The 50696-nt window shown below is 62.4% G+C and carries 71 protein-coding genes, 1 tRNA gene and 1 pseudogene (1 of these 73 running past the window's edge); 42 read left to right on the top strand and 31 right to left on the bottom strand.

What is annotated here, in order from left to right; all coding sequences use genetic code 11:
• The 15 genes from PVZ80_RS10095 to PVZ80_RS10025 form a co-directional block, all read right to left on the bottom strand.
• Positions 1-247, bottom strand: partial view of a peptidase M48, Ste24p gene (locus tag PVZ80_RS10095; RefSeq protein WP_273863822.1) — the 5' portion only. 77 nt of this gene lie to the left of the window's left edge; 247 of the gene's 324 nt are visible here — the first part of the coding sequence; its start codon is at positions 245-247; its stop codon lies beyond the left edge, outside the window.
• 362 nt (positions 248-609) lie between these two features.
• On the bottom strand, positions 610-1203 hold the full coding sequence (locus PVZ80_RS10090; RefSeq protein WP_337960721.1) for a hypothetical protein: 594 nt from the start codon (positions 1201-1203) through the stop codon (positions 610-612).
• Positions 1200-2336, bottom strand: a complete 1137-nt coding sequence (locus PVZ80_RS10085) for an oxidoreductase (protein WP_273863821.1) — start codon at positions 2334-2336, stop codon at positions 1200-1202. Before PVZ80_RS10085 ends, PVZ80_RS10090 begins: the two co-directional genes overlap by 4 nt.
• The gene (locus tag PVZ80_RS10080) at positions 2333-2545 is read right to left on the bottom strand and encodes a hypothetical protein (protein WP_180922207.1); all 213 of its coding nucleotides are present in this window, start codon (positions 2543-2545) and stop codon (positions 2333-2335) included. The genes PVZ80_RS10085 and PVZ80_RS10080 overlap by 4 nt, the downstream gene beginning before the upstream one ends.
• The gene (locus PVZ80_RS10075; RefSeq protein ID WP_273863820.1) at positions 2542-2730 is read right to left on the bottom strand and encodes a hypothetical protein; all 189 of its coding nucleotides are present in this window, start codon (positions 2728-2730) and stop codon (positions 2542-2544) included. Before PVZ80_RS10075 ends, PVZ80_RS10080 begins: the two co-directional genes overlap by 4 nt.
• Before the next feature lie 112 nt (positions 2731-2842).
• The gene (locus PVZ80_RS10070; RefSeq protein ID WP_273863819.1) at positions 2843-3421 is read right to left on the bottom strand and encodes a recombination protein NinG; all 579 of its coding nucleotides are present in this window, start codon (positions 3419-3421) and stop codon (positions 2843-2845) included.
• Positions 3421-3579 carry a hypothetical protein gene (locus tag PVZ80_RS10065; RefSeq protein ID WP_273863818.1) on the bottom strand — a complete coding sequence of 53 codons (159 nt, stop codon included), beginning with the start codon at positions 3577-3579 and terminating at the stop codon, positions 3421-3423. Before PVZ80_RS10065 ends, PVZ80_RS10070 begins: the two co-directional genes overlap by 1 nt.
• Positions 3576-4043, bottom strand: coding sequence for a recombination protein NinB (locus PVZ80_RS10060; protein ID WP_273863817.1), 468 nt, complete (start codon positions 4041-4043; stop codon positions 3576-3578). Before PVZ80_RS10060 ends, PVZ80_RS10065 begins: the two co-directional genes overlap by 4 nt.
• On the bottom strand, positions 4040-4264 hold the full coding sequence (locus tag PVZ80_RS10055; RefSeq protein ID WP_273863816.1) for a hypothetical protein: 225 nt from the start codon (positions 4262-4264) through the stop codon (positions 4040-4042). Before PVZ80_RS10055 ends, PVZ80_RS10060 begins: the two co-directional genes overlap by 4 nt.
• The gene (locus PVZ80_RS10050; protein WP_273863815.1) at positions 4261-4614 is read right to left on the bottom strand and encodes a hypothetical protein; all 354 of its coding nucleotides are present in this window, start codon (positions 4612-4614) and stop codon (positions 4261-4263) included. The genes PVZ80_RS10055 and PVZ80_RS10050 overlap by 4 nt, the downstream gene beginning before the upstream one ends.
• Positions 4614-5426 carry an ATP-binding protein gene (locus PVZ80_RS10045; protein WP_273863814.1) on the bottom strand — a complete coding sequence of 271 codons (813 nt, stop codon included), beginning with the start codon at positions 5424-5426 and terminating at the stop codon, positions 4614-4616. The genes PVZ80_RS10050 and PVZ80_RS10045 overlap by 1 nt, the downstream gene beginning before the upstream one ends.
• Positions 5416-6207, bottom strand: coding sequence for a phage replication protein (locus PVZ80_RS10040; RefSeq protein WP_273863813.1), 792 nt, complete (start codon positions 6205-6207; stop codon positions 5416-5418). Before PVZ80_RS10040 ends, PVZ80_RS10045 begins: the two co-directional genes overlap by 11 nt.
• Before the next feature lie 78 nt (positions 6208-6285).
• Positions 6286-6465: a hypothetical protein gene (locus tag PVZ80_RS10035; protein ID WP_273863812.1), complete on the bottom strand. Its 180-nt coding sequence runs from the start codon at positions 6463-6465 to the stop codon at positions 6286-6288.
• A gap of 19 nt (positions 6466-6484) precedes the next feature.
• On the bottom strand, positions 6485-6685 hold the full coding sequence (locus tag PVZ80_RS10030) for a hypothetical protein (RefSeq protein ID WP_273863811.1): 201 nt from the start codon (positions 6683-6685) through the stop codon (positions 6485-6487).
• 29 nt (positions 6686-6714) lie between these two features.
• Positions 6715-6915 carry a transcriptional regulator gene (locus PVZ80_RS10025; protein WP_273863810.1) on the bottom strand — a complete coding sequence of 67 codons (201 nt, stop codon included), beginning with the start codon at positions 6913-6915 and terminating at the stop codon, positions 6715-6717.
• An 83-nt stretch (positions 6916-6998) separates the two neighbouring features.
• Between PVZ80_RS10025 and PVZ80_RS10020 the strand changes: the two genes are divergently transcribed.
• The 22 genes and pseudogenes from PVZ80_RS10020 to PVZ80_RS09915 all read left to right on the top strand — a co-directional run bounded on the left by PVZ80_RS10020 (position 6999) and on the right by PVZ80_RS09915 (position 18645).
• Positions 6999-7715 (top strand): LexA family transcriptional regulator, encoded by a 717-nt coding sequence (locus PVZ80_RS10020; RefSeq protein WP_273863809.1) that lies wholly within the window; start codon positions 6999-7001, stop codon positions 7713-7715.
• A 436-nt stretch (positions 7716-8151) separates the two neighbouring features.
• Entirely contained in the window at positions 8152-8406 is a 255-nt protein-coding gene (locus PVZ80_RS10015; protein WP_273863808.1) for a hypothetical protein, read from the top strand.
• 81 nt (positions 8407-8487) lie between these two features.
• The gene (locus PVZ80_RS10010) at positions 8488-9054 is read left to right on the top strand and encodes a hypothetical protein (protein WP_273863807.1); all 567 of its coding nucleotides are present in this window, start codon (positions 8488-8490) and stop codon (positions 9052-9054) included.
• A gap of 38 nt (positions 9055-9092) precedes the next feature.
• On the top strand, positions 9093-9305 hold the full coding sequence (locus PVZ80_RS10005) for a hypothetical protein (protein ID WP_273863806.1): 213 nt from the start codon (positions 9093-9095) through the stop codon (positions 9303-9305).
• Positions 9306-9902: 597 nt separating this feature from the next.
• Positions 9903-10382, top strand: a complete 480-nt coding sequence (locus PVZ80_RS10000) for a DUF1566 domain-containing protein (RefSeq protein ID WP_273863805.1) — start codon at positions 9903-9905, stop codon at positions 10380-10382.
• Between the two features lie 186 nt (positions 10383-10568).
• The gene (locus PVZ80_RS09995; RefSeq protein WP_273863804.1) at positions 10569-10805 is read left to right on the top strand and encodes a hypothetical protein; all 237 of its coding nucleotides are present in this window, start codon (positions 10569-10571) and stop codon (positions 10803-10805) included.
• Between the two features lie 19 nt (positions 10806-10824).
• Positions 10825-11085 carry a hypothetical protein gene (locus PVZ80_RS09990; RefSeq protein ID WP_028682467.1) on the top strand — a complete coding sequence of 87 codons (261 nt, stop codon included), beginning with the start codon at positions 10825-10827 and terminating at the stop codon, positions 11083-11085.
• Positions 11082-11516 (top strand): hypothetical protein, encoded by a 435-nt coding sequence (locus PVZ80_RS09985; RefSeq protein WP_273863803.1) that lies wholly within the window; start codon positions 11082-11084, stop codon positions 11514-11516. Before PVZ80_RS09990 ends, PVZ80_RS09985 begins: the two co-directional genes overlap by 4 nt.
• Positions 11513-11704: a hypothetical protein gene (locus PVZ80_RS09980; protein ID WP_273863802.1), complete on the top strand. Its 192-nt coding sequence runs from the start codon at positions 11513-11515 to the stop codon at positions 11702-11704. The genes PVZ80_RS09985 and PVZ80_RS09980 overlap by 4 nt, the downstream gene beginning before the upstream one ends.
• Positions 11701-11901, top strand: a complete 201-nt coding sequence (locus PVZ80_RS09975) for a hypothetical protein (protein WP_273863801.1) — start codon at positions 11701-11703, stop codon at positions 11899-11901. Before PVZ80_RS09980 ends, PVZ80_RS09975 begins: the two co-directional genes overlap by 4 nt.
• The gene (locus PVZ80_RS09970; protein ID WP_273863800.1) at positions 11898-12071 is read left to right on the top strand and encodes a hypothetical protein; all 174 of its coding nucleotides are present in this window, start codon (positions 11898-11900) and stop codon (positions 12069-12071) included. The genes PVZ80_RS09975 and PVZ80_RS09970 overlap by 4 nt, the downstream gene beginning before the upstream one ends.
• A gap of 139 nt (positions 12072-12210) precedes the next feature.
• Positions 12211-12957 (top strand): hypothetical protein, encoded by a 747-nt coding sequence (locus PVZ80_RS09965; RefSeq protein ID WP_202339629.1) that lies wholly within the window; start codon positions 12211-12213, stop codon positions 12955-12957.
• Entirely contained in the window at positions 12954-13517 is a 564-nt protein-coding gene (locus tag PVZ80_RS09960; RefSeq protein ID WP_273863799.1) for a siphovirus Gp157 family protein, read from the top strand. Before PVZ80_RS09965 ends, PVZ80_RS09960 begins: the two co-directional genes overlap by 4 nt.
• A gap of 7 nt (positions 13518-13524) precedes the next feature.
• Entirely contained in the window at positions 13525-13989 is a 465-nt protein-coding gene (locus tag PVZ80_RS09955; RefSeq protein ID WP_273863798.1) for a hypothetical protein, read from the top strand.
• 78 nt (positions 13990-14067) lie between these two features.
• Complete coding sequence (locus PVZ80_RS09950; protein WP_273863797.1) at positions 14068-14379, top strand: hypothetical protein; 312 nt, start codon at positions 14068-14070, stop codon at positions 14377-14379.
• 60 nt (positions 14380-14439) lie between these two features.
• Positions 14440-14916 (top strand): hypothetical protein, encoded by a 477-nt coding sequence (locus tag PVZ80_RS09945; RefSeq protein WP_273863796.1) that lies wholly within the window; start codon positions 14440-14442, stop codon positions 14914-14916.
• Between the two features lie 120 nt (positions 14917-15036).
• Positions 15037-15618, top strand: coding sequence for a DUF1566 domain-containing protein (locus PVZ80_RS09940; RefSeq protein ID WP_273863795.1), 582 nt, complete (start codon positions 15037-15039; stop codon positions 15616-15618).
• 78 nt (positions 15619-15696) lie between these two features.
• On the top strand, positions 15697-16323 hold the full coding sequence (locus PVZ80_RS09935; RefSeq protein ID WP_273863794.1) for a DUF1566 domain-containing protein: 627 nt from the start codon (positions 15697-15699) through the stop codon (positions 16321-16323).
• Positions 16324-16376: 53 nt separating this feature from the next.
• On the top strand, positions 16377-16733 hold the full coding sequence (locus tag PVZ80_RS09930; RefSeq protein ID WP_273863793.1) for a four helix bundle protein: 357 nt from the start codon (positions 16377-16379) through the stop codon (positions 16731-16733).
• A gap of 220 nt (positions 16734-16953) precedes the next feature.
• Positions 16954-17574, top strand: a complete 621-nt coding sequence (locus PVZ80_RS09925; RefSeq protein WP_273863792.1) for a hypothetical protein — start codon at positions 16954-16956, stop codon at positions 17572-17574.
• A 4-nt stretch (positions 17575-17578) separates the two neighbouring features.
• Positions 17579-17710, top strand: a pseudogene (locus PVZ80_RS09920) (reverse transcriptase); the annotation flags it as partial.
• A gap of 11 nt (positions 17711-17721) precedes the next feature.
• A complete protein-coding gene (locus tag PVZ80_RS09915) occupies positions 17722-18645 on the top strand; it encodes a DNA cytosine methyltransferase (protein WP_273863791.1) in 924 nt (307 codons plus the stop codon).
• Here the strand turns inward: PVZ80_RS09915 and PVZ80_RS09910 are convergent.
• Positions 18642-18872: a hypothetical protein gene (locus tag PVZ80_RS09910; RefSeq protein ID WP_273863790.1), complete on the bottom strand. Its 231-nt coding sequence runs from the start codon at positions 18870-18872 to the stop codon at positions 18642-18644. The genes PVZ80_RS09915 and PVZ80_RS09910 overlap by 4 nt on opposite strands.
• A gap of 72 nt (positions 18873-18944) precedes the next feature.
• On the opposite strand from PVZ80_RS09910, the gene PVZ80_RS09905 reads away from it, so the two are divergent.
• The 4 genes from PVZ80_RS09905 (at position 18945) to PVZ80_RS09890 (ending at position 21652) form a co-directional block, all read left to right on the top strand.
• Positions 18945-19694, top strand: coding sequence for a hypothetical protein (locus PVZ80_RS09905; protein ID WP_273863789.1), 750 nt, complete (start codon positions 18945-18947; stop codon positions 19692-19694).
• Complete coding sequence (locus PVZ80_RS09900; protein WP_273863788.1) at positions 19691-19870, top strand: hypothetical protein; 180 nt, start codon at positions 19691-19693, stop codon at positions 19868-19870. The genes PVZ80_RS09905 and PVZ80_RS09900 overlap by 4 nt, the downstream gene beginning before the upstream one ends.
• Positions 19871-19920: 50 nt before the next feature.
• Complete coding sequence (locus PVZ80_RS09895; protein ID WP_273863787.1) at positions 19921-20517, top strand: hypothetical protein; 597 nt, start codon at positions 19921-19923, stop codon at positions 20515-20517.
• Between the two features lie 61 nt (positions 20518-20578).
• Complete coding sequence (locus PVZ80_RS09890; protein WP_273863786.1) at positions 20579-21652, top strand: DNA-methyltransferase; 1074 nt, start codon at positions 20579-20581, stop codon at positions 21650-21652.
• A gap of 60 nt (positions 21653-21712) precedes the next feature.
• Here PVZ80_RS09890 and PVZ80_RS09885 read toward each other — a convergent pair whose 3' ends face one another.
• Entirely contained in the window at positions 21713-21931 is a 219-nt protein-coding gene (locus PVZ80_RS09885) for a hypothetical protein (RefSeq protein WP_273863785.1), read from the bottom strand.
• 74 nt (positions 21932-22005) lie between these two features.
• Between PVZ80_RS09885 and PVZ80_RS09880 the strand changes: the two genes are divergently transcribed.
• Positions 22006-22587, top strand: coding sequence for a hypothetical protein (locus PVZ80_RS09880; RefSeq protein ID WP_273863784.1), 582 nt, complete (start codon positions 22006-22008; stop codon positions 22585-22587).
• Between the two features lie 2 nt (positions 22588-22589).
• Entirely contained in the window at positions 22590-22835 is a 246-nt protein-coding gene (locus PVZ80_RS09875; RefSeq protein WP_273863857.1) for a helix-turn-helix transcriptional regulator, read from the top strand.
• On the opposite strand, the gene PVZ80_RS09870 is transcribed toward PVZ80_RS09875, so the two are convergent.
• The gene (locus PVZ80_RS09870) at positions 22832-23809 is read right to left on the bottom strand and encodes a tyrosine-type recombinase/integrase (RefSeq protein WP_273863783.1); all 978 of its coding nucleotides are present in this window, start codon (positions 23807-23809) and stop codon (positions 22832-22834) included. The genes PVZ80_RS09875 and PVZ80_RS09870 overlap by 4 nt on opposite strands.
• Before the next feature lie 137 nt (positions 23810-23946).
• Positions 23947-24020, bottom strand: a tRNA-Cys gene (locus PVZ80_RS09865).
• Between the two features lie 422 nt (positions 24021-24442).
• Between PVZ80_RS09865 and PVZ80_RS09860 the strand changes: the two genes are divergently transcribed.
• Together PVZ80_RS09860 and PVZ80_RS09855 are read left to right on the top strand one after the other, a co-directional pair.
• A complete protein-coding gene (locus PVZ80_RS09860; RefSeq protein ID WP_273863782.1) occupies positions 24443-25417 on the top strand; it encodes a quinone oxidoreductase family protein in 975 nt (324 codons plus the stop codon).
• A gap of 46 nt (positions 25418-25463) precedes the next feature.
• Positions 25464-26402: a LysR family transcriptional regulator gene (locus PVZ80_RS09855; protein ID WP_273863781.1), complete on the top strand. Its 939-nt coding sequence runs from the start codon at positions 25464-25466 to the stop codon at positions 26400-26402.
• A 6-nt stretch (positions 26403-26408) separates the two neighbouring features.
• On the opposite strand, the gene PVZ80_RS09850 is transcribed toward PVZ80_RS09855, so the two are convergent.
• Positions 26409-27302, bottom strand: a complete 894-nt coding sequence (locus PVZ80_RS09850) for a LysR family transcriptional regulator (protein ID WP_273863780.1) — start codon at positions 27300-27302, stop codon at positions 26409-26411.
• A gap of 85 nt (positions 27303-27387) precedes the next feature.
• Between PVZ80_RS09850 and PVZ80_RS09845 the strand changes: the two genes are divergently transcribed.
• The gene (locus PVZ80_RS09845) at positions 27388-28164 is read left to right on the top strand and encodes an NAD(P)H-dependent oxidoreductase (RefSeq protein WP_038633105.1); all 777 of its coding nucleotides are present in this window, start codon (positions 27388-27390) and stop codon (positions 28162-28164) included.
• Positions 28165-28226: 62 nt separating this feature from the next.
• Here PVZ80_RS09845 and PVZ80_RS09840 read toward each other — a convergent pair whose 3' ends face one another.
• On the bottom strand, positions 28227-29006 hold the full coding sequence (locus tag PVZ80_RS09840) for an SDR family oxidoreductase (RefSeq protein ID WP_273863779.1): 780 nt from the start codon (positions 29004-29006) through the stop codon (positions 28227-28229).
• 35 nt (positions 29007-29041) lie between these two features.
• Positions 29042-29437, bottom strand: a complete 396-nt coding sequence (locus PVZ80_RS09835; RefSeq protein WP_009049427.1) for a GlcG/HbpS family heme-binding protein — start codon at positions 29435-29437, stop codon at positions 29042-29044.
• Between the two features lie 94 nt (positions 29438-29531).
• Here PVZ80_RS09835 and PVZ80_RS09830 point away from each other — a divergent pair, with 94 nt between their 5' ends.
• A complete protein-coding gene (locus PVZ80_RS09830) occupies positions 29532-30455 on the top strand; it encodes a LysR family transcriptional regulator (protein ID WP_041990214.1) in 924 nt (307 codons plus the stop codon).
• A gap of 19 nt (positions 30456-30474) precedes the next feature.
• On the opposite strand, the gene PVZ80_RS09825 is transcribed toward PVZ80_RS09830, so the two are convergent.
• Complete coding sequence (locus tag PVZ80_RS09825) at positions 30475-31035, bottom strand: TetR/AcrR family transcriptional regulator (protein ID WP_223815595.1); 561 nt, start codon at positions 31033-31035, stop codon at positions 30475-30477.
• Positions 31036-31311: 276 nt separating this feature from the next.
• On the opposite strand from PVZ80_RS09825, the gene PVZ80_RS09820 reads away from it, so the two are divergent.
• The 6 genes from PVZ80_RS09820 (at position 31312) to PVZ80_RS09795 (ending at position 36786) form a co-directional block, all read left to right on the top strand.
• Complete coding sequence (locus tag PVZ80_RS09820; protein ID WP_009049430.1) at positions 31312-32340, top strand: class 1 isoprenoid biosynthesis enzyme; 1029 nt, start codon at positions 31312-31314, stop codon at positions 32338-32340.
• 29 nt (positions 32341-32369) lie between these two features.
• Positions 32370-33314, top strand: coding sequence for a DMT family transporter (locus PVZ80_RS09815; protein ID WP_273863778.1), 945 nt, complete (start codon positions 32370-32372; stop codon positions 33312-33314).
• Positions 33311-34099: a glutathione S-transferase family protein gene (locus PVZ80_RS09810; RefSeq protein WP_273863777.1), complete on the top strand. Its 789-nt coding sequence runs from the start codon at positions 33311-33313 to the stop codon at positions 34097-34099. The genes PVZ80_RS09815 and PVZ80_RS09810 overlap by 4 nt, the downstream gene beginning before the upstream one ends.
• Positions 34089-34532, top strand: coding sequence for an acyl-CoA thioesterase (locus PVZ80_RS09805; RefSeq protein ID WP_016703260.1), 444 nt, complete (start codon positions 34089-34091; stop codon positions 34530-34532). The genes PVZ80_RS09810 and PVZ80_RS09805 overlap by 11 nt, the downstream gene beginning before the upstream one ends.
• Before the next feature lie 12 nt (positions 34533-34544).
• On the top strand, positions 34545-35828 hold the full coding sequence (locus PVZ80_RS09800) for a cation:proton antiporter (protein WP_273863776.1): 1284 nt from the start codon (positions 34545-34547) through the stop codon (positions 35826-35828).
• A gap of 124 nt (positions 35829-35952) precedes the next feature.
• Positions 35953-36786, top strand: a complete 834-nt coding sequence (locus tag PVZ80_RS09795) for an enoyl-CoA hydratase/isomerase family protein (RefSeq protein ID WP_273863775.1) — start codon at positions 35953-35955, stop codon at positions 36784-36786.
• Between the two features lie 146 nt (positions 36787-36932).
• On the opposite strand, the gene PVZ80_RS09790 is transcribed toward PVZ80_RS09795, so the two are convergent.
• From PVZ80_RS09790 to PVZ80_RS09780, 3 genes are all read right to left on the bottom strand, one after another.
• Positions 36933-37148, bottom strand: coding sequence for a DUF3079 domain-containing protein (locus tag PVZ80_RS09790; RefSeq protein WP_273863774.1), 216 nt, complete (start codon positions 37146-37148; stop codon positions 36933-36935).
• Positions 37149-37268: 120 nt separating this feature from the next.
• The gene (locus PVZ80_RS09785; protein ID WP_009049437.1) at positions 37269-40412 is read right to left on the bottom strand and encodes an efflux RND transporter permease subunit; all 3144 of its coding nucleotides are present in this window, start codon (positions 40410-40412) and stop codon (positions 37269-37271) included.
• A gap of 12 nt (positions 40413-40424) precedes the next feature.
• A complete protein-coding gene (locus tag PVZ80_RS09780; RefSeq protein ID WP_096374565.1) occupies positions 40425-41621 on the bottom strand; it encodes an efflux RND transporter periplasmic adaptor subunit in 1197 nt (398 codons plus the stop codon).
• A 95-nt stretch (positions 41622-41716) separates the two neighbouring features.
• On the opposite strand from PVZ80_RS09780, the gene soxR reads away from it, so the two are divergent.
• Positions 41717-42202 (top strand): redox-sensitive transcriptional activator SoxR, encoded by a 486-nt coding sequence (gene soxR, locus PVZ80_RS09775; protein WP_009049439.1) that lies wholly within the window; start codon positions 41717-41719, stop codon positions 42200-42202.
• A gap of 166 nt (positions 42203-42368) precedes the next feature.
• Here the strand turns inward: soxR and PVZ80_RS09770 are convergent, their stop codons facing one another.
• The 3 genes from PVZ80_RS09770 to norR form a co-directional block, all read right to left on the bottom strand.
• Positions 42369-44264 carry a hypothetical protein gene (locus tag PVZ80_RS09770; RefSeq protein WP_273863773.1) on the bottom strand — a complete coding sequence of 632 codons (1896 nt, stop codon included), beginning with the start codon at positions 44262-44264 and terminating at the stop codon, positions 42369-42371.
• A gap of 162 nt (positions 44265-44426) precedes the next feature.
• Entirely contained in the window at positions 44427-44618 is a 192-nt protein-coding gene (locus tag PVZ80_RS09765; protein ID WP_273863772.1) for a hypothetical protein, read from the bottom strand.
• Positions 44619-44852: 234 nt separating this feature from the next.
• Positions 44853-46379, bottom strand: coding sequence for a nitric oxide reductase transcriptional regulator NorR (norR, locus tag PVZ80_RS09760; RefSeq protein ID WP_009049460.1), 1527 nt, complete (start codon positions 46377-46379; stop codon positions 44853-44855).
• 155 nt (positions 46380-46534) lie between these two features.
• Here norR and ytfE point away from each other — a divergent pair, with 155 nt between their 5' ends.
• On the top strand, positions 46535-47251 hold the full coding sequence (ytfE, locus tag PVZ80_RS09755) for an iron-sulfur cluster repair protein YtfE (protein ID WP_009049461.1): 717 nt from the start codon (positions 46535-46537) through the stop codon (positions 47249-47251).
• A gap of 41 nt (positions 47252-47292) precedes the next feature.
• Here ytfE and PVZ80_RS09750 read toward each other — a convergent pair whose 3' ends face one another.
• A complete protein-coding gene (locus PVZ80_RS09750) occupies positions 47293-47733 on the bottom strand; it encodes a CopD family copper resistance protein (RefSeq protein ID WP_273863771.1) in 441 nt (146 codons plus the stop codon).
• A 28-nt stretch (positions 47734-47761) separates the two neighbouring features.
• Positions 47762-48952 (bottom strand): NnrS family protein, encoded by a 1191-nt coding sequence (locus PVZ80_RS09745; protein WP_273863770.1) that lies wholly within the window; start codon positions 48950-48952, stop codon positions 47762-47764.
• Between the two features lie 597 nt (positions 48953-49549).
• On the opposite strand from PVZ80_RS09745, the gene PVZ80_RS09740 reads away from it, so the two are divergent.
• On the top strand, positions 49550-50233 hold the full coding sequence (locus tag PVZ80_RS09740; protein WP_009049464.1) for a Crp/Fnr family transcriptional regulator: 684 nt from the start codon (positions 49550-49552) through the stop codon (positions 50231-50233).
• The gene (locus tag PVZ80_RS09735; protein ID WP_028682730.1) at positions 50230-50424 is read left to right on the top strand and encodes a hypothetical protein; all 195 of its coding nucleotides are present in this window, start codon (positions 50230-50232) and stop codon (positions 50422-50424) included. Before PVZ80_RS09740 ends, PVZ80_RS09735 begins: the two co-directional genes overlap by 4 nt.
• Positions 50425-50696: the final 272 nt, after the last annotated feature.

The following is a 50696-nucleotide window of genomic DNA, read 5'->3' as shown; positions in this document are numbered from 1 at the left end:
GCACAAATGACACACCGCACAGTAGATAGTCGGTGACGACCATGCCAAGTCTTGGGGCCAGCCATTCAGTTACCGGCTGAGTCAGATACACCGAGAAAAAGAAGCCAGTAACCACAGCCGTGGCCGCTTGGCCCCGAGTCAGGTCCTTCAGGAAACCGAGGGACAGTATCGAGCCAATGAAAGCAGCCATGACCACGCCGTACTTGACCAGCAATACGCTGGCGGCAGTGCTCGTTGGTTCTGCCATTGGAGTCTCCGGGGAATAAAGTCGGCCTCAACGGCACTCCCCAGCTTGACGCGATGGGTGTGGTTGGGCCGAGAAACAAAAAGCCCAGCGGTTAGGCTGGGCTCTGAATAGGTGCGGATGGCCGGTGCTGATCGCCGGCTTGCCGAGACTGTCGCCACTGAAGGCTAGAACACGGCATAAGTCGCGCATCAGCCTGCGCATTCATCCACATAAAGCAAAAAGCCCGACTCAAGGCCGGGCTTTTGTGTAATTTGCCAAAGGCAAAATTATCAGGATGGGGAAATCCTACTGCCAGCCGGACATTTCGTCAACCTGTATTTTGCGCGCTATATTTTTGCGCAGAATATGCACGGGTTTCTCCGTCACGCCACATCCTTCATCACCTTTATGCAATGAGACACGGGGATGAGCGCAGCTTTGTCCAGGTCATTGCATGCGGCGAAGCACAGATCAATGAACTGCGACCATTCCCTACTCCACTGCTCTGACGAGAGCTGCAGACCAAGCTCCGCATAAAGCCATCCACGGAAAGCCTCTGGAGTCGGGCAAGGATCGACCCCCTCGCTCTGGCCGCCCTGGTGCATGCGGCGATACCGGAACAAGACGCCAGAAGCTACCAGCTTGGCCTTCTCGAACTTCTTTGCCGTCATCCTGGCGCCCATTGCGTATGCGACCCTAAATAGGGACTCTTCCGCCTCTTCCCGGTCGTCGTCGGTTGCCATAGGGCTGTACATGTGATCGCCGAACGCCTTGAGATGGCTCGGGAGCGTGTCGATAGCCTGCTGGATACGGCCAGCGATGGCCTGGTGCGCCGCATGGTTAGCGTTGGTGGAACGTTCGGTTCGCTGGACCATGCGGCCGAGCAAGCCGATCTCCCGCAGGCAAGCGCCCTGACTGTCACGGGGCATGTACAGGCTGTCATGCCAGGCCATACGCGCACTATTCAGCTTCATCATGCTGCCACCTCTTTCAACATGTCAGGGCTTACGGTGTGACGGGCTACCTCGCCGAACTCTGAGTGCATGACGATGCATTTCATATTCTGCTGGGCGCGATATCCTCCAAAGGCCGCGTAGGCATCCTTGGCAGTCAGGGTGTTGAAGGACTCGACGGTGACTCCGGCATACTCTTTGACGCTCTGGTGGTGGACGTGACCGAGGTACCAGTAGCGGTACTTAGTGCGCCCCCACGCTTCAGCCTGGTCAGCCGCCATGACGCCAGGGAGACGTTCTGACTTGCAGGTGTGCCCATGGTGGGTTCCGATCAGAACGCGACCATGCTCGATGTAGTGGAAGGCTGACGGGGCACGATCGATCTGTACCCGCGGCTCATTCTCGTAGGTGTGACTCAAGGCGACGGACATCCATAGCGCGCCCGTGTCGTCGTGGTTACCTACAACGTTGATCACGCGAACCTTGGCGTGTTTCTTGAGCGCCGAGGCGATGCACTGCCGCATCACCTTCATGCCCACGCTGATCATTTTGGCGTAGCGACCGTCCAGATCCATGATGTGGCCCGATCGTGAGGTCATCCCTTCCATGTTATCGGCGTGGAACCAGTCTCCGAGGTTGATGATGACTGCCTGCTCAGCGGCCGGGGCCAGGTCTACCAGTGCCGCCATAGCGCCGCACTGGACACGAACAGCCTCGGTCATGTCCCAGCTATCGCCCTGCGTCTCCTCCCCCCAGGCCCTCATGCCGATGTGGGCATCCCCGATTGGATAGACAGCCATCAGATTGGCGAGGGTCGAAATAGGCCCTGAAACAGGATCAATCTGTGGGAGGTCTTCGGACATGGCCTGGCAGGCCGCGATCATCAGCTCACGCTGACGCTCATGGTCGATACTCGACTTCACCCACTGCATGACCTGAACGCCATCCTTATAGAGCGTCGAGGCGCCTTTTAGGTGAAAGCCATCCGGTACAGCGTGAGTTAGATCGTGCTCGGGACTCCACCCTTTACGCGCCAAGGCCGACTTTCGCTTGCGCAATGTTCGGATGTGGATCCCGAGGTGCTCAGCGGCCTTGGGCATCGTATGGAGCTTGAGCGCTTCAATGATCTGGTCGTCTGTTGCTTTGCGATCGCTCATTGGGCCTCTCCATTCTTAGACTTTGGCTTAAGGCCGGCGCATGCAGCCCAACCCAGCCAGCAGCCATGCATGTAGGGGAGATGGTCGTAGTCGCCCTTCTCGCCGCGGAGCTTGGCCATCTCAGAGTCAGAGAGATAATCCCCGGTAACAGCAAGGTGCTTCTGTGCAAACCACTCTTCGAAAGTTTGGCGAACCTTGAAATCACTCATGCTGCTTCCCCTTTCAGATGTGTTTCACAAGCAGATTTTGCCTTTGCCGCATCGGCGCCGGCATGCAGGATCTTCCCGGCCGGTATGCGTGCCACATAAGCAAACCCATGCTCGAGCGCGTACCGGCTGACCATGTAGCCCTCATCGGATGCAAGGCAGTTCTTGCTGATGGATTTCCAGTTCATGGCTTCTCTCCATTTAGGAACCGAGTACGGCGGGCGACTGCGCGTATTGCCAAGTAGCAAGCACCGCAGGCGATGAAAAGGATGCAAAGCCAGAACTGGATGGGGTTGATGGTCATGCGGCCGCCCTCTTCATCTCGCGGATCAACACTCGAAACTTGGCCTTGATGGCCTTCAGGTCTTCGATGGTGTAGCGCTGGGGCTCATGAGGCCCCTCTAACCACTCGACCATCTCGGCGCCGATCCGCTTCACCAGCTCAATGCGGTAGTTCACGATGTCGCCGGACTTGTGGTTGTTACACGGCGCGCACTGCTTGTGGACGTTGAGCGGCTCGAACCGAAGTTCAGGGTTGGCTCCAACAGTGCGGTAGTGGCCAGCGTGGTACTGTCCTTCGTGATGGCGGCCACAGCTGACACACGGCAACGCGGCATCGCGCAGGCGGATCCACTCGTTGAACACCGCCTGCGTTTCCCGGAAGTGATCGCTGCGGGTCTTGATGCGCTCCTTGCGAACCTTGATCTCCCGGCGCTCAACCTGGGCCAGAGACTTGCGCGCCTTCTCCTGGTTGCGTGGCGCATCGATGATTGCGCATGCCGGGCTGCATACGGCCTGACCTAGGCGTGAAGGGACGAATGATGTCCCGCACTCTGGGACGCGGCACTTCTTCGGCCGCGGCTGTTTTGCGGAAAGCATCAGATGTCCTCCCCAGCGAAATAGCCCAGAAGAAACGTGACCGTGAGCAACAGGAGAAGAACACCGCCATGCATATGCACCGCGGTTTGGTTGTATGCGGTTATTGCTGTGATCATTCCCGCGCCGGCAAGCAACTTGAAAGCCTTTGATCCATTCATGCTGCCGCCTCCCACTGCTCAGGCATCTGCCCTTTCGGTTCGCTCCAGACGACACCCTTCTCGGCGCCGAAGGCATACATGCACTCGATCACGTCACCCAGTTCAGCGACGGTCATGCGCTTGGTGCTCTCCCCGAGCATCACCACGCCACCGTTGATGCCCTGGGCCATGCGGATCTCTTGGCGGGCTGCCGCGGTCATGAGGGCCTTCCAGTCCTCGCTGTCGAGCTTCTGCATGATCCCGTTGACCGGCCATTCAACCTGTCGGGAGATGTCGCCCAGCATTGCCCAGAGCTTGGCGTTTTGTTCCAGGGTGCGGCGGGACTTAACCGGCCGGACGATGATCTCGACGGCGCCGATGGCCGAAAGGTCGAAGGCGAACAGATAGGCCAACTTGAACACGTCGCGGATGCGATTGCGGCCAGTGGCGAAGAAGTGGCGTGACTTATGGATTACATTGCTCATCGACCGCCACCCCTCAAGCCTTCTGGATCAATGCTTTCAGACGTTTTTTCGGTCGATTGACCGCCACGGTCCACGAACACAATTGCATTGCCGGTCATGCGAACAAAAACTGCAGTTTCACCAACCAATTCAGACAATGCAGTCATGTACCGAGCTACTCGCTCAAGGGGCATTCCAGCGAATCCCAAGCCGCTCAGCTCAAAACTCAGCTCAGTGCTCACGGCTGCTCTCCCTTGCTCATGGCGGCGTCGATAACTGCGACCCAGTCGTCACCGTAGATTTTGCTCATGCCGCTGTCGGCGTCTCGCTCGATATAGGCAAACCGTTCTGCGTCCTTGCGCAGCGCCTCGTTCTCGGCCTTGAGCTGGTCGCGCTCATGCTTCAGCTCTTCATGCTCGAGGTTGAAGTCGCGAGCATTGGAGATCTCCCCATTCAAATCGGCATGTAAGCGCGCGTTCTCGGCGATCATTCGGCCCAATGCCGCATGACACTCGGCCAGCAGGTTGCTCGCCCCAGCAAGCGATGCCTCGCCACGCTGGCAACGGGTTTGCAATTCGCTATAGTCGGTCATCAGAAACCCTCCTTTCCGCGCTGCGATTCCCACTCGAACGGGATCACGATCACCCCGCCCTCCCGAAGACGATCTGCGCAGCGCTCACCTATAGCGGCTGGCAGCGCCTTGGCGTCCAGATTGGAAACGATCACAGTGGGCCGCAGCTCTTCGTAGCGGCCATTGATGATTGAGAACAGAGTGGTCAGCTCGAAATCGCTGGGCTTCTCCTTGCTGACGCCGATTTCATCCAGGATCAGCAGCGATGGGCTGATGAGGCTCGACAGGATCTGGCTTTCACTCTGGTCGCTGGTATGGTCGTAGGTGGCGCGAATGGCCTGGAGTACAGCGCCGATCGTGCGATACACCGCTGTGGCGGTAGTGGTCGCCATGATCTCGTTGGCGATTGCCACGGCCAGGTGGGTCTTACCGGTACCGGGCTTGCCAAGGAGAAGCAGGCACCGACCGGTCTCGGCGATGTCCACGAACTCGGCGGCGTACCGGCGGCAGGTGTTCAGGGCCTTGCGCTGTTCGGCGGTCTTCGCTACGTACTGGTCGAAGGTCTTGTCCATGAAGCGCCTTGGAATCAGGGCGGCGCCGAGCTTTTCAGCCATGCGCATGCGTAGAAGCTGCGATTCCTGGGCCCGCTTGCGGGCTTCCTCGCCCTCGGCTCGAATGCGGCTGCACTCGGGACAACCGGATTTAAGGTCGCGCCCAAGCACCGAGTACACCTTCTGCTCGTATTCGCCGTGGGTTTCACAGGTGGCCGACTGGATTCGAGTTCCTGGCGGATAGACCGGCGCGGGAATGGCAACAACGTTTTCAGAAGGCATAGGTGCCATCCTCCCGCTGGATCAGGCCGGCGGTGTAATCGCGATCAGAGAAACCGGTATGCCGTGATTGTGGGAACGGGTGGATATTGCTTGGAGACTTGACCTCATCCTCCCAGCGTCGGCCGTTCAGCCAGGTCGTGGCATGGGGTATGAACTTCCCGTCGTCCTTCAACCAGTCGGCTGACAGTGATTGCCTGGCAAGCCCATCCATGATTTTGGCGAACAGGTCAGTGCTGACCTTGAGTTTCTTCCAGACCTTTTCCACATTCGCCTTACAGACCTTCCTCGGGTACAGCTTCCAGAACTTTGCGAACAGGTCATCGCTCGCCGGCTGTGCTGGCGGTATGAGGGAATCAGGAATCAGGTTAAGGGAATCAAGAGAGAGGGAATCAGCCGGAGCGCTTCCGATTTTTTCGGAAGTCTTACGGATTTCTTCCGTTGCTATACAACCCATTGATGGATCGGGTATTTCTGATTCTGGCTCGTTCTTGTGTGGGTTCTGGTGCTTCTCGAAATTACAGATCTCGATGAAGCGCTTACCATCAACCAAGTAGCGAACGATGAAGCCTTCTGATGACAACCAGTTGAGCATGGACTCCATATCAAGGCCTTCTCGATATGGAAAAATCTCCCCCTTGATACGCAGAGGGCGGTCTTCCAATCGCCCTGCCCTGTCCGCAAGCAACCAGAGACCCTCGAACAGCAATGTGTGCATCGGGTCGGAAACGCCGAGGATCTCATTCTTGAACAGGGCGGGCTTGATGTTTCGTGCTCTTGCCATTACGATTACCTCACGTGTTACAACGAATCAGCCGGGCCGCAATCCCGGCTTTTTTGTGTCTGAAATTCGAGGGCCTAATCAGTCCCTCTTGAAGTACCGCAGCTTTCCGGCACCCTTCGGCCTGGTCTTCTCCGCGATGATTTCCTCGACGAAGACAGGTAAAAACTCCTCAGGCGTCATGCCTCTCTTTGCTGCCTCAAGCTCAAGGCGCTGGAAGTACTTCTCTTCCAGCCCCGTCACTATTGTTCTTTCAGCCATGAGGCCCTCCTGAGGGCCTTCAGGCCGCGCTCTGGTCGCTGTTAGAATCCTGAGCAATGAACGAGCTGAGCTTCTCCTCTACCCACATGCGAATCAGTACTGCCCGCTCCAGGCGATGAAGCTTTGCGAGTGCGACGATTGCTTCGTACTGATCGTCGTTAAACCGAGACTTGATTTCGTTGTGTTTGCGGTGATCACGCTGATCATTCCCATATGCCATTGGTGAGGCTCCTTGAGTGTTCGAAGTGGTTAAGCGGCTATCGGGTAAAGGTCTGGGCGCAGCTCATGGCGAGAAATACCAGTGGCGCTTTCAATCCGGATTGCCTGACGTGCGGGAACACCTCTGACCTTCCAGTAGGAAACGGCCATTGGGGTTACGCCCAGCAATTTGGCCAAAGCCTTGCCAGAGCCAGCAGCCAAAATTGCGCGTTCTAGAGGTGTTGGATTCATAAACATTCCGCCGTCGGCGAGTAAACACAGCTCAACGATACGTTTATTTAATAAACATAGCAAGCCGAGTAAACTTCCTGTTTATGGAAATCAAGCATTCAGGCGAACGCCTAAGAGAAAAACTGGCCAAGCGGCACATAAAACCTACTGATTTCGCCAGCAGGATGGGCGTTAGCACCCAGGTTTTGAACAACTGGTTTACCAGAGGCGTACCTGGCCGACAGATGCAGACTGTCTGCTCTAATCTGGAAGTGAACTACAATTGGCTCGAAACAGGTGTCGGAGAAGAGGATTCATTCCCTAACGTGCCGTCGTCCCAGCACCCTGATCTGATTCCTATTTCGCTTTGGGACGATGACACCCCGCTTGATGAAGATGAGGTGTATGTGCCGTTCCTAAAGGAAGTGGAGTTGTCGGCAGGTAGTGGGAAATCCACTATCCAGCAGTCAAACAAGCAAAAGCTTCGATTTGGCAAGATCACATTACGTCGACAGGGGGTACAGCCATCAGAAGCTGTATGTGTAACCGTGTCTGGAAATAGCATGGAGCCGGTACTGCCACATGGCAGTACCGTAGGGGTTGATACAGGAACGACCAACGTTATTGATGGAAAGATGTACGCGTTGGCCCACGCTGGACAGCTCCGAGTGAAAACCCTCTATCGAATCCCTGGTGGAGGCATCCGTCTCCGTAGTTTTAACAGGGAGGAGCATGATGACGAGGACTACACCGCCGAAGAGATGATCGAACAAGAGATCACGATACTTGGCCGGGTTTTCTGGTCTTCCGCCCTTTGGTAGCACCACGACACCGACTTATCGAACAAGAGCCCGCCTAGCGCGGGCTTTTTTTCGCCTGCGTTTTATCCCTCCCCCCGCCTCACCTTTTATCCCTCAAGCCAAGAAATAAACAAAATAAACAAATTGTGTTGACGTGTTTATAAACGTGTTGTTTACTAGCATCAACGCCGCCAAACACGGCAGGGCCTGAAAAGGCCCACACACGACTGGTGAAGCCGCCAGATAGCCAGGGATCAGCGAAGTGATCTCCCAGCCCCGGAAAGCGGGACCGACTGGAACCAAGTTCTTTGACATAGAGAAGTCCCCTAGCGCTGCGCCAGTTGCGAGTCGCTAGGCAAGTAGATGGCGCCCTGCCTGATTCAGGGCTCCATCTGGTTTCACAAATGCCTCTCCTACCCCGGGAGGCATTCGGAAGCCAAACAACCGGAGAGACGGAATGCCCAAGTACATCCTCGATTACATCCGGCTTTGCCGGGAATGCAGCCTTGATGTCAGCACTGTTGGCACCATGCGCTTGATGGTTATTCCCGAACTGCAGAATCGCGCCGCAGAGATTCGTCGAGTGGCCGGCCTCGTCCCTGAGGGTTGCCCAGAGCTGGAGCAAGATGCCGAAATTTTGGAATCGGCAATTCGTGCAGGCCTCCAGCGCTGCGCGCCACAGCCAGGCCAGCAAGAACTGTTTGCCGCATGACGCTTTCACTGGCTGGCCTTCCACCGAGGGCCAGCATCAAAGCCTCCTCATTGAGACAGCTTTGATGCACAGGAGAGCGATATGGCAAGAGGAATTGTTCTTGGGGTTGGGATCAACGACCTGCCCCGCTATCACAACTGCCCGTTCTACAGCAGGTGGAAAGGGATTCTCCGGCGCTGCTTCGGCGAGCGCGATGATCGCCACTACGAAGGATGCCAAGTTGCCGAGCAATGGCTCCGATTCAGCGCCTTCAAGGCGTGGATGGAGCAGCAGCCCTGGCTTGGCAATCATCTGGACAAAGACATTTTGAGCCCCGGCGCAAAGATCTATTGCCCGGAAACGTCGGTGTTCGTGCCAAGCATCCTGAATAACCTGGCCATCGACCGTCCGTCACAGCGGGGCGATCTGCCTGTGGGGGTATCCCGAACGAAGCGCGGGAAGCCGTTCATGGCAAGAGTTCATTGGCTGGATGGCAGCCGCACCAGCGTAGGCAGCTTTGACTTCCCACACGAAGCGCACAGGGCCTGGGCAATCGCCAAGGCTAGCGTCATCCGGCAAGCGGTCGATCAATACCGCACGACTGACCGATTCGACGAGCGTGTCTGCACTGCCCTGCTGGATAGGGCTGACATGCTCACTGCTACCTGAAATCAACCGCCCTGGAGGGCAAGACGATGCGACCAGTTATGACTATGAAGGCAGTGCACGACGATCGCGGGCGCCGGACAGGTATCGAGGACGCGGCCGAAGGCAAGTTTCACGGCTGGGGCGTTGGGTACGAGGAGTTCGAAAACGGCCCCGGCAATTACAGCGTTGCCATCGTCGAAATGGCTGATGGCACCGTCCAGACGCTCATGCCGTGGCTGATCCGCTTTCTGGATAGCGAAGACGGTAACTGAACAACCAGCGCCACGTCAGCCTGACGTTAACTGCCCTTATGCAGCGATGGTTGAGAACGTGGGTGGTCACGTTGAAAGCTGCCTTGAACCCACCCGATCACCTCGAAAGAGGCTGCATCGGTAGTCACTCTCTGGATGAACCAAGGGCCTCCGCATGCGGGCATGGCAAGGGCGAGAGCGACTACCGATGCGGACGAAACTGCGGCCTATAACCGCCCACCTGCATCACAACCCAACCGGAGACTGCCATGCTCCTGATCATCCTGATCGGAGCAGCGCTGAGCCATGTGCGGCCAGAACCGCCAATCCCAGCCGGCCTGCCAACCGATCCACTGCGCTCTATCAGTGAGCGCTGGCGATGTACCACCGGGGTCGCAGCGTTCTGGCGCTGAACGATCCCGCCAAAAACAACCAATTCATAGAGCTACACCATCAAGCTGCATCTGAAGCTGCATCGAAAGCCCCCGAACGTCCAACGGGGGCTTTCTTCTTCCCCCGAACCCAACAGAAAGCACTCCCTCCGCGCCCAACGGCAAACAGCGGCCAGGTCGAGTGCTTTCGATTGGATTTGAACCATCACCCGACAAGGAAAACCCCATGAACGCAGAACAGAGCATTCAGCCGCCAGCCATTGGCGACATCTGGCCAGGTCAAGGCGGCATCTATGGCGGCCTTCGCCAATATCCTGAAGGCATGTGCCACGTTATCTTCGCCACCGAAGACGTAGGGCGGCACGCATACGGCGACTACGGCGTATCAACTAAAGCCACCAGCCGCACCGACGGCCGCGCCAACACTGCAATCCTGATCGCTCGCAAGGGCAAGCATCCTGCCGCCATCGCAGCATCCGCTTACACCGCCGATGGCCACGCCGATTTCTATCTGCCAGCGATTGGCGAGCTACATCATGGGTGGCAGTACGCGCCTGAGTCATTCTCCACTGATTGGTACTACATCTCGTCTTCGCCGCGCTCCGCCTACTACGCGTTCAACATGCACTTTGAAGGTGGCAATCAGGTCATCATCGGCAAGCTCAACGTGCTCCGCGTCCGCCCCGTCCGCAGATTCCTTCAGTAATTCAATTATTGCTTCTGATCTTAAGACTTCTATCGAGGTTTAAGCCATGAAACGCAAGCCATCCAAGCCCCGCCCCAACGTCCACGACTGCGCCAAAGGCCGTATGCATGACGCACCGCGGAAAGTCGTTACCACTATGCCTGGCGGGTATATCGCCTGAGCCGAATCAATCAGATGGAGTAGGTCATGAGCAAAAAAATCACCTTTCTGGCTTCAGAAGTATCCAGCGCAGCTGGTCATTTTCGAGATCGAGACCTTCAAATTCTCACCCAGGTCACAGCAGTTCTTCCGTCAGATCACATCGAAAGTGGCTTGATCGGCGAATTCACGATTCCTGAAATTCTCGACCAGTACCACAAGGATGAGTTCCTCGCTCATATCGGCGCCAAATACATCCGTGAATGGCTGGAAGAAAACACCTAAACCCACCCTGGAGGCGACCATGAACGTCACGACTGAGAATGCCGCGGTATTCCGTGGCGGCGGACGCCGGTGGTTCACGCTGCGCGCCGCATGCAAGGCCGAAGCCCGAGCGCTTCTGAACAAGCACTGCGATTGCGATTACTGCGACCACGAGATGTGGGGGCGCGAAGAACTGCCCTGTCGCCTACATCATCCAGACCGCTATCCCCGAATCATCAAGCGTCTCACTGACGGCCTCATGCGCCGCTACCGAGCGCAGACAGCGAGAACGCAGCCATGAACGCAGCAATCGATATTGCTCAGTACGAATACGACAACCGCCAGCCGCCTCCAGTGAGCGAGGAAAGCCAAGCCGAAGCCGAATGGCTAGAGACAAACGCCGAGCGCCTCACGCTCGGATATCGCATCGAGTGGGGCTACCGCAAAGCTGACCGCGGCGAAGTCACCCAGGCCGACTACTGGCAAGCGCTTCAGGACCTGGCCAACCAGCGGCAGAAAGATGGCGAAGACCAGATCGACGCCTTCGGCCAGCTTCTGGCCCTGGCCGGAAACTTCAGCAGCAGCGGCCGGATGTTTGACTTGCAGGTATACCTGCTGGGCTCCAAGACGGCTCGAAAGGAAGTTGCTCTTGAGCTGCTGCGACCGCACGCGGCAAAAGCCGTCGCCCTGCAGATCGAACAGGACGAACTCGAACGGGAGATTGGGTGGTGAGCCCGCACATCCTCATCGACCAGGCCCTAGATGGTGTCGACGACCCAACCAGCCAGTCGGACATCGACGTCCTGGTACAGGGTCTGATCACCCGCCTGTTTCTCGACGACGCAATCACGCGTGACGAATTCACCCACTACTGCAAGCGCCTGATGGAAGCCTGTCACCGGCGCAAGGAGGCAGAATGACCACGTCCCCAGTCAAGTCGCTCATCGACGAGCAACTGGAAGACATTACCGCTCACAACCTGCGTGATGCATACAGCCTGGCCGAGCGCCGGGGCTTCTACGGACCGCCAGTTGAGCAGTATGCGGAGCCAGGTTACCGCGGTCGGGTGCTGCAGGTTCTCCGCTATCGCGTGGCCCAGCTGGAGCAACGTCAATGAGCGGCGCCGGTGCACACAAGCGCGGCCAACAACTGGCAATCCGCTGCGCGAAACTCCGTCGCGAAGGCCTTTCCCTTTCCGAAGTCGCCCGGGTCGCCGGTATCAAGAAGGAGCAGGCCAACGCCAAGATCGCCCTGGGTGAACGACTGCTGTCACTGGTCGAGTCGTGATCGCCCTTCTCTACTGGCGTAGTTCCTTTCCCGCCCTTGCCCTCTGCACCGCCGTAATGCTGATCAGCGCTCTCGCCGATCACCTCACCCAATAACCCACATCTTTCAAAGCTGCGCACCTGCGCGGCGGGAGATAGTCATGCCTGTACCTAACCTCGCCCTGTGGGAAGAGGTCGAAAAGACCGACCCCAAGTTCACCAAGGAGTACACCGGCCCAGGTGGTTTCACGGGTACCGCGGTGAATGCCCAGTACCTGGCCAAGCGCGCCACGGAGCAGTTCGGTCCATGCGGTACCGGCTGGGGTTATGACGTGATCGAAGAGCGCTTCGACGTCGGCGGTCCTTTGCTCAGCAAGGAAGGAAGTGTGCTGGCTCACGCCCAGGTGCACACACTCAAGGTCGCGCTCTGGTACGTCGGCGGTGATGGTGAGCGCAAGACGATCACCCACTACGGCCACACCCCCTTTATCACGCAGAACCGGTTCGGTATCACCACCGACTTCGACGCCCCCAAGAAATCGCTCACTGATGCGATTGGTAAATGCCTCAGTCAGCTGGGGTTCTCCGCCGATGTCCGCCTGGGCCTCTATGACGACATTCACTACGTCAACGAACGCCTTGGTGAAGCCGAGATCGAGCGCGCCGAGGACAAGATCGAAACGAAGGAGCGCCAGGCTGCCGAGTATCGCGAATGGCTGGCCGAGACGCTCCATCTGATTGGTACCGCGCAGTCGCTCAACGAGCTGCAGCAGCTCTACAAATCAGCCATGCGTAAGCTGGACCTTCGTCAAAACGATCCGGAACGCGATGCCCACAAAATCAAGTTCACCCGCGCCAAGGATGCCCGCAAGGCCGACCTTGAAGATGCCCAGGAGAGTGCTGCATGACCCAGCTCTATGCATTGACTGGCCAGATGGCCGAACTCGCCGCCATGGCGGACACCGATGACGAAAACCTCAAGCAAGCCATCCAGGACACCATGGACGGCATCAAAGGTGAGCTCGCCGAGAAGGCCGACAGCATCGTCATGCTGCGCCGGAACATCGAGGGCGACATCGATGCCATCGACAAAGAAGTCGACCGCCTGAACGAGCTCAAGCGCATCAAGAAGAACACCGTGGGCCAGATCAGCGACTACCTTCGCCGGAACATGGAAGCGGCCGACATCAAGTCGATCAAGCGACCGCTGTTCACCATCACCCTGGCCCTCGCGCCAGAGAAGGTGATCGTCGACAACGAGCAGGCCGTGCCGGACGAATTCATTTCAGTGAACACCGTGATCGCGCCCGACAAAAAGAGCATCGCTGCCCGCCTCAAAGAGATCCGCGATCACAACGCTGCCGTTCGCAAGCGTATGGAAGCCGGTGAAGATGCAGAGCATGAGCTCCTGCTAGAACCATCCTGGGCTCATCTGGAGCGCGGCGAGAGCTCAATCCGGATCAAGTGAGGGCAGCATGAAGAGCAAACGCAAGCCGCATAGCCTCAAGGCCAGGATCGAACGATCCTGCCGGGCCCTGCTCAGCACCAACCACGTAGCAGTGGTGAACATCGACCCAAGCGGTCGCCAGGGCATGATCAATTACAAGTCGTTGAAGAACATCGCCCCAGGGAAGATCGGCCAGGCCGTCTGTGGCATCCCCCACCGGTGGACGATCTACCTCAGCGCTCTGTGTATCGACGCCCGCGGCGACCGCTACAGCAAGTCGATTGAGGTGGCCCCGGAAGGCGTCTACCTCTCCGACCACCTGGAGGACGTGATCGAGCATTGCTACAAGGAGCTGCGCGATTCAGCCAACCAAGGCCAGATGGTGGCCTCTGGCTGGATCGCCATTCCCGAGGCGATATCACTCGACGAGGATCATGCTGCGCGGATCTTCGAAGCGGTCGGTGCCTGGAGTCAGCGGAAGGTCGCAGCGTGAAGCGAATCGCCCGCATCCAGCAACGCAAACGTCAAACCTGGCTGGCACTGCCGGCCAGCGGAATCGAAGAGGTAGGCCATGGCCAAGAGCAATGCGGAACGCTCAGCAAAGACCGCGGCGAAGCGAAAGAGCCGCGGCGAAGAGGAATTGCGACTCCATACGCTGGCCGGAACCCGCCAGGCCCTGGCCGACCTGATGGACTGGAACGGTATTGAGGAGCAGGGCGAGGCCATGACGCTGATGATTCACCATCTGCACGGCCTGGGCCCGGCCGGCTCTGCCCGATTCTTCGCTCCTCCGCGACACGAAATCACAGTATCCGAAAACGTGGCGCGAAAATTGGAGCTCGCCTACCGTCGCGAATCCCTTCGCATCTGCCACGACGAATAACCCCTACCCCACCGCTGCGCATCCGGATACGGAGGGCGGCGCATACCCCGGAGAAACACCATGACCCAAGTTGCACAGCAAACCATCGCCGCAGCCGAACTCCCCGAACGCGGCCAACCTCTCGCCGGCGGCATCTTCGTCACCCGCTACTGGCTCAACGGCGAAGAGCGTGCCCTGGTATTGCCCGACGACGAACTGAACGGCGCCTGGGGCGAGTATGGCGTGAAGATCCCCGGGGCGGATAGCTACAGCGACGGCGAGGCAAACACCCGGGCCATGGCCGAGGCTGGCAGCGAGATCGCAGTGAAGGCGCTTGAGCGGGGCAGTCACATCCCGTCCTGCCTGGAAGGCTCGCTGATGATGGCAGCCAAGGCTGACGGTGTTATCCAGAGCCTCAAAGAGGACTGGTACTGGCTGAGTACGCAGCGCTCCGCCAACTACGCGTTCTACATGTACTTTGAAGATGGCTATCAGGACTTCTACGACAAGCTCAACGAGCTCCGCGTCCGCCCCGTCCGCAGCCTTCTTATTCGTTGATTCGATTCTTCATTCCTTTTTTTCGCAGGTGATTCCGGGATCGTCAGGACGACGTTCAGACCAGAAGCTCGCCGGGAAGCGCCGGCCGCCTGCACCCTATTTTGCTTACAGGAGCATCCCATGAAATCTGAAATGGTGAAACTGGAACACAAAGGCCTCAAGTTCAAAATGTCTCGACCAACGCTTGCCGAGATCGCACTGGCGAGCGTGTTTGCTCAGGCTTCCCCTGCCAATGCTCCACAAGCGATTGCCGTCCCAGCAATCGGTGAATATTGGCCAGGCCAAGGCGGTATCAATGGCGGCTTCGTAGCGCCGCGCGGCAATGTCCCAGCCCACTACCTGATCGTCGCAGACAAGGACATTGGCGAGCACAAGTGGGGACGTTACGGCGAAGAGTCGGAAGCCATCAGCAAATGGGACGGCAAGGCGAACACTGACGCGCTGATCGCTGCTGGCGGTCATCCAGCTGCCGAAGCTGCTCGAGCATATACCGTCGACGGTCATTCCGACTTTGATCTGCCCGCGGCGGCTCAGCTGTACCAGGCCTGGGTACACGACCTGATCGCCAAGGGCGGGTACTGGTCGAGTTCGCAGCGCTCCGCCCTCACCGCGTTCACCATGGGCTTTGGAGGTGGCACTCAGTACAGCGGCGGCAAGAGCTACGAGCTCCGCGTCCGCCCCGTCCGCAGATTCTTTATTTGATCCTTTAATCATTCGTTCTTGATCTGGCACCGGGGCGCAGAAGCGCCTTTTTTGTTGCCTTCGAAAAGAGGAAAGACCATGTCCGCAGCAGCTAAAGCAGCACCAGTTGAAACCGCACTCCAACTCCAGATTGGCCAGCCATACGGCGGCGGCTTCTTCACCGGCATCGTTCGCGACCCGGATACCGGCCTGGAATACCGCGTAATCACCGCCGGCGCCGAGCATGAGCTGGTTGGTGAATGGGGTAAATATGGCTTGAAGATTGATGGCGCCGACAGCTTCACGAACAGCCGCGCCAACACTGAGGCCATGGCCGCCGCTGGCAGTGAGCCGGCACAGAAAGTCCTGGGTCTGACTATCGACGGATACAACGACTGGGCAATCCCCGCACGTGACGCTGAAGAGTTGCAATATCGCCACTTCAAACCGACAGCCGACAGCAACTACTGCTGGGGACGCGATGGCGATAACCCGAACAGCGTCCCGGTGGGCAAGCTGTACACCGAGGAGTTTCCGGCGCAAACCAAAGTTCCAAGTTTCCAGGCTGGCGATCCTAATGCCTTCCGGCCTCGGGCGTACTGGTCCTCAACGCAGCGCTCCGCCAACAACGCGTTCTACGTGCACTTTGAAGATGGCGTTCAGTACCACTTCGGCAAGGACGTCGAGCTCCGCGTCCGCCCCGTCCGCAGCGAGCTTATTCAGTAATTCATTCCTTTAATCCGGCCGCTTGCGGCCGGCCGCCCATGGAGGGGCATGTCATGGCAATGCACACAGAGCTGTCGATCTACAACGCCGCGATGGGCCTACTGCATATGGCCACGAACCTGACCCGCAACATCCCGCGCGACCTCAAGCAGTCGCTTGGCAAGCGAGTCATCGATGAGTGCATCGACGTGCTGTTGCTGATTGCCCGGGCCAACGCCACACGGGACCGACGACCTTTTTTGACGGAGCTGGTTGAGAAGGTCCAGGTGATCGAGTTCCTGATGCGGCTTTTCAAAGAGAGCCGTTTCATCAGCGTGCCGCAACACGCCAAGGCCATCGAGGTCACCAGCTCCATCGGCAAACAGGCCAACGCCTGGAAACGCTCCACCCCAACCGCGCCCGCCACCTGAAGGCCAAGGCTTTCAGGTCTGTGCGAATTGAATCTGGTCACGCCGCTGGCCTCTGGGCCACCGCCATATGCACAACGGATACCGCCGGTCTAAAGCGTCCGTGTTGGTCCGGCATAGTTTCCCTGTTGAGAAATCGATGGGGCAATGTAGATAGCACGACAGGTCGCAGTACTCAGCCAACAACGCATATATTCAGAATTTCCACCGAGGATTCACGCCGATGGCAAAGTTTGAACCTGGCGAAACCTATGGGCGCCTCACGGTCACTCGATGGGGCGGCGCCTCTTCTGTCCACTGTATCTGCTCCTGCGGGTCAGCGTTCGTCGGCGTGGCTGGAAACATGCGCTCCGGAGCAACCAAAAGCTGCGGCTGTATACGGAAAGAGCAAAATAACCACGTCACCCATGGGCGCACCGGAAGCCTTACGCACAAGCGCTGGCGGTCTATGCGAGCCAGGTGCCTGAACAAGAACTCCAGCAACTACCCGCAATATGGTGGATCCGGAATAGGCATCTGCGCGGAGTGGGATGACTTCGAGCGCTTTCTTGCGGATATGGGCGAGTGCCCGGGCGATGGCTTCACCCTCGACCGCAAGGATGGCAGCAAAGGCTATTCGTCCAGCAATTGCCGGTGGGCAACCCGAATTCAGCAGGCACGGAATCAGTCAACCAACAAGCGGATCACCTTCCGCGGCGAAACGCTTGGCTTGAGTGAATGGGCTGAGAAGCTTGGAATCAAGTCGCAGACCATACAAAACAGGCTCCGCAAAGGCTGGACGGTTGATGAGGCACTTGGCACGACTGGCGATGCCAGAGCTTTCCGAAAGAACCGCGCCGAATAGCCCCGCCAACAGCTACTTCGGCCTGCTCGGCCAAGCCAGCCATAGCCAAAAGGACCGGGCCGCCCTGGCGCGTGTCGTGCTCAAGCGCGGGCACGTCGTCAATGGCGACCTGACCAAGACCTACCCGAAGCGATAATCGGAGAACTCATGACAACAGCAATCGACCTGTTCGCCGGCCTCGGCGGATGGAGCACCGGCGCGCGCGCCGCAGGCGTCCAGGTTCTCTGGGCGGCAAACCACTTGCCGGCCGCCGTGGAATGGCATAGCGCAAACCACCCTGACACCCAGCACGTTTGTCAGGACTTGCATCAGGCTCGCTGGGACCAAGTACCAGCTCATGACCTGCTTCTGGCGTCGCCCTGCTGCCAGGGCCACAGCCCGGCGCGCGGGAAGGCCAATGGGAACCCACAGCATGACTCGTCGAGGTCTACAGCCTGGGCCGTTGTCTCCGCTCTGGAGTTCCATAGGCCGCAATTCAGCCTCGTTGAAAACGTGCCTGAGTTTACGAACTGGGCTCTGTATCCGGCTTGGGTGCAGGCCGTCCAGGCCCTGGGCTATCAGGTCGCGCCGCATGTCGTTGATTGCGCTGATCTGGGTGTGCCGCAACACCGCGTCCGGCTGTTTCTGGTGCTGACGCGCAGTCGGGCGCCGCTGATGCTCGAGCTGCACAAGCGACAGCATGTCCCTGCCGCCAGCTTCCTCGATTTCGACGCCGGTCGCTGGTCGCTGATCGAGAAGCCGGGGCGGGCTCAGGCAACCCTGGACCGGGTGCGAAACGGCCGCCAGCGCTTCGGCGACCGGTTCATCATGCCCTACTACGGCAAAGGTTCTGGCACCACCGGCCGCGACATCAACCGACCGATCGGCACCATCACTACTTTGGACCGCTGGGCCCTGGTCGACGGTGACCGCATGCGGATGCTCAGTGCCAACGAAGCCTTGGCCGCGCAGTCTTTCCCGGCTGACACCCTACGCCCGGACAACCACCGGCTGACCATGCACATGGCTGGAAATGCAGTGCCGCCTCTGGCGGGGCAGCGAGTCATAGAGGCCTTGTTGAGAGCGGCTTAACTGATCCCGACCACCAACTTAGCCCCCAGCTCCCGGCCGGCAACCTGGGCCAGGCCACGGTCGGGGAATGTGCGATCGCCAGCAACAACTGGCACCACAACTTCACCACCCCGCTTCACCTCGACGTTGATCCGCCAGGTCTCCCGGCCTTCCTCGTCTTTCTCGCACTCCATGTAGTTCCAGAGCTGAAATCCTTCCAGCTCGTCATAGATATCGTGCTTTGTCATGGGCCTACCCGTTTTGAGGAAGGCGCCATCGTAGCACCTCAACTGCCCGGGCATGCCCGGCAAGGACTCCCCATGCCTACAGAAAACAACCCAGCAGTGCACCATTGGAGCGAAGAAATGAATAACAAACTGCGTTCGCTATTGCCTGGCTGGAATCTTGAGCCTCAGGACGACGGCACAATCATTGTGCGCAAGGATGGGGTGATGGGATATGTCGCCGGTGCTGGACCAAGCATCGCCTCCAATGTTTTGCATGAGCTTGCAAATGATCTGCTTGTCGCCCTATCCGCCAGCGCAGAGCCAGCCGCCCAGCCTGTGCCGCCTGCTAGCGGGGAGCTGCAATGCTGGAATTGCAAGGCTGACTTCACCCTCGCCGAGCGGGCCGGCTGCGACGGTTGCTGTTGGAAGTGTGGCAATGAAATCGATTTAGACGATTACGTCACCCGGCTACAGGCCGAGGCGGAACAGCTGCAAAATCAGTTGAGGGCATGGCAGGCGCTGGCGGCGGAACGCTTAGAAATGCTCACAGAGCCAAAGCCTCAGGGCGATCAGGTGAATCAGGTCAGGTCGCACGGCTCCGTCTGCTGGGAAGACATCAGCGGCGAGTCGCTGGAGCTTGTTCTTGAGCAGCCGGAAGAGTACGAGGTGCGCACGCTCTACAGACGCCCGCCAGCGCCGGTAGCGGTGGTGCTGCCAGCTCGCAAAACTGCCGAGGAGTACTACACGCGGCTCGGCAACTGCAATTCAGCACGCCTGGCGGCCGACGAGTTCAATTCAGCCCTCGACGAAGTAGCCCGCCTCAACCATGGTGCCAAGCCATGAGGCGGTTCTTTCGCCGGAAGGCCGAGGCCTGGCTGATCCTGCTGGCCGCCAAGATCCTGATTGGGCGCAACGTCCAGCGGTGCAAAGTCGTGTCCCGCCGCGACAACAACGACATGTGGGCCATGGCCGAGCGCCTGGAAGACATCGCTAGACGCATCAGCACCAACTACCAGTAACCCCTCCCCTTCAACTCTCTCAACTCGGCAGCAAGCCGAAAGGACAAGTCATGCCTGAAGAAAAAGTGGTGATGTATGAATCTCCGGAAGCCGCCAGCATCAAGACCGTGACGGGCTGGGTTGACCCTTCGGGCCGGTTCTGGGGAAACGATGAACACATGGCCCGCTATTGTGGGTCCACGCACCGGCAGTGTGCGAAGAACCCAGCGCATCCAATTCACAGAACGAACGGCTGGTGCCAGGCCTGCTACGAAGAAGGTCGAGCTGCCGGGTTCGCTGCAATGCCAACCCGTATTTGGGGTGGCGAACCGATCACCGACTACGACGGCGATGACTATTTCTTCGACGAAGAAAGCCTGCGTGATCACATCATCGATAACGAGATCGACCTGGCCGACCTGAAGCTTGTCTTCTGTACCCCGAATCATCCGAGGGAAATCGACCCAAGCGATTACTTCTTCGATGATCTGCCAGAAGATGGCGAGATCAACGATGACCAGCTTTTGGCAGCCTTCGATCTGGTCAACGAGATGATTCGCAATCATGGCCCCATGTCCTGGTCGCCAAGCAATGAAGCCGTTGAGCTGCCGCAGACATTCCTCGACATGATCAATGCAGAGCGAGAGGAAGCGGAGATGCAGCCATGATCCTTCTCTCCCTCCCCGCACTGCTGTTCATTGGCCAGAACATCTACCGAGGGCCGAAGCGATGACAGAACAACATCAAATCTTGGTCGGAGACTGCATCGATATGATGCGGACGCTGCCGGATCAGTCGGTACACACCCGCGTCACCAGCCCGCCTTACTTCGGGCTGCGTGATTACGGCCATGACGGCCAGATCGGCATGGAGGACACCCCAGGAGAGTTTGTCGACAACCTGGTGGCCGTCTTCCGCGAAGTACGCCGGGTGCTGCGCGACGACGGAACACTGTGGTTGAACTTAGGGGATAGCTATTGCTCAACCGCTCCGGGGACAAAAAACGCCCCACAATCGAAGGGCAGCAAGAAAAATCCAGAGCAATGGGCTAACGCTAGACCAAAAACTCCGCCCGGACTAAAGCCAAAAGACCTGATTGGAATCCCGTGGCGCGTAGCTTTCGCGCTACAGAACGATGGTTGGTTTTTGCGGCAGGACATTATTTGGCACAAGCCCAATCAAATGCCGGAGAGCGTGAAGGATCGATGCACGAAGGCCCATGAGTACATGTTCCTGCTGAGCAAAGGGCCGCGCTACTACTTCGACCAGGACGCGATCCGCGAACCGGCGATGGCCAGCACGGTTACCCGGTTGAAGCAGGATATCGACGGCCAGACTGGCAGCGATCGCGTTCCAGGCAAGAACAACGGGCCTATGAAAGCCGTAGGTCGCAGTAGGCGCAACAGCTTTGCCAGAGAGACAAAGTACACCGTTGGAGAGCATGGGCAGACCGCTCAGCATCGCTCCGGGCGGGACGATTTCGACTACGACGAAACCCGTAACAAGCGCAGCGTATGGAAGGTGGCCACCGCGAGCTACAAGGGCGCGCATTTCGCCACTTTCCCGCCTGATCTTATCCGGCCCTGCGTTCTTGCCGGTGCGCCCCGCGGTGGCATGGTGCTGGACCCGTTCGGCGGAGCTGGCACCACAGCCCTCGTCGCAATGCAGGAAGGGCGAAAATCGTTGCTCTGTGAGATCAACCCGGGCTATGCCGCCATGGCTGAACGCCGGATTGCAGAGGCCTGGCTCGCCGGCGCAGCGCAGATGGATGTGTTTCACGACGTCATGGCTGCTGCGCAATAGGAGTTCGCCACAGCCCGCTAGCAGTCGGCGCAGGCCAGGACAACGGGCCGGGCGAACGATTCAACGATAGCCGCGCGCAACGCCGGCGTCTGCAAGACCTTTCCGAAACAACCCTTCCACTTTCAGAAGCCTGCCGAGCGCGGGCGAGGCGGAGCCATGCAATACGACATCCACGAGAGACGTCCAGACGGCGGCGTAGGCCGCCTTCTCGACGTGATCGACCGAACCCCAGAACGCCGCAAAACCGGGCTCTTCGTAGAGTTCGACGGTGAATTCCACCCAGTGCTGACCGGGATCAGGAACTTCATTGTTCTGACTACTGAGCGGTGGGAAATGATGAAGAGGAGAAAGCCATGATCGACCGCAGCGAACTGAAGCGCGTGGCCGAGGCCGCCGAGAGCACTTTCGCGCAACTGTGCGGATCCGGCGGTGACGATCTGGCAGAAGACTGGCACAAGGCAGAAACGGAATTCGCCGATGCTGCTAACCCGGCTGCCGTGCTGGAGCTTATAGCTGAGATCGATCGCCTTGAAAGTGAGGCGGTATATTCAGCGGCCGGTTTCCAAGCTGCCAAGGAGCGGATAGATCAGGTAGTCACCGCCTATAGCGACCTTGATCGCCAGCACTCCAATATTCACACGAACCTGACCAAAGCAAAAACGCTCAACGCAATTCAGCATGGTGTGATGGCGCGACTCAGGGCCGAGAACGAGGCTCGGCGTAAGGATTCGATTTTGCTGGATATTCTCTCAGCCGCCATGGCTGAGGTGAAAGCCACAGTTGATGGACTAAGCGAACAGCCAATTCCCGATATCGTCGCAGGCTGCTTAGCAGAAATTTCTGTCATATCGATCAGCAAAGAGAAGTCGATAGAGATCTCAGGGCGAATGCGAGGCGAAGTCGTAACCGCCACGAGCAAGGAGGTAGAACGATGAATATCGAACAGGAAGTGATTCACATCCCGGAACTGGCAAAGCTGCTGGGGCGGTCGGAATCGTCGATACGCAGCGCGCGTCAGGCTGGTGCTGCATGGCTTCCGCCGTTCTTCAAACAGGGCAGCAGGATCTGCTGGCGGGTAAGCACGGTTCGTCAATTCCTGCAGGAGTGCGAAGAAGGTCGGCATGCTCCAGCCAGGGTTGGGCGGAAACGTCAAGCTCCACCTACCCTGGCCAGTGTTAGTTAGCCTAACTTCTCTGCCAGTGTGTCAGGGCATAGATGCGTGTAGCGCTTTAACATGCTCATCGTCTTATGCCCTGTGATGCTCGCCACTTCCATGATGGATAGGCCGCGTTCAAAAAGCCGGGAAGTCCCTTCATGCCTCAGATCATGAAGATGCAAGTCCTTGACTCCGGCGATGTTGCAGGCCTTAAAAAAGTACTGGCTCACCGAGTGCGGAGACAAAGAGAAAACAGTTCCATCAATCCTGGCCGGCAATGAATCAAGAACTGCTCGCGCCCGGGTGGAAAGCGGTACCGTTCTGCGCGATCCATTCTTGGTGTCCTCGAGCAAGACGTATTTTCCTTTGATCTGAGGTCGCCGAAGGGTCAGCATCTCACTACGGCGCATTGCCGTCTCGATGGCAAATTCAATGATCATCGGAAGCTCTTGATGCACTGTTGCGGCAGCCTCCATAACCTTGGTCAACTCGCATGCAGTCGGCCGGCGGTCACGTTCATTATTGGCCTTGGGCATCCTAAGCTTTGCAGCAGGGTTGCTTAAGCCTTCGATCCCCCAGTCCTTGATGGCTACTGTGTATAGGTGACTGATCAGCGCCAAGGCGAGCCTAACAGTGCTATTCGACATCCCCTCAGCAAGTCGCTGATCTCTGAATTCGGCAAGGTCTGACGACCTGAGCTCAGCAAGCGACTTCTTTCCATACTTGCTGGCTGACAAGGTCTTGATCCTGGTCAGCTCCTGTCTGACACCCTTCTTCTGCGAAGAGATCTCTCTGCCGTATCGCTCCAGGGCCTCGGCCACTGTTGTTGATTCGGCTTCCCGCATATCAACAAACCGCTTCCTGGATATATCCCCTTCGATTTCAGAGGCCCACCGCTGCGCATCGGCTTTCGTGTCAAACGATGCCGAGAGTGGTGGGTAACCTTTCTTGCGGATTTTCGCCCGCCATGTCCCGTTGGGACGCTGCTCAATAGTCGCCATGCAGCGGAGTTTGCCGTTCGACTCTGGGACATGCAAACAGTCTCGGTGTCCCAGGATTGTCCCAATTGTCCAGCCGAACAAAATCCGCAAGCACAAAAAAAGCCCCGCAACCTCAATGGTTGCGGGGCTTTTCAGTTTGGAGGCCGAGGTCGGAATCGAACCGGCGTAGGCGGATTTGCAATCCGCTGCATAACCATTTTGCTACTCGGCCAAACTTTCGATGCCTTACAACCGCATCAAAGGCATACAACTCTAAGCTGGAAGCCTGAACTTAATCTACCTTCCAACCCTTTGAATTCTAAGGGGTTTTTCGCGTTCCTGAATCAGGAATGGACGCAATTCTGGACTTGTTCGCAGGGCATGTCAAGGACAGAAATGAAATAATTCAATGCTTTACCGTCGGCAGTGGCGATGGCTGACAAGGCAGTACCCGGAAAATAAAGAGTCAGGCAGGCCCTGCTCAATGAACCCGAATTACGCGGGTCCATCTGTGCCCCAAGGCCAAGCCAATTCCAGATTTCTTCTCGGACTCCTGCACAGCGCGCAGCAGTGTAATGCAGCCAACCTGGATTGTTGCCCCAACAGCTCACTTCTATCCTCGCCTCCTTTACGAACATTCCAAGGAGATCGAGCATGGTCACCCGCATACAGCTTCACCAAGTCGGCGCCCCTCAGGTCCTGCAGTTCGAGCAGGTGCAAGCCCAGGCGCCCGGTGCCGGCGAGGTCTGGCTGGAGCAGACGGCCATCGGCGTCAACCCGCTGGACCTCAGCCAGCGCAGCGGCGCCGTGCCGGTTGCCCTGCCCTGCGGGCTCGGGCTGGAAGGCGCGGGGCTGGTCAAGGCGATCGGTCCCGGGGTCACCCAGGTCCAGGTGGGCGACCGCGTCGCCTATGCCACCGGCCCCCTCGGCGCCTATGCCAGCGCCCGCCTGTACCCGGCCGAGCGCCTGGTCAAGCTGCCGCCGCAGCTGGCCTCGGACGCCGCCGCGGCGCTGCTGTTCAAGGGGATCACCGCCCAGTACCTGCTCAAGTCCACCTATCCCGTCGGGCCTGGCACCCGGCTGCTGATCTATGGCGCCGCTGGTGCCCTGGGGCAGTTGATGGTGCCTTGGGCCAAGCATCTGGGGGCCAGCGTCATCGGCGTGGTGTCCAAGGCGCAAAGCGTCGAGCGGGCCCGGGCCGCCGGCTGCGACGAAGTGCTGGTGTTCGATGCCGCCACCCTCGCCCAACAGGTCGTCGAGGCTACTCAAGGGCACAAGGTCGATGTGGTGTACGACCCGATCGGCCGGGTGTCCTTCGAAGCCTCCCTCGACAGCCTGCGCCCGCGCGGCCTGCTGGTGTCCTTCGGCGCGACGTCAGGTGCTCCGGACGCGGTGCAGGTCGGCACGCTCAACGCCAAAGGTTCGCTGCTCCTCACCCGCCCGTCCCTCGCCGCCCACACCGCCAGTGCCAGCGAGTACCAGGCGCGCGCCGCCGATGTGCTGGACGCCTTCGCCGCGGGTATCATCCAGCCGCGGATCTGGCAGCGTTATCCCCTGGCCGAAGTGGCCCAGGCCCACGCCGATCTGCACGACGGACGCGCGCAAGGAGCCATCGTATTGATACCTTGAGGCCGTTTCCTTCCCTTCTGGCCGCATAGTGAGGCACCCCAGGCACATGGATCTGTTCGACAGTCGACAGGCCGATGAACTCGCCACCCTGATGGCGCTCTTCGAGCACGGTTCTTTCGCCGCCACCGGCCGCGCCTTGCAGCGCCACCCTTCGGTGCTGTCCAAGCGCCTGGCGGCCCTGGAAAGCCGCCTGGGCATTCGCCTGGTGCAGCGCACCACCCGGCAATTGCGCTTCACCGACGAAGGCGCGCGCCTGGTCGAACGCCTGCGGCAGGCGGCGAGCCTGATCAGCGAAGCCGAACACGAAGCTTCCCAGGGCGCTGCGCAGATCCGTGGGCGCCTGCGCCTGGCCCTGCCGGCCGCCATGGGCCGGCGCTGGCTCAGCCCGATCCTCGCCCAGTTCGCCCTGGCCCATCCCGGGGTGGTGCTGGAGACCGAGTATTCGGACCGCTTCGTCGACATTGTCGGTGAGGGTTTCGACGCGGCGATCCGCATCGGCGAGCTGGCCGACAGCCAACTGGTGGCCCGCAAGCTCTGTGCGCACCGGCGCATCCTCTGTGCCGCGCCCGCCTATCTGCAACGCCATGGCGAACCGCAGATGCCTGCCGACCTTGCCAGCCACAACTGCCTGGGCTTTACCGGCCTGCGCTCCTACCCCGACTGGCGCCTGACCCGCCAGGGCCGGCAGGAAACCGTGCGCATCCACGGCACCCTGCACAGCAATGACAACGAGGCGCTGTTGTCCGCGGCCCGGGCCGGCGTCGGCATCCTCGCCGGCGGCGACTGGCTGATGCACCAGGACCTGGCGTCGGGGCATCTGGTCCGGGTGCTGCCGCAGTGGCAGCTGGACAGCGACTCGGGAATCTACCTGCTGCGCCCCTCCGCGCGCTTCAGCAGCGCCACCACCCAGGCCTTCAAGCAGTGGATCGAGGCGTTTTTTGCCCAGAGCGCGCCGTGGGAAACGCCGGCCAGGGACGAGGCGTAGCAGCGTTCACAGCGAAGCGACGATGAACTCCCGCAGCCATTGGTGGGCCGGGTCGCGGTGGCAGCGCTCGTGCCAGAGCATGGCCATTTCATAACCCGGGACTTCCAGCGGCGGCTCGACCACCTTCAGCGCCGGGTTGTCGCGCACCAGGCGCGCCGGCAGCATCGCCACCAGGTCGGTGCTCGCCAGCGCGGAGAGGACAAACAGGAAGTGCGGCACCGACAGCACCACCCGGCGGGTCAGGCCCACTTCGCCCAGCGCACTGTCGGTGACGCCGTGAAAACCGCCGCCATCGGGCGACACCACAACGTGCTCCAGCTTGCCGAACTGCGCCAGGCTCGGGCGTCGTTGCAGCCGTGGATGGCCCGCGCGGCCCACCAGCACATAACGTTCGCTGAACAGCACCCGGCGACGCAGCCCGGGGGGTGAGTCCTCGCTGGTGTGCAGGGCCAGGTCGATGCGGCCCTGCTCGGCCTGCTGGACCAGCCGTCCGGGCTCCAGTTCGAGCACCGCCAGCCGGGTGCCGGGGGCCGCCGCGCGCAAGCCGGCCAGCGCCGGCAGGATCACCGTCGACTCGCCGTAGTCGGACGCCGACACGCTCCAGGTATTGGCCGCGGCGCCCGGGTCGAACGGGCTGGCCGGCGACACCGCCAGCTCCAATGCTTCCAGCGCCCGGCGCAACGGCTCGCGCAATTCGTCGGCCCTGGCGGTGGGCCGCATGCCCCGCGGGCCCGGCAGCAACAACGGGTCGCCGAAGATCTCCCGCAGCTTGGCCAAATGCACGCTGACCGAGGGTTGCGACAGGTTCAGGCGTTGCGCCGCGCGGGTCACGTTGTGCTCCGCCAGCAGCACATCCAGGGTCAGCAGCAGGTTGATGTCCAAGCGCCTCAAATTATTCATGACAATACCTGGGATATTGGATATTCATTTCCAATATACCTGGCGACGACCGATCCTGCTGTCTCCCGACATTGGAGACCCTGTGATGAATGTACTGCTGGTGTATGCCCACCCCGAACCCCGCTCCTTGAACGGCTCGCTCAAGGACTTCACGATCAAGCGCCTGCAGGCCGCCGGCCACGCGGTCCAGGTCTCGGACCTGTATGCGATGAACTGGAAGGCGCCGCTGGATGCCGACGACAGCCTGGGCCGGCCGGACAACAGCCGCTTCGATCCGTCCCTGGACTCCAAGCGCGCGTTCGAAGAAGGCCTGCAATCGGCGGACATCGCCCGCGAGCAGGAAAAACTGCTCTGGGCCGACACCGTGCTGCTGCAATTTCCCCTGTGGTGGTTCTCCATGCCGGCGATTCTCAAGGGCTGGGTGGAACGGGTCTACGCCTACGGTTTCGCCTATGGCGTGGGCGAGCATTCGGACGCGCGCTGGGGCGATCGCTACGGCGAAGGCACCCTGGCCGGCAAGCGGGCGATGCTGATCGTCAGCGCCGGCGGCTGGGAATCGCACTATGGCCCGCGGGGCATCAACGGGCCGATGGACGACCTGCTGTTCCCGATCCACCACGGCATCCTCTATTACCCCGGCTTCGACGTGCTGCCGCCGTTCGTGGTCTACCGCACCGGGCGCATCGACGAGGCGCGCTTCGCGGCGATCTGCGACCAGCTCGGGCAGCGCCTCGATCAGTTGCAACAGACCGCGCCCATCGCCTTCCGCCCACAGAACGCCGGCGCCTACCGGATCCCCGAACTCACCCTGCACCCGGAGATCGCCGTCGACCAGCAAGGCTTCGCCGCTCACCTGATGTAGGCCGTGGGCTCACAGCCAGGCGCGTGCCGGCTGGCTGTCGAGACGCAGACACCGGCACCCAGCTACGACTGCTGGCGCGTCCAGGCGTCCTGCTGATCCTGCTTGACGATGTCGACGAAGTGCGCCGGCAGCAGGTTGCGGAACGGCCCGCCGTCGCCCTCCACCACCTCGACCATCTTCGCCACCATTTCCTCGGGGTCGTATTGCTCGAAGGGGAACTTCAGCCCGGAGTGATCGGTGAAGTGCTTCTGCGGGTCGTACCAGCTTTTCCAGGTCTCCATCATCCGGTCGTTGAAGCCGGTGGAATAGGGCCCGGGGTTGATGGTCGCGACCTGGACGCCGAACTCCGCCAGCTCCATGTGCAGGGCCTCGGCGATGGACTCCAGGGCGTGCTTGGAGGCGCAGTAGGCGCCGGTGAAGGGCCCGGTGAGCAGGCCGGCGATCGACGAGACGAAGACGATCTTGCCCTTGCGCCGCTCGACCATCTGCCGCACGAAGCCCTGGGTCAGTTCCAGGTTGGCGAACACGTTGGTCTCGAACTGGGCGCGCAGGATATCCACGGGGATTTCCGCGATGGCGCCGGTCTCGGCATCGCCGGCGTTGTTCAGCAGCACGTCGATCTCCCATTGCCAGGCATAGGCGCGGTCGCGGGCCGAGGTGATGTCGAGCTTCTCCACCCGCAGTTTGAGGTCGAGGCTGGCGGCGAGTTCGCGCAGTTCGGTGACCTGCGGGGTGATCTGCACCCCGGCGATCACTTCATGCCCGTTGGCAGCCAGGCGCAGCGCCACCGCGCGACCAAAGCCCGAACCGGCGCCAGTGACCAGAATACGTTTTTTGCTCATTTTGGGTTCTCCAGGAAAATGTCGCAGGCCAGGGCTCAGAGGCAAGCCCGGGCGATGATTTCGTCTTCAACCGCGGTGCCACCGGAGACGCCGATGGCGCCCAGGCAGCGCCCCGCCTGATCGACGATGGGCAGGCCGCCGGCAAAGCTGGTCAAGCCGCCATTACTCTGCTCGATCGACCACAACGACTGCCCCGGCCCGGACAAGGCGCCGAGTTCGGCGCTGGCGGTACGAAACAGCGCCGAAGTCCGGGCCTTGCGCTGGGCCAGGTCGATCGCCCCCGGCACGGCGTCGTCCATGCGCACGAACGCCAGCAGGTTGCTGCCCGAATCGACGATGGCGATGCACACCGACAGCTGCATCTGCATGGCTTTGGCGATGCCCTTGTCGAGCATCTGTCGGGCGGGTTTGAGGGTGACGGGCCAGTGCATGGCAGGACTCCTTTGCGGTTGAAAAGAGTCTATGAAGCTCGTAGCTTTAAGAGAATCCGCATTCTCCCTACAACACTATTAAGTATTCCTAACAATGAGCCGACGCGATCCACTGGCCGGGCTGCACCTCTTCATGGCGGTGGTCGAGACCGGCAACTTCACCCGCGCCGCCGCCGTGCTGGGCGTGACCCCGGCGGCCGTGAGCCTGGCCATCACCCAGCTGGAAAGCGAACTGCAGACCAGGCTGTTCCACCGCACCACCCGCGGCGTCAGCCTGACGGAAAGCGGCCAGCGTTTTCACGAAGGCAGCGAAGCCGGCTACCGCAGCCTGCTGCAGGCCCGGGACGAGTTGGGGGAAACCCAGGGCGAGCCGTCGGGGCATCTGCGCATCAGTGCCTTGCACATGGCCAAGCACCTGATCGTCGCCCCGCTGCTCGAGGACTTCTTCCAGCGCTACCCCAGGGTCACCCTGGAAATACGCTACGAAGATCAACTGGTGGACATCGTCAAGGAGCAGCTCGACGCCGGCATCCGCCTGGCCGACGCCCTGCACCCGGGCATGCACGCGGTGCAGATCACCCCGCCGCTGCAATGCGCCCTGGTGGCCAGCCCGCGGTACCTGGCGCGCCACCCGGCGCCGCGCAGCATCAACGAGCTGCACCAGCATTCCTGTGTGCGCTTTCGTTTTCCCAGCAGCGGGCAGATGCACAAATGGCAACTGCACGACGGCCAGCACGAGGTGAAGCTGGATGTGCCCGGGCGCTTCATCAGCACCGACACCCAGGCGGTGATCGAAGCCGCCCGCGCCGGCGTCGGTATTGCCCATGTGTTCATTCGCGAACGGATCGCCGCCGACCTCGCCAGCGGCCAGCTGGTGGAAGTCCTGCCCGGCACCTGCCAGCCGCTGCCGGCCATGTGGCTGTACTACGCCAACCGCCGGCACGTCCCACCCAAGCTGCGCGCCCTGATCGAGGTGTTGCGGGACTGGAAGCAGTCGCTCGGGCGCGACAGCCGGTAAAACGGCCCCGAGGTAAGGACTAGGCCCGCGCCCGGACGCTCGGCACCAGCAGCCGCACCAGGGAATCGGCAGTCGTGCGCAAACGTTCCGGCTCCTGGTAGATGCGCTCCATCACCGCCAGCCCACGGGTGAAGGTGACCATGACCTGCGCCACTTCATCCGGCGCCAGGGCCAGGTCGCCCTGGATCGGCTCGGCCGACAACGCGGTGCTGATGGTCAGTTGCAGGGCGTCCAACAGGTCGCGCAAGCGTTGCTGGATGCGTGGGCCGATGGTGTCGGCGTCGGTGGCTGTCTTGGTGGTCAGGCAGCCTTTGGCTGGCGTGCCGCTGGTCATGTTGCTGATCGCCACCTGGAAAAACTGCCGCAGCGCGGTCTCGGCGTCCGCGGCCTCGAGGGCCTTGGCGGCGTTGCCCAGAAAGCGCGTGGCGTAGGCTTCGAACGCCAGCAGGAACAACGCCTCCTTACCGCCATAGGCGTGGTACAGCGAGCCGCGCTGGACCTCGGCCGCCTCGGCCAGGTCGGCCATGGAAGTGGACTGCCAGCCCTTGCGCCAGAACACATCAAGGACCGCCGACAACACCTTTTCTTCGTCAAACTGCCTGACACCCGCCATAAAAATCACTGCTCACATAATTGTTGACAACCTTGTCAAAGATACCAACACTGCGATCTTTGACACACCTGTCAATCATACCCGATAGATGCTGTGCGGTAAGCATGCTTGATGTACTGGTCCACGACTTCCGCTGCGCGCCACGCAAGGAAGTCGGCTTCACCTGCGCAGTCACGCCCGCTAACAGCGGGCGTGGGCGCGAGCGGTTTTCTCTTTTTACGTCAGGAAAAAGGAGTCTACGAAATGGTTTCGAACAGTCGTATCCAGTATGGCTACATCAATGTCATCGAGCCCGCCGAGCACAAGGGCGAGCTCACCCGCGACAAGGTCGAGCGCTTCACCGAGGGCTTCACCAAACCCGCCCTGCTACGCAAACTCGCACCCATCGGCGAGGAGTTCGCGCAACGGGCGTTCTTCGATCAGGTCGGCTCGGGGAAAAACCTGCAATGGCGGGTCAAGTCCGGCGACCAGCCGGTGTCGATGCGCGACGAGAACGGCGCCTCGGACTACAACTACGTCACCGGCCGCGTCGGCACCGGGCAGGAATTCCTCGACGACATCTTCACCCATAACCTCGACGTCTACTCGCACCTGGGCACGATTTCCTCGAGCTACAACGACCCCTACGAGTGGGGCAAGGACGCCTTCAACCTGGTCAAGCAGCACGTCTTCAGCAAACCCTGGTTCAGCATCGACGCCTGGAAAGTCACCGGCCACATGTTCCTCGGCTACAGCACCCAGGAATACGGCGAGCCGGCCCGCGGCGCGGTGGGCAGCGACTGGCACATTTTCCCCACCCTCAACATCTTCGTGATGATCGCCGGCACCAAGAAGTGGAGCACCCGCCCACCGCAGCTGGGCGACCAGTTCCGCGACTACGACCTGATGTTCGAAACCAGCAGCGGCCGCGAAGCGCCGGGCGGCGACTACGAGGCCGACACCGTCTATGTCGAGCCGGGCGACGTGCTGATCAACCCGCCCTTCGAATGGCACAAGGTGCTCAATGCCCGCGGCCTGAGCATCGGCGCGGCGTTCCGGGTGATCGACATCGACTACCTGGACAAGCTGGAGAACCGCCGCAACCTGGATCTCTCCAAGGTCGCCCATGACAACGGCAGCTTCGCCGAGACCGAGGAGCTGGCGCACTTCCTCACCAGCCTCAACTACGCCTCGCGCCACATCAACCGGGCGCAGATGCTGCTCAACGACCTCGAGTACGCCTACCTGCGCAAGCGCGGCAACGCCGGCTCGGTGAAGATCGGCCACCGCTAGCCCCCAGGCGCCGCAGCGAGGACCCGCTCATGACGCTCACCGTCAGTCCCGAACAGCGTTGGGCCGGCATTCTGTGCGGCCTCGCCGCGGCCTTGATCTGGGGCGCGTTCCCGGTGGTCACCCGGCTGGGGCTGACCCGCACGCCGCTGGATGCCTACGACATCACCTGCATCCGCTACGGCGTTTCCGGGCTGATCCTGCTGCCGTACCTGCTCCGCCATGGCCGCCGGGGCCTGAGCTGGACAAGCATCGGCCTGATGGTCGTCGGCATCGGCGCGCCGTACATGCTGGTGGTGGCCCAGGGGCTGGCCCTGGCCCCGGTGGAACTGTTCGCGGTGGTGACCCCCGGCAGCATGATCCTGTTGTCGATCCTGATCAGCGCACGGCTGTTCGGCACCCGCCTCGGCGCCCGGGCGAACGCCGGCACCGCGCTGATCATCGGCGGCGTGCTGCTGGCCGGCTGGCACAGTTTCGCCGGGGCGCAGGCCTCGCCCTACGCCTACCTGATGTTCCTGCTCGGCGGCCTGCTGTGGGCGATCTACACCCTGGTGTCGAAATGGTCCGGCAGCGACGCGCTGCACGCCACGGCAATCGTCTCGGTGTGCTCGATGGCCCTGTACCTGCCGGCCTACCTGGCCAGCCGCGGGCTGCGGATCCTCCAGGCGCCGCTCTGGGATATCGGCATCCAGGTGGTCTACCAGGGCCTGCTGGTGTCGACGGTGGCGTTGTTCTTCTACAGCCGCTCGGTCCAGCTGCTCGGCGCTTCGCTCGGTTCCACCTTCGCCGCGCTGGTGCCGGGCACGGCCATGGTGCTGGCCGCCCTGTTGCTCGGCGAGCGCGCGGACAGTACTGCCGTCGCCGGCTTGCTGGTGGTGACCGCCGGCATGCTCCTGACCCTGCTGCCGCAACGCCCGCGCCCGCTGCCGGGCGCCATCGGCCAGCCGACACCCAGGCCACCAGGCCCCACGCCATGAACGACCTGCATGAGCAGAGCGCAACCACTGTCCATAGCAAAGGAAAACCAAGCATGAGCAGCGCATCCCTGACCCTCTACGAACTGGCCGGCGCCGACCCGGAGCTGCGCTTCAGCCCGCACTGCTGGAAAACCCGCATGGCCCTGGCCCACAAAGGCCTGGAAAGCCAGCGCATCGCCTGGCGCTTCAGCGACAAGGCGCGCATCGCCTTTTCCCGGCAGGGCGCGGTCCCGGTGCTGGTGGACGGCGACCAGAACATCAGCGACTCCTGGCGCATCGCCCTGCACCTGGAGCAGCGTTACCCCGAGCGCCCGTCCCTGTTCGGCGGTCGCGACGCCATCGCGCTGGCGGGCTTCGTCAACCGTTGGGCCGACAGCATGCTGCTGCCCGCCGTGGCCCGGGTGATCCTGCTGGATGTCTACGAACAACTGGCCGACGAGGACCGGGAGTATTTCCGCAGCTCCCGGGAAGCGCATTTCGGCACCTCGCTGGAACAGCTGGTAGCCCCGCAAGCCAGGCACCTGGAGCAGTTGCGCCAGGTCCTGACCCCGCTTCGCCAGACCCTCAAGGGCCAACCCTTCCTGGCCGGCGAGGCCCCGGCCTATGCCGACTATTGTGTGTTCGGCATGTTCATGTGGGCGCGCTGCACCAGTGGCGAAGAACTGCTGGCGCCCAACGACGCCCTGCATGCCTGGCGCGAACGCCTGCTGGACGCCTTTGGCGGGCTGGCGCGCGCCGCGACCCTGGCCACCCCTCTCGAGACTGGAGCACGCCATGTCCAATGATCCCGCCCTGCACGACTTCGCCGTCCGTTCCTCGGACAAGATCCGCTATGCCGACACCGACCGCCAGGGCCATGTGAACAACGCGGTGTTTGCCACCTTCCTGGAAACCGGGCGGGTGGAGATCATCTACGACCCGCATGCGCCGCTCGCCGAACCCGGCAGCGAATTTGTCATCGCGCGCCTGGAGCTCGACCTGCGCGCCGAACTGCGCTGGCCCGGCACGGTGCAGATCGGCACCCGGGTCGCCACCCTCGGTAAAAGCTCGATGACCCTGGAGCAGGCGCTGTTCCAGGACGGACGCTGCGCGGCCCTGGCCACCACCGTGATCGTGCAGATCGATGCCCAGAGCCGGCGCTCGAAACCCTTTGGCGAAGAGGCACGGCGCCGCTTGAGCGCCCTGACCACGACCGCGGACTCGTTCGCGGTGAAATAGGCGGAGGACGCCATGTCGACGCTACAGCAACTGTTCTCGGCCCTGCCGTTTTTCCAGCTGGCGGTGATCATCGTCGCCAGCCAGCTGTGTGGCGCGCTGCTGGCCCGCTGGGGGCAGTCGCGGGTGATCGGCGAAATCTGCGTGGGCATCCTGCTCGGCCCCTGCCTGCTGCTGGCCCTCGGTGCGCAGTGGCATGCGGCGGTCTTTCCGGCGGCCATCCGCCTGGGCATCGAGACCCTGGGCAATATCGGCCTGGTCCTGCTGATGTTCCAGATCGGCCTGCGTTTCGACAACAGTCACTTGAGCAACCAGAAGATCGGTTTCAGCGCCCTCTCGGTGGCCGCCGGCGGGGTGATCCTGGCCTTCGCCCTCGGGGCCATGGTCGGGCTGCTCTCCCACGGCGCCCTGGCGCCCGCCCAGCCCCGGCTCGGCTACGTGCTGTTCTGTGGCATCGCGCTGTCGATCACCGCCCTGCCGGTGCTGGTGCGAATCATCAGCGACCTGGGGCTGGAGCACTCGCTGGCCGGGACGGTGGGCATCGCGGCCGCCGCCATCACCGACATCATTGGCTGGGTGCTGCTGACCCTCATCGTCGCCCTGTCCAGTAGCGACAGCTCGCTGTTCGGAGTGTTGCGCCAACTGACCTTCATCACCCTGTTCCTGGTCCTCGCCCGCTGGGGCCTGCGCCCGCTGCTGCACGCCCTGACACGGCTGCTCGCGACCCGCGGCGCGGCCCCCGCCGCCGACATGAGCATGGCGCTGATGCTGGCGACAGCCCTGCTGTTCGGCTGGATCACCACCCTGATCGGCCTGCACAGCGCCCTGGGCGGGCTGATCGCCGGCTGGCTGCTGCGCGAGCAGCGCCAGCACTGGCACCGCCATATGGAAGGCTTCGTCAACATCGGGCTGGTGCCCTTCTACTTCGCCGCCACCGGACTGAAGATGGACCTCGGCGCCCTGGCACCGCTCGACAGCTGGCTGTGGCTGCTGGCCTTCTTCGCCGCCGCGGTGCTGGGCAAAACCGCCGGCTGCTACCTCGCCGGACGCCTGGCCGGCCTGTCCGTGGAGGTCTCGCGCAGCGTCGCGGTGTTGATGAACACCCGTGGCCTGATCGAGATCATCGTGCTCTCCGTGGGCCTGGACATGGGGCTGATCTCCCAGAGCGCGTTCTTCCTGTTGCTGATGGTGGCCATCGCCACCACCCTGATGACCACCCCGCTGCTCCGGCGCCTGGCCAGGACCGAGGTCCTTCCATCCGCCCTGGCGAAAGGCGCGCTGCAGACTTCCGATCGGTAACCATCGAGCGACCGGGAAGGCCGGAAAAACCCGGGAGCTACACTCGCAGGTTGTGCCTTGCCCGCGCCCGAAAGCCTGGCCGGGTACCGGATATTCCTCGCCAACCACAGGAGGTGCGGCGGCCATGGTCTTCACCGAAATCGACTACGAAACCCAGGGACCGATCAGGATCATCCGCTTCAACCGGCTGCAGAAACGCAATTGCATCGGCCCCACCACCCACCTGGAACTGATCGAGGCCTGGAGCCGTTTTCGCGACGATCCGCACGCCCTCGTGGCCATCATCACCGGCGCTGGCGACCAGGCCTTCTGTGCCGGCGGCGACCTCAAGGCGGCGCTCGATCTGGTGCCCACCACCGCGGACGAGATCGCCGCGCACAACCGCGGCGAGCGCCCCGGGATCATCGGCCCGAGCCGCTGGACGGATATCTACAAACCGGTGATCGCCGCGGTGAACGGCGTGGCCTACGCCGGCGGCCTGGAGTGGGCCTGCTTCGCCGATATGCGCATCGCCGAGGAACACGCCACCTTCGGCGTGACCTGCCGTCGCTGGAACATCGGCCTGGGCGATGGCGGCACCCAGCGCCTGCCACGCATCGTCGGCATGGGCCGGGCGCTGGAGTTGATCCTCACCGGCAAGGTCATTTCCGCCAATGAGGCGCTGGCTATCGGCCTGGTCAACGAGGTCGTCGCCAAGGGCCGCTCGCTGGAACGTGCGCTGGAACTGGCGCACCTGCTCTGCACCCTGCCCCAGCCCGCCATGCGCTCGGACAAGGAAGCGGTCATCCGCGGCTACGGCCAGCCCCTGGCCGAGGGCCTGCGCATCGAAGCCGAGTGCTTCAACCGCTCCATCCATCAACCGGAAACCCAGGAAGGACTGCGCCGCTTTCGCGAACGCGACCACCCGGACCTGCGCGGCGACGTGCCGCCCCAGACACCGGGGTTGACCAGGGATTGAGGGCTACGGCGTTACCGCTGTAGTTCACGCACCGGCTTCAAACAGCGCAAACCAATACGGCTTCACAGGTTCAACCAAGAACAGCGCTGTGACGCTGTAGGGGCAATCCCTTGACCAGGGATTCTGGGAAAAACCGCGCTCCCGGCTCAGGACCGCCCCTCGTCCAGCGCCTTGTCCGACGCGATCGGCGGCTCGATGCCCCAGTCGCCGTGCAGGTACCAGTCGTCGCCGAGCATCTCGGCGGGGTGCATGGTGCGGTCCGAGCCATTGCCGCAGGCCAGGGCATTGGCCGCGCAGTAGCGGTCGCAACCCCAGCAGATGCGTTCGGGGTGCTTGGGGCTGATGGGAAAATTCTTGGCCATGGCGTTCCCCGGATACGGGTGGGAGTGGCTCCCAGGCTACGACGCCCGCGGGGAAATGCCCTTGATCGGGGTCAAGAATGACAGGCCCGGGGCGCCCGCCTCGGCACCCCGGGCTGCCTGTTACGCCGTGACCGCCGGCGCGTAGCGCACCGCCAGCTTGCGCAAGGCGACGTAGAACACCGGGGTCAGGAACAGGCCGAACAGGGTCACCCCGAGCATGCCGGAGAACACTGCGACGCCAGTGGCGCGGCGGATCTCGCTGCCCGCGCCGCTGCCGATCAGCAACGGCACGGAGCCGGCGATAAACGCCACCGAGGTCATGACGATCGGCCGCAGGCGCAAGCGGCAAGCCTCCAGCGCCGCCTCGATGATGCCCTTGCCCTGGAGCTCCAGCTCCCGGGCGAACTCGACGATCAGGATCGCGTTCTTGCAGGCCAGGCCCATCAGCACCACCAGCCCCACCTGGACGAAGACGTTGTTGTCGCCACCGCTGAGCCACACCCCCGACAAGGCCGCGAGCATGCACACCGGCACGATCAGGATCACCGCCAGGGGCAGGGTCCAGCTCTCGTACAGGGCCGCGAGGACCAGGAACACCAGCATCACCGCCAGCGGGAACACCACCGCCGCGGCATGGCTTTGGGTGACCTGCTGGTAGCTCAGGTCGGTCCATTCCAGGGTGATGCCGCGGGGCAATACCCGGGCGGCGATTTCTTCCAGCTTGGCGATCACCTGGCCCGACGACAGCTGCTTGGGATCGGAGTCGCCGATCAGGTCGGCGGCCGGGTAGCCGTTGTAGCGCACCACCGGATCGGGGCCGTAGCTGGGCGTCACGGTGATCATCGCGCCGAGCGGCACCATCTCGCCCCGGTCGTTGCGCACCCGCAGGTTGGCGATGTCCTCGGCGGTCTGCCGGTAGGAACTGTCGGCCTGGGCCATGACCCGGTAGACCCGGCCGAACAGGTTGAAGTCATTGACGTAGACCGAGCCCAGGTAGGTCTGCAAGGTATTGAACACATCGCTCAACGACACCCCTTGCGCCTTGACCTTGACCCGGTCCACCTGCACCTCCAGCTGCGGGATGTTGGCCTGGTAGGAGCTGACCGGGTAAGTCATGCCCGGGGTCTGCGCCACCGCGGCCTGGAAGGCGCTCAAGGCATTCTGCAAGGCGCCGTAGCCGAGGCCGGCGCGGTCTTCGAGGTACAGCGAATAGCCCGAACCGTTGCCCAGCCCCTGGATCGGCGGCGGCAACAGCGCATAGGCAAACCCTTCGTGGACCTGGGACAGCTTGGCGTTGAGTTCGGCACTGATCTCCACCGCGCCGCGCTGACGCTGGTCGAACGGTTTGAGGATCACGTAGGCGGCCATGACATTCGGCGTGTTGACCGATTGCAAGGCATTCAGGCCGCTGAAGGCCGGCACGGTATCCACGCCCTCCACCGAGAGTGCCGTCTCGATCAGCTCGCTGGTCACCGCATCGGTGCGGGCCAGGGACGCGCCTTCCGGCAGCTTGGCGCCGGCGAACAGGTAGAGCTTGTCCTGGGTCGGGATAAAGCCGCCCGGCACCAGGTTGAACAACCAGGCCGTGCCGACCAGCAGCAAGGCGTAGAGGAAGAACACCGAGCCGCGCCGCCCCAGGGAGTAGGACACCAGGCCGTGATAACCGTCGGAGCGGCGTTTGAACATCCGGTTGAAGGCGCGGAAAAAGCCCCCGAACACCTTCTGGATACCCCGCTCCAGCCAGTCCTGGGGCGCGCCGTGGGGCCTGAACAGCTTGGCCGCCAGGGCCGGCGACAGGGTCAGGGAGTTGATCGCCGAGATCACCGTGGAAATCGCGATGGTCACCGCGAACTGCTTGTAGAACTGGCCGGTGACGCCGGAGAGAAAGGCCATGGGAATGAACACCGCACAGAGCACCAGGGCGATGGCAATGATCGGCCCGGACACCTCCTTCATCGCCCGGTGCGCGGCCTCCCGCGGGTCGTAGCCCTTCTCGATGAAACGCTCGACGTTTTCCACCACCACAATCGCGTCGTCGACCACGATGCCGATGGCCAGCACCAGGCCGAACAGGGTCAGGGTGTTGATCGAATACCCCAGCAAATACAGCCAGGCAAAGGTGCCGATCACCGACACCGGCACCGCGATCAGCGGGATGATCGAGGCGCGCCAGGTCTGCAGGAACAGGATCACCACCAGCACCACCAGCACCACCGCCTCCATCAGGGTGTGCTGCACCGCGCTGATGGATTCGCGGACGAACACCGTCGGGTCCCACACCGCCTTGTAGGCCACGCCTTCGGGGAAACGCTGGGACAACTCGTCGAGCTTGCCGTAGACCGCCTCGGCGACCTGCAAGGCGTTGGCCCCCGGCGAGAGGAAAATCCCCACCGTCGCCTGGTTACGGTCATCCAGGCGCGCGCGCAGGGTGTAGTCGCCCGCGCCGAGCTCGACCCGGGCCACGTCCGACAGCTTCACCAACTGCCCGTCCGCCCCGCTCTTGAGGACGATATCGGCAAACTCCTGCTCGCTGCGCAAACGCCCGCGCACGCTGATCGACACCAGGAAATCGGCGCCTTGCGGCGAAGGCTCGGCCCCCAGCTGGCCGGCCGAGACCTGCACGTTCTGCTCGCGGATCGCGTTCACCACATCGGCCGCGGTGAGGCCGCGGGCAGACAGGCTGTTGGGGTCCATCCAGATGCGCATCGCGTAGTCGCCGGAACCGTAGACCCCGACATCGCCGATCCCGGACAGCCGCGACAGCTCGTCCTTGACGTGCAGGGTCAGGTAGTTGCGCAGGTACAGCGAGTCGTAGCTGTTGTCCGGGGACAGCAGGCTGACGTACATCAGCGGCGTCGGCGATTGTTTCTGGGTGGTCACGCCATACTGCCGCACCTCCTCCGGCAGCCGCGACAGCGCCTGGCTCACGCGGTTCTGCACGCGCACCGCGGCGGTGTCCGGATCGACACCGGGGACGAAGGTGATGCTCACCGCCAGGCTGCCGTTGGAGCCGGCGACCGACTTCATGTACATGATCCCTTCGACGCCGTTGATCGCCTCTTCCAGGGGCACGGCGACCGACTCGGCGATCTCCTTGGGGTTCGCCCCCGGGTAGGTGGCGCGCACCACCACGCTGGTCGGCACCACCTCGGGGTATTCCCCCGACGGCAGCACCGGGATGGCGATCAGGCCAAGGGCGAAAATGATGATCGACAGGACGATGGCGAAGATCGGTCGGTCAATGAAGAATTTGGAAAAATCCATGGCCGCTCTCCCTTATTTCGCCACTGGCGTCTGGGGCGCGGCGGTCGAGGCCTGCTGCGTCGGCGCGGCGATTTCCTTGGGCTCCACCGCCATGCCCGGGTAGAAGATCTTCTGCGCCCCGTTCAGCACCACCCGGTCGCCGGCCGCCAGCCCGGCGCTGATCACCCGCAGGCCATCCAGCTGCCGGCCGAGGGTCACGTCCTTGCGCAGGGCCTGGTTTTGCGGGCCGATGACGTACACGTATTTGCGGTCCTGGTCGGTTTGCACCGCACGGTCGTCGATCAGCACGGCGCGGGTCTCGCTGCCGCCTTCAAGGCGCACCCGGGCGAACAGGCCCGCGGTCAGCCGGCGCTCGGGGTTGGGCAGCACCGCGCGCACGCGGATGGTGCCGGTGGCCGGGTCGACCTGGTTATCCAGGAAGTCCACGGTGCCGGTCAGGGGGAAGGTCCCGACATCGTTGGCCAGGCCCACCCGCACGGTATTACTCACCCCCGGGCGCTGGCCCTTGCCCAGCAGCTCGGTGTAGCGCAGCAGGCTCTGCTCGTCGGCGTCGAAATAGACGTACATCGGGTCCTGGGAAACGATGCTGGTCAATATGCTCTGGTCGGCCTGGGCCAGGTTGCCGAGGGTCAGCATGGCCCGCCCGACGCGCCCGGAAAACGGCGCGCGGACCTGGGTGAAGTCGAGGTTGAGCTGGGCCGTGGCCACCTCGGCGACGGCCGCGTTCACATCCGCCACGCCCTGGGCCAGGGAGGCGCTGCGAATGTCGCCCTCCTCCCGCGACAGCGCCGACTGCTTGACCAGCGCCTGGCCGCGGCGGTCCTGCTCGGTGGCCAGGCGCACCGTGGCTCGAGCCCGGGCCAGCCGGGCCTGGGCACTGGCCAGCGCCTCGCGGTACGGGCGCGGGTCGATGACGAACAGGGTCTGGCCCTTTTCCACCTCGTCGCCCTCGCGGAACGCCACCCGGTCGACATAACCGCTGACCCGCGGCCGCAGGTCGACGGCATCGATCGCGCTGATGCGGCCATTGAACAGGTCCCACTCACGCACCGCCTGCACGCTCACGGTCGTCACCTCGACCACCGGCGCCGCGGCGGCGACCGGCTCGGTCTTCTCGTTACAACCGCCCAGCGCCAACAGGAGGCACAGCGCTCCGAGTCGATGGGTTGAAGAACTGCTTCGACCGAGCACCCGGCGAATTCGATTCATGAAAGTGGACTCCGCTGTCACTGCACTGTTGATTTATAGGCAGGCGGAATATAAAAGTTAAAGCTAACTTTAAGTAAAGCCCCTTCGGAGGACCCATGAACAAATCAAGCGAGCCGTTGCTGACCATCACCGAAGTCGCCCGACGCAGCGGCGTCATGGCCTCGGCGCTGCGTTTCTACGAGTCCCGCGGGCTGCTCCACTCGCTCCGCGTCGGCAGCGGCCACCGCCGCTACCCGCGTTCGGTCCTCAGGCGCATCGCCTACATCGTGTTCGCCCAGCGCATCGGTTTCTCCCTCGACGAAATCATCCAGCAACTGACCGGCCTGCCCATCAACACCGCGCCAGCGGGCGCGGACTGGCGGCGCCTGACCGCCACCTGGAAAACCCGGGTACAGCAACGCATCGCCGAACTGGAACGGCTGAACATGAACCTGGAGGAATGCATAGGCTGCGGCTGCATGTCGCTGGAACACTGCGGGCTCAACAACCCCGAGGACATCTACTCGCGCAACGGCTGCGGCGCCCGGCGCTGGCTGGGGGACCAGAAGATTGTTATCGCCGCTGGGCAGGAGGCGGATTGATCCGGACTGCGACCTTCTGGCCCGATGCCGGGTTCTCTCAGGCCAGCACGCCAGTCAGAGGCATGACCCCCACTGTCAGATGCGCTTGGCTCCAGGGCTACTGGATGCAATCAGTGCTCAGAGGTGCATCCACCTGGAGCAAGCGTGGTCAGCACCTCGTCCAGCTTTACCAGGACAACGCCTGCGCAACCTGATTGGCCTCGGTCTCGGTTTGCCCCCCGCTCATGACGGGTGCCCGCAGCAATGACCGCTGGCCTTTGCGATCCACGATCCAGAACGCCATCGCTATCGGCGTTGCCCGCTGGGCGCCGGTGATGGGGTCGACATCGGCAACACCTTCGTCCCTTACCCCCTTCGTTACGTCGAACACCCATTTACGACCGACTGCCGGCGCTGCCTCGCGCTTGACCGACTTGGGCAAAAACGTCGTCTTGCGCACGTTGCCCGCTTGCAGCTGCAGCTGTCCTGCCATGAAGGCGCGCAGCATCGACTCGAGTTCGTCGTCAGATGAGGCATCCAGTCCCGCGCTCAGGCCCAGTTGCACCCCTGTCTGCACATTCTCGTAGTAGAAACGATTGGCGCTGCCATAGCTCAAGCGATAGGTGCCCACACGCATGGGTAATTGCATGCCCGTCGCTCTGTTGATCAGGGCATTCCCGCCTTCAGCTATCCCCCACCCCCACAGCGCATCGCTCTCCTGCCAATCGAGGAAAGTCCTGTTCAAGGCGATGGCCTCGCGGTTCCGGCCTTGGCGGTAGGCAATATCCGCGGCATAGTCCAGCGCAGTCTGATAGATCCCGCCGTCGGGATCGCCACCGTTGTACTGCCAGGCGGGCAGGGCCTGTTCCAGCGAACGGCGAGCGTCCTCCAAGGCGCCGCGGCGGTACTGTGACACGCCGACAAAGGTATTCAGGCGGGCGATTTCCAATGCAAAAAACGCATCAGGCAGCGCCTGTTCCGCCAGCTCGCCGGCCTTGGACCAGCCACCCGGCGTCGCCCAGAGCAAATCGATTGCCCGCTCCTGTTCAGCCATGGTGCGCTCACGGAACAACGGATGCTCGCCCTGCCATTGCAGTGTTGCGAAAAACTTGCCCAGTTGCTCCATGGCCTGGGCCTCGTCCTGCACACTGAAGTCAACGACAACGTGCAGGCGCCAATCCCCCCGCAATGCCACCCAAATGCCCCTGACACCTTGCTCGCCCGAGTCCTCCCATTGCGCTCTCCCTTTGACTGACGTCAGGCCGTCGAAGGGTAGATCGGGCATGGCCGACGCACGCGCTTGCTCAGCGGGTGTCCCCTGATAGCGCTTGAGCGACTCCTGGCGCTGGGTAGCATCCCGTCCGCGCTGTGTTTCGTCGTAATACAAAGAAATCTCGGCGCTTAGAGGGCCGTTCACCAGCGCCTGGGTGTAGCGCACGCGAGCGCTGAAGTCCCGCTTATCGGCCGGTTCGAACTCCGTTAACTTCCACTGCCCCACCATCAGCGGCAGCGATAAACCGGCGAGCTCGTAACGCAAACGCGGCTCGTCTGGCGCCAGGCGCCATAAGCCGGAATAGGGCCTGCCGACGGCAAAGAGCTTTTCCTGCAGACGGGTGACCTCCGCCCTTTCACCTGCACGCATGCTTGCCTCGATGGCCACGCCCAGCAGCTTCGCGCTGTGGTAGTTGCGAAATCGCCTCCCGTTGGAAAGCGCTTCCGCCGCGTCTTCATACGCCACCTGCTCTTCGGCAGCGGCCCGGGCCTCGGCGTACTTCCCCTGCTTGAACAACAGGTTGACCAGCAAGGTGCCCCCGTCCAGCCTCGCCTTGATGCCGTTGACGCCCTCCCTGCGGCCCGCCTCCATAGCCACCCGCGCCGCGACCGTGGCCGCCGCCAGAGATTCCTCGCGATCCAGGCGCTGCGCCTTCAGCAATAGTATGTAGGAGAGTTCCTGCTTCGGTTCCGCAGCCCAGGCGGGGGTGCATAGTGACAACAGGACTGCGGCCAAAAGAGCGGCATATCGATTTCGTTTTCCGCACTTCATATCAGGTTCCGGGACAGGCGCCATACATTTGAAACTCATTATTCAACTTCTCCATTCAACTTCTCCGAAACACAGCCAGAGAGTTTTTTTGAGCATTTCGCTCATCCTGATAAAGGGACAGTTGGCACCCTTTGACTCCTGCTCCCGGCAACGACTCGAACAGCAAAGTTGGGGTTAGCCGCCGAACCACTTGGATTGGCGCTAGCGAATAGCATCGACGTCCAGATCGAACGCGGCACCCAGGACGTGGTCGCCCACCAAGGCGGCAATCGCACGATCGTTGCTATCGGCATCCGGCGGTGCCATCGCGAATTGTTCAGGCACGCGATTGAAGGGGTGCGCCAACCAGCGCTCCAGACTCATTGCCAGTACCTCGGGCTGGTTGGCGATCAAGCCGTAGACCTTGGCCTCGAGGCGCTTTTCTTCTTCAGCGCCTCTTGCCAGCGACGTAAGGAAGCCCGGCAGTGGGGAATGTAGCTGGCCACCATCTTGCGATCGGCATTGTCCAGTATCTGGCGTATCAGTCCACCGCAATCGGGTAAACCGCCTTGCGCCTTCAGCGCCTTGGCACCCATGCGCGTCATCGTTGACCGCGCCTACAGAGGCAATCGAACATCGGCCGGCCTGCTATTTGAGCCGCAGGCGCCGGGCCAGTTTGTGCAGGTTGCTCGGGTCGACTTCCAGCAAGCGGGCGGCGCGGGCCCAGTTGTTGCGGCAGCGGCTCAGGGCCTGGTGGATCTTCTGCCGCTGATAATCGTCGACGGCTTCGCTCAGGGGCTGGAACGGCCCGTCGTCGGCCGCCAGCGGCGACGGTTCGAGCGGCTCCGCGCCCTTCACCGAGCTGTCGAGATCGAGCACGTCCGGCTCCAGGGTCAGGATCTGGCTGCGACTGCCGCCACGGCTGAGCTGCTTGAGCGCGGCGCGGCTGATCACGTGTTCCAGCTCCCGCACATTGCCCGGCCAGGGGTAAGCCAGCAGCGCCCGTTCGGCCGCCGGCGACAGGCGCAGGCCACGCAGGCCGAGACGGCTGCGGTTGAGCTCGAGGAAATGCCCGGCCAGCACCAGCACATCCGGGCCGCGTTCGCGCAGCGGCGGGATCGGCACCGGGTACACCGAAAGCCGGTGGTACAGGTCGGCGCGAAACAGCCCGTCGCGGATGCTGTCCGGCAGGTGGCGGTTGGTCGCGGCGATGATGCGCACGTCCACATGCAGCGGCTTGTCCGCCCCCAGGCGCTGGATCTCGCCGTTCTGCAGGGTGCGCAGCAACTTGGCCTGCACGCTCAACGGCAGCTCGCCGACCTCGTCGAGAAACAGCGTGCCGCCGTTGGCCGCGTCGAAGCGCCCGGCACGGTCGCTGGTGGCACCGGAGAAGGCGCCCTTGACGTGGCCGAACAGCTCACTCTCGGCCAGGGACTCCGGCAGCGCCGCGCAGTTGACCTGCACCAGCGGCTTGTGGGCACGCCGCGACAGGCGATGCAGGCGGCGGGCGAACAGCTCCTTGCCAACCCCGGTCTCGCCCAGCAGCAACACCGGCAACTCGGAATCGGCGAGCACATCCAGCTCGTTGAGCAACTGGTGCAGGACCTCGCTCTGCCCGAGGATCTCGCCCTCCTCGACCGGCCCGCGCGCATCCTGCGGCTCGCTGCGGGACAGGCGCAGGCTGCGGTTCTCCTGCTCCAGGCGGGTGACCCGCAGCGCCGCCTCGATCTGCAGGCTGCAACGCTTGAGCTCGTCGCGGGCCTGGCGGTCGAAGGTGCCGGGGCGCAGCGCGTCGAGGGTGATCGCGCCCCAGACCCGCCCTTCCACATACAGGCTCACGCCCATGCAGTCGTGCACCGCCAGCGGCCCGTTGTCCGGGTGGTCGAGCAGCCCGTCATAGGGGTCCGGCAGGCGGCTGTCGGGCTCGAACCAGGTCGGCTCGCGGGACGCCATGATCGCCGCCAGGCGCGGGTGCTGGGCGATCACGAAACGTCGGCCGAGGGCTTCGTGCACCAGGCCGACGGTGGCCAGCGGCCGCAGGCTGTCGTCGTCCAGGCGCAGCAGGCCCACGGCCCCGGCCTTGAAGTATTCCCGCAGGGTCTGCACCAGACGCTGCAACCGCACGGCATTGGGCAACTCGACAATCAGGTCGGCCGCCAGACTTTCACGCAACATGGTAGTCATCACCCTTTCTGGTGGTTTTAACCCCGTGGTTTCGGGGTCATCCGCACCACGACAAAAAATTAATCCATTATTTTCAAAAAGTTACAGCTGGCATGGCGGCTGCAACGGCCCAGGGGAACCGTTGCCACTCCAACAAGGAAAACCTGATGAACCCGACACTGCTGGAACGACCCGCTCCTTCCCAACCAGACGCTTCGAAGCACAACCTCCTGGAGCAAAGCCTCGGCCAACTGGCCTGCGACATCCCCGGCGCCAGCCGGGTGTTTCATGAGTTCAACCTGGACTTCTGCTGCGGCGGGCAGAAAACCCTGCGCGACGCCGCCCTCGGCAAAGGCCTCGACCCGGTGCAGATCGCCGAGGCCCTGCACCTGCTGCAAGACAGCGCCGCCCGGCAGCAGGACTGGCGCGATGAACCGAGCGAGGCGCTGATCGCCCATATCCTCACCCGCTACCACGCCCGCCACCGCGAACAGCTGCCGGAACTGATCCGCCTGGCCTGCCGCGTGGAGCAGGTGCATGGCGCCCGCAGCAGCTGCCCCAACGGCCTGGCCGATCACCTGCGGGACATGCAGCAGGAGCTCGAAGGCCACATGCTCAAGGAAGAACAGGTGCTGTTCCCGATGCTGCAACAAGGCCTGGGCCGCCGGGCGGCGCCGCCGATCCATGTGCTGCGCCTGGAACACGAGCAACATGGCGAGGCCCTGGAGAAGCTGCTGGTGCTGACCGACCACATCACCCCGCCCGCCGACGCCTGCAACACCTGGCGCGCGCTGTACCGCGGGCTGAGCGAATTTCGCGACGACCTGATGCAGCACATCCACCTGGAAAACAACGTGCTGTTCGTCAATGCCCTGAACGCTTGAGCCCCGCCCTCCCGTGCCAGCCCTGTGGCTGGCACGTTCATTCAGCCGAGCCAATAGAACATCGCCTTGGCCAGGACCACGATCAGCAGCATGTGCCCCAGCACGCTGCGGCGGATCCAGCAGGCGCGGCCGGCGCTCAGCCGCGCGGTCTTGAGCCAGTACGCCAGCAACAGGTAATGGCCGATGATGCTCAGGGCCAGGACAATCTTCAGGCTCAACAGGCTGGCGAAACTGCTGCCCAGGGGCTGGCTCAAGGCGCCGCGATGCTGCCAGGCCAGGCCGATACCGGCGCCGTACAACAGCAGCACCACGCCATGCAGGACCTTGCGCGAACGCACCGCGATGGCCTGGTCCGCCGCCACTTGGGCGTCGCTCGCCAGTTGCCGGCGCGCCGTATGCCAGATGCACACCTCGAAGAACAACGTGCCGATAAAAGCGATGGCCGCCAGCAAATGCGTGACCAGTAACCAGGGGTAGATCATTGCCCTTCTCCTTGCTCTGCGTTCAGGCTCAGCCCGGATGCCCGTCGACCCGCGCCCGCAGCAGCATCGGCCCGTAGCGCCAGACGTACAGGGCAAAGGCCAGGGCCCAGCACAGGCCCGCCAGCCACAACGCCGCCACCGGCAGCCAGAGCACCAGCAGCACCCGGCTGAGGCAGGCCAGGTTGAGCAGGATGAACGCCAGGGTCATGCCCGCCGGCGGCTCCAACGGCCGCCCGGTGTGGCCCAGGCTGACCCGGGCGATCATCGCCAGGATCAGCCCGGCCATGGCGCCGATGGTCAGGCCATGCAGCGCCAGGCTGGGGTTGAGCGGCGCGCCGAAATGCCACAGCGCCATACCCAGGCAGGCCAGCGCCAGCCAGGCGTAGGCCAGGTGCAGCGACCACAGCAGCGGCACCCGCCACAGCCCGCGGTCCTGCCAGCGCCACAGCCGCAGCAGGTGCCCGGCCGCCAGCAGCAGGAACAGCGCGCCGCCCCAGGTATTGGCCACCAGCGCCGGCCCGGCGGCATACAGCAGCGCCACCAAGGCCGAGCCCGCCAGCAGCAGATAATCGAGCCACGGCCAGGGCGTCACGGCCGCGACCCGACCGAGGCCGCGCTGGGTGAAAAACGGAATCACCCGCCCGCCGATCAGGCTCATCATCGCCGCCACCAGCCACAGGCCGCTCAGCACGCCCTGGCGCTGCCAGCCTTCGTGACCTTGCAGCAGGCCGGCCACCGACAGGCCATCGGCCGCGGCGAGCAACAGCAGCACCAGGACAATCGGGTAATTACGTTGCTGGCGCACCTTCCACAGCATGCGCCCCATCAACCATGCCAGCGCCAGGGGAAACCCCAGCTCCAGCACGGCCAGCAGCGGCCAGGGCGCGCTGCCCAGCCAGGCCAGGCGCGCGGCCAGCCAGAGCAGGGCCAGGGCCGCCAGCGGCTTGCCGCAGAGGCCCGGCTGGCCGGTCCAGGTCTGCGCTGCGGTCAGCAGGAAGCCGGCGATGATCGCCAGGCCGAAACCGAACAGCAGTTCGTGGCGGTGCCAGCCCAGCCAGCCCCCCGCCGGTTGCCAGTCGCCCAGGGCACCCTGCAGGGCCGTCAGCCACAGCGGCACCACCAGCAGCGCCAGGACACAACCGGCGAGAAAGAACGGCCAGAAGGCCAGGCGTAACAGCGGCACGATCGCCAGCGCTGCACGACGGTCAAGTACTTGCATCAAGCCCACTCCTTTACCCAGCGGCCGACCCGGCGACGGTCGACACGCGGCGAATGAAATCCCCGGCCATCATCGGCCATTGGCGCGCCCTTGCCGTTGTCGCAAATCAAGCTTGCCCGGGATGCGGCGGGCTGTTGTGCCCGCCATCCTTTCTGGCAGTGCAAGGGCCGTGCCCCGGTGCCCGATCGCAATCTGGAGCGGCCACAAGCCGGCGGGCCGGGGGTTCGGCCAGGGCGGCGTTGGGGTTCGCCTTCCAGCGAAAGGGTCAAATTGACCATTCGCTAGTCATTTACACCCGAAATCGCCAGGTCTTTTTGACCACGCAATCGCAGATCCCCCGCATACAGGGACCCTGGCGCCTGGCCCGGGTCTTGCTGAACACAGGCCACACCCATCCCTCCCGAATTACCGGAGCCACCATGAACACCGCCGGAGCCTTCCTGAAAAAAACCCTTCAGCCACTGACGTGGTTTGTCGTCCTCGGCGCGATCCTCGCCCTCGCCAGCCGTGTCGCCCTCGGCCTTGTCTGACAGCCCTGCTCCGGCAGCTCTTGCCTGGCAGCCGCCCTCCCCTCCAAACCATTAAGGATGAATATTCATGGTGCTTCATCGCGTGCATCACCAGATCCTGCGCAGCCATCACCTGTTCGAGCCCCTCAACGAGGAACAGCTGGACGAGCTGATGGCGGCCAGCCAGTTGCTCAGCCTCGACAAGGGTGACCCGCTGTTTCGCCAGGGCGAGCCGGCCGAGGCCTTCTATTTCGTGATCGCCGGCGCGGTGAAGATCTACCGCCTGACGCCGGACGGTCAGGAGAAAGTGTTCGAGGTCATCGGCCCGCGCCAGACCTTCGCCGAGGCCATGATGCTGATGGACACGCCGGACTATGTGGCCTCGGCCGAAGCCATCGGCCCGACCCAGCTCTATCGGCTGTCCAACGACACCTACCTGCGGCTGCTGCAAAGCAACAGCCGCCTGACCTTCGCCCTGCTCGGCAAGCTCTGCGTGCGCCTGCACCAGCGGGTCAACGAGATCGAAACCCTGTCGCTGAAGAACGCCACCCACAGGGTGGTGCGGTATCTGCTGACGCAGTTGATGCAGCTGCAACCGGTGGAGCGCCAGTTCGAACTGCCGATGGCCAAGCAGCTGATCGCCGGCCACCTGGCGATCCAGCCGGAGACCTTCTCGCGGATCATCCGCCGCCTGATCGATGAAAAGATCATCAGCCAGGACGGCCGCCAGATCGTGATTCTCGACCGCCCGCGCCTGGAGCAATTCGAATGAGCGCCGGGCCGGTCTGCCTGTATTGCCAACAGTCCAACCCGCCTCGGCAAAGCGCCTGCCGTCATTGCGGCATGCCGTTGCCGGCCACCGCGGCGCACGCCGAACAACGCCGGTTGCGGCGCTTTACCGGGTTCTGCATCGGTCTGACGCTGTTCTGCGTGGCGATGTTCTTCTGGCTGCCGCGCTCCTAGCGGACGCTTTTGCCTGAAACACCGTTGCGGCCGCTACGCAGCCGATCGCAGCCTCGCTGCGCTCGACAGCGGCTACAGGTCTGGAGTCGTGCGCGGTCTTGTAGCCGCTGCCGAGTTGCCCGTTTTGCGGCCGCTACGCAGCCGATCGCAGCCTCGCTAACGCTCGACAGCGGCTACAGGTCTGGAGTCGTGCGCGGTCCTGTAGCCGCTGCCGAGTTGCCCGTTTTGCGGCCGCTACGCAGCCGATCGCAGCCTCGCAGGCTCGGCAGCGG

Origin of the sequence: Pseudomonas sp. B3G-3, from assembly GCF_028640915.1 — a bacterium.
GTDB classification, from domain to species: Bacteria; Pseudomonadota; Gammaproteobacteria; order Pseudomonadales; family Pseudomonadaceae; genus Aquipseudomonas; species Aquipseudomonas chlororaphis_I.
Note: the sequence above shows the minus strand (reverse complement) of the source record. Positions and strands in the feature narration are given on the sequence as shown.

Excerpts from the sequence above, each read along its gene's own strand:
- PVZ80_RS09975 (WP_273863801.1), top strand. The coding sequence starts at position 11,701 with ATGACCACGTCCCCAGTCAAGTCGCTCATCGACGAGCAACTGGAAGAC.
- PVZ80_RS09990 (WP_028682467.1), top strand. The coding sequence starts at position 10,825 with ATGAACGTCACGACTGAGAATGCCGCGGTATTCCGTGGCGGCGGACGC.
- PVZ80_RS09785 (WP_009049437.1), bottom strand. The coding sequence starts at position 40,412 with ATGGATTTTTCCAAATTCTTCATTGACCGACCGATCTTCGCCATCGTC.
- PVZ80_RS09805 (WP_016703260.1), top strand. The coding sequence starts at position 34,089 with ATGTCCAATGATCCCGCCCTGCACGACTTCGCCGTCCGTTCCTCGGAC.
- PVZ80_RS10030 (WP_273863811.1), bottom strand. The coding sequence starts at position 6,685 with ATGGCATATGGGAATGATCAGCGTGATCACCGCAAACACAACGAAATC.
- PVZ80_RS10050 (WP_273863815.1), bottom strand. The coding sequence starts at position 4,614 with ATGACCGACTATAGCGAATTGCAAACCCGTTGCCAGCGTGGCGAGGCA.
- PVZ80_RS09740 (WP_009049464.1), top strand. The coding sequence starts at position 49,550 with ATGGTGCTTCATCGCGTGCATCACCAGATCCTGCGCAGCCATCACCTG.
- PVZ80_RS09810 (WP_273863777.1), top strand. The coding sequence starts at position 33,311 with ATGAACGACCTGCATGAGCAGAGCGCAACCACTGTCCATAGCAAAGGA.
- PVZ80_RS09960 (WP_273863799.1), top strand. The coding sequence starts at position 12,954 with ATGACCCAGCTCTATGCATTGACTGGCCAGATGGCCGAACTCGCCGCC.
- PVZ80_RS09940 (WP_273863795.1), top strand. The coding sequence starts at position 15,037 with ATGAAATCTGAAATGGTGAAACTGGAACACAAAGGCCTCAAGTTCAAA.
- PVZ80_RS10020 (WP_273863809.1), top strand. The coding sequence starts at position 6,999 with ATGGAAATCAAGCATTCAGGCGAACGCCTAAGAGAAAAACTGGCCAAG.
- PVZ80_RS09985 (WP_273863803.1), top strand. The coding sequence starts at position 11,082 with ATGAACGCAGCAATCGATATTGCTCAGTACGAATACGACAACCGCCAG.
- PVZ80_RS09905 (WP_273863789.1), top strand. The coding sequence starts at position 18,945 with ATGCCTACAGAAAACAACCCAGCAGTGCACCATTGGAGCGAAGAAATG.
- PVZ80_RS09880 (WP_273863784.1), top strand. The coding sequence starts at position 22,006 with ATGATCGACCGCAGCGAACTGAAGCGCGTGGCCGAGGCCGCCGAGAGC.
- PVZ80_RS10085 (WP_273863821.1), bottom strand. The coding sequence starts at position 2,336 with ATGAGCGATCGCAAAGCAACAGACGACCAGATCATTGAAGCGCTCAAG.
- PVZ80_RS09750 (WP_273863771.1), bottom strand. The coding sequence starts at position 47,733 with ATGATCTACCCCTGGTTACTGGTCACGCATTTGCTGGCGGCCATCGCT.
- PVZ80_RS09955 (WP_273863798.1), top strand. The coding sequence starts at position 13,525 with ATGAAGAGCAAACGCAAGCCGCATAGCCTCAAGGCCAGGATCGAACGA.
- PVZ80_RS09910 (WP_273863790.1), bottom strand. The coding sequence starts at position 18,872 with ATGACAAAGCACGATATCTATGACGAGCTGGAAGGATTTCAGCTCTGG.
- PVZ80_RS09800 (WP_273863776.1), top strand. The coding sequence starts at position 34,545 with ATGTCGACGCTACAGCAACTGTTCTCGGCCCTGCCGTTTTTCCAGCTG.
- PVZ80_RS09745 (WP_273863770.1), bottom strand. The coding sequence starts at position 48,952 with ATGCAAGTACTTGACCGTCGTGCAGCGCTGGCGATCGTGCCGCTGTTA.
- PVZ80_RS10025 (WP_273863810.1), bottom strand. The coding sequence starts at position 6,915 with ATGAATCCAACACCTCTAGAACGCGCAATTTTGGCTGCTGGCTCTGGC.
- PVZ80_RS09830 (WP_041990214.1), top strand. The coding sequence starts at position 29,532 with ATGAGCCGACGCGATCCACTGGCCGGGCTGCACCTCTTCATGGCGGTG.
- PVZ80_RS09950 (WP_273863797.1), top strand. The coding sequence starts at position 14,068 with ATGGCCAAGAGCAATGCGGAACGCTCAGCAAAGACCGCGGCGAAGCGA.
- PVZ80_RS09860 (WP_273863782.1), top strand. The coding sequence starts at position 24,443 with ATGGTCACCCGCATACAGCTTCACCAAGTCGGCGCCCCTCAGGTCCTG.
- PVZ80_RS09855 (WP_273863781.1), top strand. The coding sequence starts at position 25,464 with ATGGATCTGTTCGACAGTCGACAGGCCGATGAACTCGCCACCCTGATG.
- PVZ80_RS09930 (WP_273863793.1), top strand. The coding sequence starts at position 16,377 with ATGGCAATGCACACAGAGCTGTCGATCTACAACGCCGCGATGGGCCTA.
- PVZ80_RS09850 (WP_273863780.1), bottom strand. The coding sequence starts at position 27,302 with ATGAATAATTTGAGGCGCTTGGACATCAACCTGCTGCTGACCCTGGAT.
- PVZ80_RS09835 (WP_009049427.1), bottom strand. The coding sequence starts at position 29,437 with ATGCACTGGCCCGTCACCCTCAAACCCGCCCGACAGATGCTCGACAAG.
- PVZ80_RS09935 (WP_273863794.1), top strand. The coding sequence starts at position 15,697 with ATGTCCGCAGCAGCTAAAGCAGCACCAGTTGAAACCGCACTCCAACTC.
- PVZ80_RS09900 (WP_273863788.1), top strand. The coding sequence starts at position 19,691 with ATGAGGCGGTTCTTTCGCCGGAAGGCCGAGGCCTGGCTGATCCTGCTG.
- PVZ80_RS10060 (WP_273863817.1), bottom strand. The coding sequence starts at position 4,043 with ATGAGCAATGTAATCCATAAGTCACGCCACTTCTTCGCCACTGGCCGC.
- PVZ80_RS09795 (WP_273863775.1), top strand. The coding sequence starts at position 35,953 with ATGGTCTTCACCGAAATCGACTACGAAACCCAGGGACCGATCAGGATC.
- PVZ80_RS09970 (WP_273863800.1), top strand. The coding sequence starts at position 11,898 with ATGAGCGGCGCCGGTGCACACAAGCGCGGCCAACAACTGGCAATCCGC.
- PVZ80_RS10005 (WP_273863806.1), top strand. The coding sequence starts at position 9,093 with ATGACTATGAAGGCAGTGCACGACGATCGCGGGCGCCGGACAGGTATC.
- PVZ80_RS10090 (WP_337960721.1), bottom strand. The coding sequence starts at position 1,203 with ATGATGAAGCTGAATAGTGCGCGTATGGCCTGGCATGACAGCCTGTAC.
- norR (WP_009049460.1), bottom strand. The coding sequence starts at position 46,379 with ATGTTGCGTGAAAGTCTGGCGGCCGACCTGATTGTCGAGTTGCCCAAT.
- PVZ80_RS10075 (WP_273863820.1), bottom strand. The coding sequence starts at position 2,730 with ATGAACTGGAAATCCATCAGCAAGAACTGCCTTGCATCCGATGAGGGC.
- PVZ80_RS09895 (WP_273863787.1), top strand. The coding sequence starts at position 19,921 with ATGCCTGAAGAAAAAGTGGTGATGTATGAATCTCCGGAAGCCGCCAGC.
- PVZ80_RS09915 (WP_273863791.1), top strand. The coding sequence starts at position 17,722 with ATGACAACAGCAATCGACCTGTTCGCCGGCCTCGGCGGATGGAGCACC.
- PVZ80_RS10000 (WP_273863805.1), top strand. The coding sequence starts at position 9,903 with ATGAACGCAGAACAGAGCATTCAGCCGCCAGCCATTGGCGACATCTGG.
- PVZ80_RS09995 (WP_273863804.1), top strand. The coding sequence starts at position 10,569 with ATGAGCAAAAAAATCACCTTTCTGGCTTCAGAAGTATCCAGCGCAGCT.
- PVZ80_RS10080 (WP_180922207.1), bottom strand. The coding sequence starts at position 2,545 with ATGAGTGATTTCAAGGTTCGCCAAACTTTCGAAGAGTGGTTTGCACAG.
- PVZ80_RS09870 (WP_273863783.1), bottom strand. The coding sequence starts at position 23,809 with ATGGCGACTATTGAGCAGCGTCCCAACGGGACATGGCGGGCGAAAATC.
- soxR (WP_009049439.1), top strand. The coding sequence starts at position 41,717 with ATGAACAAATCAAGCGAGCCGTTGCTGACCATCACCGAAGTCGCCCGA.
- PVZ80_RS09925 (WP_273863792.1), top strand. The coding sequence starts at position 16,954 with ATGGCAAAGTTTGAACCTGGCGAAACCTATGGGCGCCTCACGGTCACT.
- PVZ80_RS10035 (WP_273863812.1), bottom strand. The coding sequence starts at position 6,465 with ATGGCTGAAAGAACAATAGTGACGGGGCTGGAAGAGAAGTACTTCCAG.
- PVZ80_RS09845 (WP_038633105.1), top strand. The coding sequence starts at position 27,388 with ATGAATGTACTGCTGGTGTATGCCCACCCCGAACCCCGCTCCTTGAAC.
- PVZ80_RS10070 (WP_273863819.1), bottom strand. The coding sequence starts at position 3,421 with ATGCTTTCCGCAAAACAGCCGCGGCCGAAGAAGTGCCGCGTCCCAGAG.
- ytfE (WP_009049461.1), top strand. The coding sequence starts at position 46,535 with ATGAACCCGACACTGCTGGAACGACCCGCTCCTTCCCAACCAGACGCT.
- PVZ80_RS10015 (WP_273863808.1), top strand. The coding sequence starts at position 8,152 with ATGCCCAAGTACATCCTCGATTACATCCGGCTTTGCCGGGAATGCAGC.
- PVZ80_RS09780 (WP_096374565.1), bottom strand. The coding sequence starts at position 41,621 with ATGAATCGAATTCGCCGGGTGCTCGGTCGAAGCAGTTCTTCAACCCAT.
- PVZ80_RS09790 (WP_273863774.1), bottom strand. The coding sequence starts at position 37,148 with ATGGCCAAGAATTTTCCCATCAGCCCCAAGCACCCCGAACGCATCTGC.
- PVZ80_RS09945 (WP_273863796.1), top strand. The coding sequence starts at position 14,440 with ATGACCCAAGTTGCACAGCAAACCATCGCCGCAGCCGAACTCCCCGAA.
- PVZ80_RS10010 (WP_273863807.1), top strand. The coding sequence starts at position 8,488 with ATGGCAAGAGGAATTGTTCTTGGGGTTGGGATCAACGACCTGCCCCGC.
- PVZ80_RS09890 (WP_273863786.1), top strand. The coding sequence starts at position 20,579 with ATGACAGAACAACATCAAATCTTGGTCGGAGACTGCATCGATATGATG.
- PVZ80_RS09770 (WP_273863773.1), bottom strand. The coding sequence starts at position 44,264 with ATGAGTTTCAAATGTATGGCGCCTGTCCCGGAACCTGATATGAAGTGC.
- PVZ80_RS10065 (WP_273863818.1), bottom strand. The coding sequence starts at position 3,579 with ATGAATGGATCAAAGGCTTTCAAGTTGCTTGCCGGCGCGGGAATGATC.
- PVZ80_RS09965 (WP_202339629.1), top strand. The coding sequence starts at position 12,211 with ATGCCTGTACCTAACCTCGCCCTGTGGGAAGAGGTCGAAAAGACCGAC.
- PVZ80_RS09840 (WP_273863779.1), bottom strand. The coding sequence starts at position 29,006 with ATGAGCAAAAAACGTATTCTGGTCACTGGCGCCGGTTCGGGCTTTGGT.
- PVZ80_RS09735 (WP_028682730.1), top strand. The coding sequence starts at position 50,230 with ATGAGCGCCGGGCCGGTCTGCCTGTATTGCCAACAGTCCAACCCGCCT.
- PVZ80_RS09815 (WP_273863778.1), top strand. The coding sequence starts at position 32,370 with ATGACGCTCACCGTCAGTCCCGAACAGCGTTGGGCCGGCATTCTGTGC.
- PVZ80_RS10045 (WP_273863814.1), bottom strand. The coding sequence starts at position 5,426 with ATGCCTTCTGAAAACGTTGTTGCCATTCCCGCGCCGGTCTATCCGCCA.
- PVZ80_RS10040 (WP_273863813.1), bottom strand. The coding sequence starts at position 6,207 with ATGGCAAGAGCACGAAACATCAAGCCCGCCCTGTTCAAGAATGAGATC.
- PVZ80_RS09820 (WP_009049430.1), top strand. The coding sequence starts at position 31,312 with ATGGTTTCGAACAGTCGTATCCAGTATGGCTACATCAATGTCATCGAG.